Below are 57,294 nucleotides of genomic sequence, written 5' to 3'. Positions count from 1 at the left end.
CATTAAGAACCGTTCCCCGGCCTCCACTTGCATGGTGTAGCCCAGAGCGCCGCTGGTCCTGGGGATAATGGTGATCTTGTGGACCGGAGCCGAGTTGGACTGGCAGGCAGCCACCAGGGCGTGGCCGATCTCATGGTAGGCCACGATCCTCTTCTCGTTCTCAGACACCGCCGCATCCTTTCTCTGGTATCCGGCGATGACTGTCTCCACGCTCTCCTCCAGATCCGCCTGGCAGACGACTCTGCGGCCCAGACGCACGGCCCTTAAAGCCGCCTCGTTGATGATGTTGGCAAGCTCTGCACCGCTGGCGCCGGAGGTTGCCCTGGCAATGGCGTTGAAGTCCACGGTATCATCCATTTTCACACTGCGGCCATGGACCTTAAGGATCGCCTCACGGCCCTTAAGATCCGGCAGCTCCACCGGGATCCGGCGGTCAAAACGGCCCGGTCTTAACAGCGCCTGGTCCAGGGATTCGGGCCGGTTAGTGGCCGCCAGGATCACAACGCCCTTCTTTCCGTCAAAACCGTCCATCTCTGTTAAGAGCTGGTTTAAGGTCTGCTCTCTCTCATCGTTTCCGCCCATGCCGCTGCCGTCACGCTTTTTGCCGATGGTATCGATCTCGTCGATGAATACGATACAGGGGGCCTTTTCGTTGGCCTGCTTAAACAGGTCGCGGACCTTGGCCGCTCCCATGCCCACGAACATCTCCACGAACTCCGAGCCGGAGATGGAGAAAAACGGCACATGGGCCTCTCCTGCCACAGCCTTTGCCAGAAGCGTCTTACCGGTTCCCGGAGGGCCCACCAGAAGGGCTCCCTTGGGAAGCGTTGCTCCGATGTCTGCATATTTCTTCGGGTCGTGCAGAAAGTCCACGATCTCCTTTAAGGCCTCCTTGGCCTCTTCCTCTCCGGCTACATCGGCAAAGGTCTTTCCCGTTTCATTTTCCGCATAGATCTTGGCGTTGGACTTTCCAAAGGTCATGGCGTTCCCACCCATGCGCCTGGCCATCATCCGGCTGAGCAAATGGCCCATTAAGAACATGAGTCCAAAGGGCAGGATCCAGGTGGTCAGGAAATTCATCAGCGCCGACTCCTTATGGGGGATCACCTTTCCGAAGGTGACGCCTGCCTTATAGAGCCGGTTGGTCAGCGCCTCGTCCTCCCAGAGGCCGGTCTTATAGATCTGCTCCTTTCCCTGGGCGTCCGTGGCCAGGAACATGATCTGATCCGTGTCCTTTTCCACCTGGACCACCTTTCCTGCGTCCACCATGGCCAGGAATTCATTGTAATTGACCTCCATCACCTTTTCTTCCATCACATTGGGGAAGACCAGGGCATTTAACAGCATGGTCACTAAAAATATAGTGAGGAAATAGTAGATCAGTCCCTTGGGGCTCTGCTGTGAGGGCTGTTTTCCAGGCGTTTTTCCGCCGTCTGTTGTTCCCATAAATATTCTCCTTTACTTTTTAACTTTTGTATCCGTATGCTGGTAAAGCATTTTTTCAAAATTCCGTGCAAACAGGACCACAGTGGTAACGATGGCAATGATATCCGCAATGGGTTCTGCGTAGAACAGTCCGTCGGTGCCCATGCCAAGCTTCGGAAGAAGGATGGCCAGGGGGATCAGAAGGATCACCTTTCTTAAGAGCGCCAGGAATACGGAGATCTTCGCCTGTCCCAGAGCCAGGAAGGTCTGCTGGCAGGCCATCTGGGCGCCCATGATCAGGAAGCCGAACATATAGATCCTGGCCGCATAGACACCGATCTCGATCACCTGGACATTATCTGAAAACAGCCGGATGAACACCTGGGGGAATAAAAGCACAGCTCCTGTCCCCACCAGGGAAAAACCGACTCCCGCTGCAAACAGCAGCTTAAAGGCCTTCTTCACCCGCTCATGGTTCCCGGCTCCGAAGTTATAGCTGATGATGGGCTGGGCACCCTGGGTCAGTCCGGACAGAGGCAGGAACAGCATCTGCATGATGGAAAACAGGATGGTCATGGCTCCCACATAATAGTCATTCCCGTAATGCTGCATTCCAGAGTTATACGTCAGCTGCACCAGGCATTCCGTGGCCTGCATGATGAACGGGGACGCTCCCAGGGCCAGCACCGGGACCAGGACCGCCTTTTTTATCTTCAGATTTTCTTTTCTGACCCTTAAGATGCTCTTCTTTCCGCAAAGGAAGGACAGCACCCAGACAGCCGAAACGGTCTGGCTTAAGATGGTGGCCAGAGCCGCTCCCTGAACTCCCATATGGAAGCCGAAAATGAAGATCGGGTCCAGGATGATATTTAACACAGCACCGATGAGCACCGTCTTCATTCCTGTCCTGGCAAAGCCCTGACAGTTGATGAACGTATTTAATCCCAGGGCGATCTGTACGGAAATAGTGCCCAGAAGATAGATCCCCAGATAGCTGTTGGCATAGCCGATGGTCTGTTCACTGGCTCCAAACAACATCAGCAGCGGTTCCTTCACCGCATAAAAGAACACGCTTAAGACCACTGCCAGAATGCACAGGGCCGTGATGCAGTTCCCCAGGATCCGCTCCGCCCCCTTCATATCCTTCTTTCCCATACAGATGGCTGCCTGGGGCGCTCCCCCGGCTCCTACCAGAGCCGCAAAGGCGGAGATCAGGATGATCACCGGGAAGGTAACTCCCAGCCCGGCCAGGGCCAGATGGCCCACCTCCGGGATCCGGCCCACGTAGATCCGGTCCACCATATTATAAAGAAGATTCACAAGCTGGGCAAATACCGTGGGAACTGCCAGCTCTGTCATCAGCTTCCCCAATGGGGCTGTTGCCATTTTATTGTTGTCCTGTACCTTGCTGTCCATTGTTTTCTTACACCGTCTCTTTCCTTGATGATCCGTTTCTTTTCCTCTATTCTTCCTGTATCCGAGGAAAATTATCCGCTCTCTTATAGTGACAACTTGTCACCTTTTTGTACAGTGCTTATCCTATCACGCAAACCGCGGACCGTCAAGGAAGTTCACAAAACTTTCGCAATTCTTATGTTTTTTTTAGATTTCGATCTTCATCCACCGGCCGCTCTTAAATCTCCAGGTGGTAAGAAGGAGCCTGGAGGTCTGGTCTCCCAGGATCCCCAGCCAGATCCCGACTAACCCCAGTCCGCAGGCATAGCAGAACACATAGGACAGGATGGGACGGACGAAGGTGATGCTGATGGTGGAGGCAATGGTGGTAAATACCACATCACCGGCTCCCCTTAAACAGCCCATGTAGATCACCTGGGCGATCTGGAGAAGGACGATGAAGGTCAGGACACGGGTGATCTCCACCCCCATGGCCACCAGGTGGGGTTCATCGAAAAACAGATGAAAATACCAGGTACCCAGGGTGGTGTAAAGGACCGCCAGCACAATGGAGATCATATTGCCGATCCTCTGGCAGATGGTGCCGTACATCTGGGCCAGATCCGGCCGCTTTTCTCCCAGGCTCCTGCCGCAGAGGGCCACCGCTGCCACCTGCATCCCGTCTCCAAAGGAAAAGGAAAGGCTCATGACGTTCATTCCCACCTGGTGGGCCGCAAAGGCGTCGGTCCCCAGCTTTGCCACCATGATGGAGACCGTAAGGAAGCCGATCCGCATGAAGATCTGCTCCACAAATACACTGGAGGCCACCTTAAACATGTTTTTTGCCGGCTCCAGGGTGACCCGCACCTTTTCCTTAATGATAAAGGGGATGCTGACAAAATTATCCCGTTTCATCACCGAAAGAATGCTCATGAGGCAGGCGATGACCGTTCCAAATACCGTGGCCAGGGCCGCTCCGGTGATCCCAAGCCTGGGAAAGCCCAGATTTCCCTGGATCAGCAGGTAGTTTCCGATCATATTGACCACATTGGAGGTCACATTGGTGCGCATGGCGATCTTTGTGTTTCCTGCTCCTCTCTGGGCCGCGTTAATGGCCATGGAGATAATGTTGAACATCATCCCGCCCATGATGATCTGGAAATACCGGACGGCTCCCGCCTGGGTATCCTCGTTGGCCCCGCAGAGCCGGATAATGGGATCTGCAAAGAAAACGCAGGCCATGCTGATCAATGTCCCCACCGCCAGGGTAAAGGCCGCTGCCATTAAGAGCACCTGGTTGGCTCCGTACTGGTCCTTCTCTCCCCGTCGTCTGGCCACCAGGGCCGACACGGAAACGTTGGTGGCGATGAAGATGCACAGCCCGATGAACTTGGGCTGGGTCGTAAGTCCCACGGCGGCCACCGCCTCTGGCCCCATGGAGCTGACCATCAGAGAATCCACCATTCCGGCCAGGGCAATAAAAAAGGACTCCATGACTGCAGGCCACGCCATATGGAATGCAGTCTGGTATCCCTTTTTATTTCCGCCCATGAATTTCTGGATCCTGGTTTTTTGATTTCCTTCCATATTTTATCCTCCCCTGTTTTTCACATACCTTCATTATAAACTTCAGTACGTTAAAAAGCAAGTGTATCAAGAAAGAAGCTCGCCTGCGGCGGGCCGCTTCTGCGGCATAATTCCCTTCCGCCTGGGCTTACTTCTACTTTCCGGCCAGCCCCAGGCTCCGGGACAGCTCCTGCCGGAAGGCCAGCACATACTCCTTAAGCTCCAGGATCCGCTGGTCGGTCATACGGTTGGCCGGGGCCGAAATACTCAGTGCGTATACGGGATCCTTGTGGTAATCCCTGAGACTGGCGGCGATGCAGCGGACGCCCTCCTCGTTTTCTTCATCGTCCACCGCATATCCGTCTTTCCGTACCTGCTCCACCCGTTCCATGAGAACGGGAAGCTCTGTGATGGTCCTGGGCGTCAGCTTCCGGATCCGGGAATTTTTCCAGATCTCTCCGATCTCCCGGTCCGTCAGCTCCGCCAGCAGGGCCTTTCCCACGCCGGAACAGTAAAGAGGGATCCGGCTACCCACCCGGGATACCATACGGATGGAGCTGGCGAAGGATTCCACCTTGTCGATATAGACCGCCTCCGTCCCTTCCCGCTTCACCAGGTGGACCGTCTCACCCGTCTGCTCCGACAGACGCTTTAACGACGGATGGATCAAAGCCGCCATACTGGTCTGCTCCAGGATCCGGCTGCCGATCTCTAAGAATTTCAGGGACAAGTAATATTTTAGGGATTCCTCGTCCTGGCGGATATAACCCATATACTGTAAGGACGCCACCAGCCTGTGTACCGTGCTCTTATGAAATCCCAGGGAAGCGCTCAGCTCCATGATCCCCATAGGGCCATTTTCTGCCAGAAGCTCGATGACCCGGAACAGCTTCTCCGCCACCTGTATGGGATTTTTTGATTCTTCTTCCATGATACGATCTTCCTCCGGGCAATTAAAAAAGTCTGATTTTCTTTATGACGTCCACGAACTCCCGGTTGGACTTGGTCCGGGCGAACTGATCCAGGACCTTCTCCACCGCGTCGTCGGCCTTCATGGAGCTGGTAGCCTTGCGGATGGAATCCACAGCCTCCGCCTCCTCCGGCGTCAGCAGGAGGTCGTCCCGGCGGGTTCCGGATTTTAAGATATCGATGGCCGGGAAGATCCGCTTTTCGGAAAGCTTCCGATCCAGGACCAGCTCCATATTTCCGGTTCCCTTGAATTCCTCATAGATCACATCGTCCATACGGCTTCCTGTATCCACCAGGGCTGTGGCAAGGATCGTCAGGCTTCCGCCCTCTCTCATATTCCTGGCCGCTCCGAAGAACCGCTTGGGCATATGGAGGGCCGCCGGATCCAGACCGCCGGAAAGCGTCCTTCCGCTGGGCGGGACCACCAGGTTATAGGCCCTGGCAAGGCGGGTCATGCTGTCTAACAGGATCATCACATCCCGGCCATGCTCCACCAGGCGCTTGGCTCGCTCGATGACCATTTCGGAAACCCTTTTATGGCGCTCCGGCAGCTCGTCAAAGGTGGAATAGATCACCTCCACATTGGGGCCGATGACCGATTCCTTAATATCCGTAACTTCCTCGGGACGCTCGTCGATCAGAAGGATGATCAGATGCATATCCGGGTGGTTGGTGGTCACGGCCTTTGCCACCTGCTTTAAAAGAGTTGTCTTGCCGGCTTTTGGCGGGGATACGATCATGCCTCTCTGCCCCTTTCCGATGGGGGCCAGAAGATCCATGACCCGCATGGCCGTGGTGTTTCTTCCATTCTTTACCTCCAGGCTCAGTCTCCGGTTGGGGAAGATGGGAGTCAGATCCTCAAAGTTTGGCCGGCGCTCCACCACATAGGTGGGATATCCGTTGATGGAGGTCACATAAAGAAGGGCTGCGAATTTTTCCGTAGCCGTCTTTACCCTCCTGCTTCCCCGTACCATATCTCCGGTCTTCATATTAAAACGCCGGATCTGGGAGGGAGCCACGTAAACGTCGTTTTCTCCGGGAAGGAAATTCTCGCAGCGGATAAAGCCGAATCCGTCGGGCATCACTTCCAGGATCCCGTATGCCTCAATGCCGCTGTCCAGGTCCTGGAGATCGCTTCTTGGATCCCCCTTGGATTCCTGGCGTTCTCCATAAACGCGGGCTGGACGGTCATTCCCCTCCGGGCGGTCTCCTGCTGTCCGTTCCTGGACGCCGGAAGCCGCGCTCTCTGTTTTATCGTCTTTTTCCTTTTCTGCCACCTCGCACAGCCTGTCCACCAGCTCAGATTTTCTCAGTCCGCTCACGTATTTAATTCCCTGACTCTTTGCCAGCTCGCGAAGCTGTGACAAAGGCAGTGTTGCTAATTTTTCACGCATAAATTCTCTCCTTAATTTCTGTTTCTGCTGTTTATCATTGGGGATTCACAAGATATTTCAGATATTCGACAGATAAGTATAACAGCCGTCCGGCGATGCCCTCCGGCTCTGGATATGCTTTTATTATAACTCAAACTTCCTATCTTGAAAAGAAAAATTTCGATTTTCTTCCGGAGCCAGGCCCCGGGGGAAGGACCGTCAGTCCTTATCCTCCCCCTTCAGCCATTCCATGTGCTCCCGGATCTGCTTTTCATACCCATTTTCTGTGGGCTCGTAAAACACACAGTCTTCCATGCCGTCGGGAAGATACTGCTGCTTCACATAATGTCTGGGATAGTCGTGGGCGTACTTATATCCCAGGCCATGGCCCAGCTTTTCCGCACCCTTATAATGCTTATCCTGAAGATGGGCGGGCACCGGAGACGTTTTTTCCGACCGCACCGCCTCCATGGCCTTAAAGATCCCCAGGCAGGCCGCGTTGCTCTTGGGAGCCGTCGCCACATAGGCCACCGCCTGGGCCAGAGGGATCTGGCCCTCGGGCAGGCCGATCCGCTCCACCGCCTGGGCGGCGCTCACCGCCACCGTAAGGGCGTTGGGATCAGCGTTCCCCACATCCTCGGCTGCACAGATGATGATCCGTCTGGCGATGAATTTTACATCCTCACCGGCATACAGCATCCGGGCCAGGTAATAAAGGGCCGCGTCCGGATCCGAGCCCCGCATGCTCTTTATGAAGGCGGAGACCGTATCGTAATGATTGTCCCCGTCCTTGTCATACCGGACGGCCCGCTTCTGGATACACTCGGCTGCCACAGGAAGCGTGATATGGACCTTTCCGTCCTCCGACTGCTTCGTGGTAAGGATCCCCAACTCCACAGCGTTTAAGGCCGCCCGGGCGTCCCCGTTGGCCACATCCGCCAGGAAATCCGCCGCCTCATCGGTGATATCCGCCCCGTATGCGCCCATGCCCTTTTTCTCATCATAAACGGCCCGGAGCACCAGTTCTCTGATATCCTGCTTTTCCAGGGGCTTCAGCTCAAAGATCCGGGACCTGGAAAGAAGGGCGTTGTTGACCTCAAAATAGGGATTTTCCGTGGTGGCTCCGATGAGAGTCACCGTACCGTCCTCCACAAAGGGAAGGAGGTAATCCTGCTGGCTCTTATTGAACCGGTGGATCTCATCCACAAACAGGATGGTCTTCTTCCCATACATGCCCAGGGCATCCTTGGCCTCCTTTACAATGTCCTCCATATCCTTTTTTCCGGCCACTGTGGCGTTGATCTGGCAGAACCGGGAGCTGGTGGTATTGGCGATCACCTTTGCCAGGGTGGTCTTTCCCGTTCCCGGAGGACCGTAAAAGATCACGGACCCCAGTTTGTCAGCCTTGATGGCCCGGTACAGCAGCTTATCCTTTCCTATTATATGCTGCTGTCCCACCACCTCATCCAGGGTCGCCGGCCGCATCCGTGAAGCCAGGGGCGCCTCCTTTTCCATTGTATTTGTCCGCATGTAATCAAATAAATCCATGGTCTTCCTCTTAATCTATGGTTAATTCGTCTACCGTAACAAAAGTATAGCCCTTTGCCAGAAGGTTGTCAATGATCTCCATGGCCGCCTCCACAGACGTCTGGAATTCATCGTGCATCAGGATGATATCCCCGTCCTCCGTATCCTTTAAGACCCTCCGCACGATCCGGTCTGTATCCTGGAGCTTCCAGTCCAGCGAATCCACACTCCAGAGCACCGTCTCCATGGGAACCGCCTCCTGGAGTCCGCTGCTCCATTTACCAAAGGGCGGCCGTATATACTCCGGCATCCTCCCTGTGACGGCTCCGATCATGGCGGCGGTGTCCATGAGCTGCCGTACTGCCTCTTCCTCCGATTCCCGGGTCAGATCCCTGTGCTCCATACAGTGGACGCCGATGAGATGGCCCTCCTCTGCCATCCGTCTTACAGTATCCTCGTTCCCTTCGATGCACTGGCCCACCAGGAAAAACGATGCCCGGACCTCCCGCTCCTTAAGGCCGTCCAGAAGAGCCTCCGTATATCGGGCATTGGGACCGTCGTCAAAGGTCAGGGCCACGGCTCCGGCCTCCTCCGTTCCCAGCCCGTCCCAGCCGCCGTCCTCCACCACCCGTCCCGTGCCCGGGGCTGCGGCCCCTTCCGCCCTCTGCCGGGCCAGGGAAGCCAGGAGTACAGCCGCCAGGAAAAGATCAGCCGCAGCCGCCAGGAAAAATATGGCCGTCATTTTTTTCAGTCTCTTGTCCATGAAAAAGCCCCCAGGGCCTTCGTCGTATCAGTATATGAAACAGCAGAGGCCCCATATGCACCGGGATCTAGCCGTCGAGCCGGATGGTCTTCGTTGCGATCCTCCGGCAGAAGCCTGCGTCATGCTCCACAAACAGCATGGTGGGCTGGTATTCCAGCAGAAGCGTTTCGATCTGCATCCTGGAAAACACATCGATATAATTGAGAGGCTCGTCCCAGATATAAAGATGGGCCGGCGTTGCCAGGCTGGCTGCCAGAAGGACCTTCTTTTTCTGCCCCTCGGAATAATCCTCCATGTTTTTAAGGAACTGGGTGCGTTCAAAGTCCAGCTGGCGCAGGACCGCCAGAAACAGGCTTTCGTCCAGGCCCCGTTCCCGGCAAAGGTCCCGGACGGACCCCTTAAGGCCTGAGGCCTCCTGTCCCATATAGGAGATCACAAGTCCCGCCGCCGTCCGGCAGACGCCGGCCTCCTCCACATCCAGAAGCCCGCTTCCCTGGCCATTTTTCCCCAGGATCGCCCGGATCAGAGTCGATTTTCCACAGCCGTTTCTTCCGCTGAGAGCCGCCCGGTCTCCTTTTTCTATGGAAAAGCCCAGCCCTTCAAAAACCGGCCTCCCGGCGTCTCTGTACCGTATGCTGTAATCCCTGGCTTCCACAAGCACCGACTTGTGGTGGGACAGCTTTGTGAGCTTCAGATCTGCGGGGACCTCCAGATCCTTCAGCAGTCCCTCCTTCTCCCGGATCTCCCGGCCGATCCGTTTTTCCATCTGCTTTACGCGGCTCTGCATCTTCTTCGTTTTAGCTCCGATGTAGCTGCGCGATCCATTCCCCCGGTCATGCTCCTTGATGGGATCGTAGCCGATCTTGGTGCGCTCGTTCTTATCCGCCCATCCGGCGGCCCGGGCCGAGGCCTCTTTAAGCTTCCGGATCTCCTTCAGGTGCTTTTCGTTTTCCGATGCAGCAAACTTGTCCTTTCGGGTCTTATTTTCCCACCAGACAGAAAAGCTCCCGGTCATCACCTCAATGGTCCTCCGGTTCAGCACCAGGCAGTGATCCGTACAGGCGTCCAGAAGCTCCCGGTCGTGGGACACCAGGATAAAGCCCTTTTTTGACGCCAGGTACGTCTGTACCGCTTCCCTGGCCTCCAGGTCCAGATGGCTGGTGGGCTCGTCAATGAGAAAAAAACCTCCGTTCCCGGCAAACAGGACAGCCAGAAGGATCTTCGTCCGTTCTCCCGGACTTAAGCTGCCGAAGGGCCGGTAAAGGATCTCGTCCGTTTCCCCCAGGTCCGCCAGCTCACGGGCTGCCTGCCAGAGCTCACAGCCCTCCTCCAGCTCATCTATAAACTCCCAGGCCTCCATCCCCATCTGGCGTTCTGTGACCAGATAGGGAAAATAGCGGAACCCGGAGGGCGCGTCAATGGTGCCCTGGTATCGGTATTTTCCCAGCAGCAGATTTAAAAACGTGGTCTTTCCCTTTCCGTTCCTTCCGATGAATCCCAGTCTCCAGTCCGTATCGATGGAAAAGGAAACATCCTCAAAAATATTGTCAATGCCTCCGTCGTAGCAGAATGTAAGGTCTTTTACCTGGATCTGTGCCATATAAATCCCTCCTTTTTGCGGTCCTCCTTACGGCCCGGATCCCATTTCCAGGCATAAAAAAGGAACCGCCCGCTGCCAGACAGTTCCATTATGCACCACAACCCGCCATTGATCTGTAAATTTACGCACGAAAAAAAGGGGTTATGAGAACATAATCCACTTCTGGCGGCATGAAAAAAACGTATGGAGCCTGCGGCCCAATACCATTTAAAGGTTTCATGTCATCAAAAGCAGATTATTTTCTCATCCTTTCACCCCTTCCTGTCAGTTACCGCCCATTCTAGCACGCTTTCTCCCGGATGTCAACCGGGACCCCGTTCTGGCCCCCCGGTCTCTTCACAGCCTCCCCATGGCGCGCAGGAAAACGCGCGGTCCGGCGGGAACGGCGGGAGCATCCTCCTTATTCCTGGCAGAAAAACGTAAAATCCCCCTCTGCAAACAGCTTCCCGGAATCCCTTCCATAAACGCCGGAATGACAGAAGGACACGGTCCGGCCCCTTTTTGTGACCCTGGCCTCCGCATACAAAGGCTCTGACGGACCGGCAGAGCGCAGGAACCGGAAGGAAGAATCGATGGTCACACACGTCCTCCCATCGTTTCTCACCAGAAGCCCCGCAGCCGCCTCCGCCATCAGAAACATCAGTCCCGCATGGACGCCGCCCATGAAATTCAGGGAGGTCTTTTCCGGATCCATCTCCACCCGCGCCGCCGTCTCTGAAAGCTCCACGGCCCGGACGCCGTTATGGATCATAAACGCATTGTTTTCATTGGCCCGTTTCATCTGTTCCTTATAGTCCATGACCTGCCTCCTTAAAAAGCTCATTCACCGCCTCCGTATATTCAGAAAGGCGTGTGGATTTTTTGATCCTCTTTTCCAGCTTCGGGCTGTGGGGAAACTGGACGATCATATGGGCCCACAGCTCCTTCATGCGGAACAGCACGTTCCTGTCCCCGCTCATCAGCTCCCCGTAGGCCTCAAAAAGAGCATCATGGAACTGCCTTAAGCGGGCCAGATCCGGTCCGTCCTCCGTCCTTTTACAGACTCTGTCCATACCGGTTTCCTCCGCTTCTATTTTTAAAAGCTTCTCTCCCAGCTCCGGATCCATAATGAGCCCCCGGCCCAGCATGATCCGTTCCACCGCCGGAAACTGCTCCCGGAACCGTCTGTAATCTGCCGCGGTAAAAATATCCCCGTTACATACCACTGGATTTTTACTGGCCTCCAGGGCGCTGGAAAACACCTCCAGATCCGGGTGGTTCTTATAAAAGTCCTTCTGGATCCTGGGGTGGATGGTCAGCTCATAAATGGGATACTGGTTATAGATCTCCATGAGCTGCGGCCATTCCTCCGGGGAATTTTTTCCGATCCTGGTCTTTACAGACACCAGGATCTCCCCGCCCGTCACCATGGGATCCGAAAAGATCCTGTCTAAAAGCGCGTCCAGCTCCTCCGGATACATCAAAAGCCCCGAGCCCTTCTTCTTGGCCGTCACAGTTCCCGACGGACAGCCCAGATTCAGATTGATCTCCCGGTACCCCAGGTCCCGCAAAAGCCTGGCTCCCTTCAGGAAGCCCTCCGGATGATTGACCAGAAGCTGGGGCACCGGACGGATCTCCCCGTTATTTTCCGGCAGCACATCCTTTAACTCCCTTGTGCTCAGGCCGTTTTCCGCACTGGGCGACAAAAACGGGGTGTAATACTTTTCCACCCCGCCGAAGAACCTATGATGCAGATTTCTATATGTATAACTGGTGATCCCCTCCATGGGGGCAAAATAAAACTCCATATTCCTCCTTTCAGCCGTCATTTTCCGGCGGGCCTTCCGCCTTAAACGATCTTGCTTCCATTGGCCGTCATCTTAAACTTGGCGCCCAGCATCTCCGAAGCTCTGCGGCACATGAGCATCCTCTCTAAGAAGATCTCAAAATACTCCAGCATGGAGCAGATATTTTCGTCGATCTGCAGGTCCAGTGTCACCAGATTTTTCTCCGGGCACACCGTAAGCCTTGCCTCAGTGACTGCATAATTGACCCGGTCATGGATATCAAAGCTGGCCTTATCCTTATTCCTTACACGGTTTCTTCTTACGTCGGTCTTATCCGCAATGATCAGAGCCGCCGAAATGGCGTCCACGGCCCCTCCGGTGGATTCGTCATGATTTCCAATGGCGGATACCACCGTGACCCGGTCCTCCAGAGGCAGGTCTGTTCTGGATAAGATCTGCTCGGCCAGAAGCGCGCCGTATTCTGCATGGCGGTGCCGGTTGATGGCGTTTCCCATATCGTGCATGAAGCCGGCGATCTTCGCCACCTCCCGGTCATGCTCGCTGTATCCAAATTTTTCAAGGATCATGGCCGCCCGCTCCGCCACCATGGCGCAGTGGGCTCCGGAGTGGTCCGTAAAGCCCATGGTCCCAAGATTATCGTTTCCTTTTTTCAAATATGCGAGAACCTCTCTGTTCTCCCGGATGTCCTTATACGTCAATTCTTTTCTCCTCTTATCTCTTCTTTTCTTCTCTCTTCTCGTCACCTCTCCAACATACAGGATTTTGAGGCCTCCGTCAACCGTATTCTGGTAATGAATTTGTAAATTCCAGGTAAAATCGCAGAAGAAGATTTTATCTGCATAGACAGCCGTTTTCTACAGATTATTTAGTTCATCCTTATAAAAAGATTCGATTCCCTCTTTCATTTTTTGAAACTCCGGGATATACCGCTGCAAAACTGCGTCAACTAAACGTCTGGCCGCCAATGCGTCATAAATATGCGTCATGTCATTTCTCGCTCTCAGCATTTCCAGCCAGACATTTTCGTCGATAAAATCATATATAGTAAATGCTGTTTTTAATATCATTTTAGGTGAGCCGCTGGCGGAAATGCTCTGTCCCTCATAGCTCAGCAGCTCTTTCAGAACCTTCCAGCCAAGCTCGAACTGAATAAAAAATTTATCTATGATCCCGCCAATAATAAACTCATTTGTCAGGTCCTCCTGATCCGCCAACGCCAGCACATTCAAATTTGATTTAAAATGATCAAATTTTTTCATACAGCACCCTTCCCTCTCTCTGAATCGATTCCATCAGTTCCTCTTGGATCTTTTCATCCAGATCCACTATATCAAACTTCAAAAGCGTTGATGTATCTTCATTCACATCAATGGAAAACCGGATAAAATCGCCGCCCTCGACTGCCAGATCTATATCACTTTTTTCTCTGAAATCTCCCCGGGCCCTTGAACCGAATAAAATCACTTTTCTCACTTCATATTTTTGGGCCAGGCTCCGTATTTCATCAACCACCTGCTGCCTGATTCCAGTTCCTTCCATATGATCATGCATCCTTTCCACTATTTTCTCTGCTGGAATACATCTTATTGCATCGCCAATATTACGGCATCACTTCTTATATCTATTAGTATAACTGAAATTATATCAAGAAACAAATAAATTTAAAAAAGGATGCCGCCCGATCCCATACCAGTGACCAGGCGGCGCCCTTCTTTTTCTATCTATGCATTATATTTCGTTTCGTCCAGCATCCCTTCTGATTTCGCAACATAGATGCTGGCGGCAGAATCTCCCACCACGTTTAAAGCTGTTAAGAGCATTTCGATGGGCCGGTTGATGGCTAAGATCAGGCTGTACGCCAGAAGCGCGCTGTCATTTACATAGCCCAGGCCGGACAGGATCGTGAACAGGATGATGGCTCCCGCTCCCGGTGCAGCCGGGGTCCCCACCGATGCGATCAGCACCAGCAGAGCCACCACCACAAGCTGGCCAAAGGTCACGTCATATCCGGCGCAGCCGGCGACAAACAGAGTCGCAACCACCTGCATGATGGCCGTACCGTTCATGTTGATGGTCATTCCCAGCGGGAGAACGAAAGAGGCGATCTTTTCGTCCACGCCCAGCTCCTCCACCGTAGTCTTCACATTGAGAGGCAGGGTAGCTGCACTGGATGAAGTGGAAAAGCCGAAAACCGCCACCTTTAAGATCTTGCTGGCAAACTTAAACGGATTTAACCTGGTGCTGACTGCCACAAACAGCGGATAGCCCACAAACAGGAAGGCCAGCAAAAGGATGGTCGTTGCCACCACATACGTCATGGCCGGCTTCAGATGGTGGATGCCATAGATGGCAAAGGTCCTGGACAGCAGGACAAAAATGGCAATGGGACCGAACTTCGTAACCACATAGTTTAAAAATACCACGACAATGTCGTTGATCTCTGTGATCAGCTTCTTTAATACAGAGGTCCTTTCCTCTCCCAGGGCATTCATGCACAGTCCCAGGGTTACGGCCAGAAATACAATGGCCAGTACAGAGGTATTGCTGGAAAAGGTCGCCGCAACGTTGGACGGCACCACGCTTAAGATCACATTTAACGGATTGGCACCGGTGGATCCGGCCTGTCCCTCCAGACCATCCACCTGGATGTTAAAAAGGCCGGCGCTGTAAATCATATATCCGGCTCCGCATGCCAGGACCAGGGCCATTGCCGAGCATACCAGGAATCCGCCAATGGTCTTAAAGGAGATCCTTCCAAGGGCTCTCGTATCAGAGATCTGGCCAATGGCAAGGGTAATGGATGTAAATACCATGGGTACGATCACAAGCTGCAGCGAGCGGATGAACAGCTGACCCAAGATATAAAAAAGGCCCAGGTCTTTTTCCGCACCTGCGGCTGTAATATCCTGGAACAGGATATTGTTGATGGTCTTCCAGACGGCCTCCTGGCCGGAGCTGTTCAGGTTCTCTCTTAACATCATCAGCAGAAGACCGGCCGCAAGACCGCAGATAAGAGAAATTCCCATTCTTCTGGCAAGTGAATTGGTGGTTTTCTTTTGATTCTCCATGTCGCTTCTCCTCAATCTTATTTTTGCCTAAATCTTCCACATTATACCCGTATTCATTTTATTTAGCAAGGAGAATTTTATATTTTTTTAATGATTTTTTAAGATTTCCCCCGTTTTTTCACCGTGATCCCATCATTTTTCTTCCATGTGACCTCATATTCTTCCGTGGAATACGTAAAACCAGCAATAAAATATCGCCCTTCCTCATTCCGTTTTATCTTCAGGGAATAGCCGGTACAGTCCTCTGTCATTGCTCCCACATAGGGATACAGGACGCTGTCCCGATGATTGGGCGGCACCAAAAATGCCTTGCTCCAGAACACCGACGCGTCCGAGCCTCCGGCTTCTCCATACTGGGCCTCACATATGGCCAGGGCATTTTTGATCTGCTCCGCCGTTTCATACAGCTCTGCCTCCCTGGCCCGTTCCACATAGCCGGAGTAAATTCCGGCGGAGACCGCCGCCAGCGCCGCCATAATGGCGATGACGGCCATCAGCTCCACCAGAGTGTACCCTTTACAGGATCTTTTCTTTCGTATCTGCGTGCTTTCCATTATTTTTCTTTTAAAAATGCATAAAAGGCCTGCTCCGCAGCCTCATTTTCCTCTGACACGGTCCCAACAGGCGCACAGTAGAAAATATATTCTTCCTTTCCATCCAGGCCGAACATCTCTGAGGCCGCCGGAGAATCCATGGCCGCAATGGCACAGGTCCCCAGATCTAAGGCGCTGCAGGCCAGATACAGGTTTTCTGTCACATGGCCGGCGTCGATCATCATGACCCTGGGCGCATTAAAAGCGTATCTCCATTCGCCGCGGTAGGGCACGATGCTGTAATAAAAGATCACGCTGGACTTTAAGACCCATTTCTGGCGGCTCACCGACTGGACCACCCGGTCTGCAAAGGCCTCGTCCTTTATGTCCGCAGACTTTAAAAACTCCAGCCTGTGCTCCATGGGAAGGTAATGATAAAGCCCTGGCTCCAAGCCCTCCACATTGAGGATCAGCGGATAGCACTCAAAGGGATGCCTGGAACCGGCGCTGGGCACGGTCCGCAGAGTGGCGTAATTGTTCCCGCGGATGCCCCGGATCCCCTGCTGGGCCCACAAAAGAAAGGACAGGGTCAGAAGGTCCATGGAGCCGCCGGTAAATACCCGGTTACTCCTCCGGTCGTGGAGGATCCGTAAAAAGCTCTTGTCCATGGGCAGATCCCCGAAGTTTTTCGGAAGCTCCAGACTGTTTTCCGTCATGGGCGCCTTCACCAGAGGCGGCTGGGGCTTTTTTAAGGTCTGATCCGACTGGTATTCCTCCCTGGACCAGTCGATCAGTTCCCTGCTTCTTTCAATACGCGCTTTCATTTCCTGTTCTATCATAGGTGTTTCCTCCCTTTTATATTTCCGGATCGCTCCGGTAAGATCTTCCGGTTCCTCCCACAGGCGCTGCTCTGCTGCTGCCCTCAGCTCCTGTATTCCATGATAAAAGTATACCACAGCCCCGTCCGCTCCGCCACCTAAACCTGTAAGCAGGAACCGGCGCGAAAGGCCGCAGCCCCCGCGCCGGTTTCCTATATTTTCATCTGTTTAGATCCATGCCCCGTCGCTTCCGACCGTATAGCCGTCGGGCGTCACCGTATTGGACAGCATGGCTCCCACCGGTCGGATTTTATATAGATCCCAATGCATTCCGGCAGGATCAGTCCTCCGCCGACAAAAGGATCCGGTCGTTATCAAGCTCCTTTCCAGCTCCGATGCGGAACTTCTCCAGAAGATCCGGCACAGTCATGCGGGACCGCTCCTCTCCCTTCACATCGAACACGATCCGGCCATCGTCCATCATCAGCGTCCGGTTTCCCATGGTCAGGGCCTGCTGCATATTGTGGGTGACCATCAGACAGGTGGTATGTTTTTTTGCCACGATCTTTTTCGTCAGCTCCAGCACCTTTTCCGCCGTGGCCGGATCCAGGGCCGCTGTATGCTCATCCAACAGCAGTAAGAGCGGGGGCACCATGGTGGCCATAAGAAGGGTCAGGGCCTGGCGCTGGCCGCCGGATAAAAGGCCCACCGGCTGCTTCATCCGGTCCTCCAGCCCCATGTCCAGCATGGAAAGCTGCTCTCTGAAAAATTCCTTATCCTTTTTTGAGATCCGGCTGAAGGGGATGCTTCCTCTGGACGCCCGCAGATACGCCAGGGACAGGTTTTCCTCAATGGTCATATGGGGAGCCGTCCCCTTTAAGGGGTCCTGGAAGAGACGGCCGATGACGCGGCTCCTCTGGTACTCGGGCGCAAAGGTAATGTCCTTCCCGTTTAAGGTAATGGAACCGGAATCCGTAATAAAGCTCCCGGCAATGGCTGCGAACATGGTGGACTTGCCTGCGCCGTTGGAGCCGATGACCGTGGCAAAATCCCCCGGCTCCAGGTGGAGGGACAGATCCCGGATGGCCGCCTTTTCGTTGACCGTCCCCGGATTAAAGGTCTTTTTGATATGGTCCAGCTTTAGCATGACTGTCCCCTCCTTTTCTTCGCTTCCGCTTTCTTTTTCTGAAGTCCTGCCCACTCTCTTAAGGACGGGGAGGCAATGGCCAGGGCCACCACCACCGCTGTCACCAGCTTCAGACACTCGATGGGAACGATGGAGGTCTTAAGGATCATGGCATAAAGGAAGCGGTACAGAATGCTCCCGGTCACAGCTGCCGCCACATTTCTTCCCATGGAGCGGCGGTCCAGTACAGTCTCTCCGATGATGAGGCAGGCCAGGCCAATGACCACGATCCCGGCTCCGCTGTTGATATCCGCCGATTTCTGGTACTGGCCCACCACAGCTCCCGAAAGGGCCGTTAAGGCGTTGGAGATACAGAGTCCCACAGTAATGGTAAACACCGGGTTCACCGACGACGCCCGCACCATATCCCGGTTGTCTCCGGTGGCGCGGATGCTTAAGCCCAGCCGGGTGCCCAGAAACCATACCAGGGCGGCTCCGGCAAACATGGTGATGCCGCCCGCCAGGATCAGCTTATAAAATCCGCCTCCGATTCCCAGGTCCCTGAACAGTGTGAACATGGTATCCTGCTTTAAGAGGCTCACATTGGAGCTCCAGCCCATGACCATAAGATTCACGGTGTAGAGCCCCGTATTGGTGATGATCCCGGCCAGGATCGACGGTACGCCCATCCTGGTCTGCAAAAACGCTGTCACATAACCGGCGCAGGCTCCCGCCGCCATGGCTGCAAAAACCGCCAGCACCGGATGGCCGGCCGCCGCGCAGGTCACCGATACGGCTGCTCCCAGAACGAATCCACTGTCTGTGGTCATATCTGCGATATCCAGGATCCGGTAGCTTAAAAACAGGGCCATGGCCACCAGGGCATACATAAATCCCAGCTCCAGGGCTGTCTGAACCACATAAAGCATATCTTTCCCATCCTTCCATACTCTTTATTTTCTGCCTGGGAGCCTGCGCCCATTCTGTACAGGCCCCCGGCAGCCGCTTTCTTTAATCCTCTGTGGTGCCTACCTCCACCAGAGTTCCCATGTCCTTAAATACGGAATAATCGATCCCCAGAGCCTGGGCTGTTTCGGTGTTCACAGTGATGATCCCGCCCTCGGCCAGATAAAAGTCCTCCAGGGAATCCATGCCCTCCGTCATGGCCGTATAAGCCAGGTCCGCCGTCTCATGGCCCAGGTCTGTATAGTTGACGCCGCAGGTGGCAAAGGCGCCGTTCCTTACGAAGGAGTCGGCCCCGGTGTAGTGGGGGATCCCTGCCTCGGCCAGGCTCTCATAGATCGCCAGCTCTGCGGACATGATCACGTTGTCGGTGGGTGTAAAGATGGCGTCCACGTCCTCTGCGATCAGGGCGCTGGCCGCTGTGATCACCTCGTCGTTGGTGTTGGCCGTTTTCTCTGTGTATCCGATCCCCTTTTCCTCCAGATACGCCTTTGCCTCAGCGATGGGCGTTTTGGAGTTATCCTCAGATAAGGAATAAAGGAGTCCGACCTTTTTCACCTCCGGATCCTGGGCCAGCATCATATCCAGGATGAACTTTGTATTCAGGGCGTCGGAGGTTCCGGTCACATAATCAATGTCCGTCATTTCCGCTGCCTCCGGATCGGAGATGGCCGCATAGACCACCGGGGTCTTCGTATCCTCAGCACAGGTGGCCATGACCTGGGCTGCCAGGGTGGCAATGGGGATCACCGCATCCACCTGCCCGGAGATCACCTGGGTCCCGATCTGGGTCAGCACCGACTGGTCTCCCTGACCGGAATATACCTCATACTGGATGGAAACCCCGTTCTTTTCTGCCAGGGCATCCAGCTCCTCACAGACAGCGGCAGCGATCTCGTCCAGGGACGCGTGGTCCATCTGCTTTACAACGGCCACGGTATATTCCCCGCTGTCTGCGTTTCCAGCCTCTGTATTTTCTCCGGCACCGCCGGTCTTCTCCTCTTTTGTCTCCTTTGACCCCTGGGCCGTTGTTTCCTCTGCCTTCGCCCCGCCGGCCTCTGGGCTGGCTGACGTTTCCTTTCCTCCGCAGCCTCCTAAAAATGCCGCTGCCACTGCTGCTGCCATCACTGCGCTCATCATTTTTTTCTTCATAGTCTTTCTCCTCCATGCTCTTAAATTTTTTTCGCATTTCAGAAACGGGAAACCAGCGGCGGTACGCGTCTGCGGCAGAATCCTCTTCCGCCCCATGACGATCCTTGCGGAACGCTTTTATGTCATGGAACCCATGTTCCTATAACACAAAAACCGCCTCAAGCCCTTTCGCTTGAGACGGTTATAATCGTTTATAATCGCGGTACCACTCAAATTGACATAAATGTCCACTTTCAATGCACTACCATGCATCCCTCATTGATAACGGGTTTGGTTCCCGGCAGCTCCTACTCTTTTCATTTCAGGCCGCCCTCGAAAGTCCATTCAGCGATCCCTTCCATACTGCAATCCCACCGCCTGCAGCTCTCTGTGATATCAGAAGAAGGCTTACTCCTCTTTCTCATCGGTTTCTCTTATTTCTGTGTCTGTATTCTATGCCACTTTAAAGCAAATGTCAACCCTTTTTTTGATTTTTTCCAAATTATCTGCCAGACCGCCCCGCAGCGCAGACGTTTTCTATTGCCACATGCCTCCGGCTGGATTATACTAGGGGCAAAAGGAAGAACTTTTACAGGGAGGGCGGAGCATGCAGCTGACTTATCTTCACATCCACAATTTCAAGTCCATCCGGGACATGGAGATCCGGGACATTGACCGGGCCCTGATCCTGGTGGGAAAAAACAATACAGGGAAGACCTCGGTCCTGGACGCGGTCTGCGCCGTCTGCGGCTGCTACCAGGTCCAGGAGGCTGATTTTAATGAAAGGGAACAGGCCATCCGCATCGACGCCTCCTTTTCCATCAGCGGCGAGGATCTGGCCCTGTTCCACCGCATGGGCATCGTCAGCCAGTACCGGCGGTATGAGGTGTGGAGGCGGGTCTTCGGCGAGCGTCTTCCTTCCTTCTCCCAGGGAGAGCTTTGCTTTACCTTCCATGTAAATAAAGACGGAAAGGTCCGCTACGAGGATATTTCCCGGAAAAACAATCCCTATATCCCCATGGTCCTCCCCAGGATCTACCGGATCACTGCCGACCGGGACTTAAGACAGCTCCAGAATGACCTCCTCATGTTCCAGGAAGACCGGCAGCTCAGAAAGCTCCGCTCCGGCTCCTGTATCTTCGATCCGGCCAAGGCATGCAGCCACTGCTTCCGCTGCATCGGCCTCATCGACCAGAAAAAGCCTGCGGAGCTTTCCGCAGTGGAGACTGCCAGGCTCCTGGAATATAAGATCTATCAGCTGAATTTCAGCAGCTTTTCCAAAAAGCTCAGTGAAAACTTCCTGAAAAACGGCGGCTATGAAGAGATCCGCTGCTCCATAAGCTGTGACACGGACCAGATGTTTTCCGTTACGGTCACGGCCTGCAATGAAAAAAGGGGGACAGAGACTCCGGTGGAATACCTGGGCAAAGGCATGCGGAGCATCTACATGCTGTCTCTCCTGGAAACGTATGTGGCCGAGCCGGACCGGATCCCCAGCATCATCCTGGTGGAGGACCCGGAGATCTTTCTCCATCCCCAGCTCCAGAAAATGTGCTGTGAGATCCTGTACCGCCTTTCCTTAAAAAACCAGGTGATCTTCCAGACCCATTCGCCGGATCTTCTGTTCAATTTCACGGCCCGCCAGATCCGCCAGGTGGTCTTAGACGACGACATGTATTCCGTGATCCGGGAAAAGACCGATCTGGGCCGGATCCTGGACGATCTGGGCTACGGGGCCAGCGATCTGATGAACGTGAGCTTCGTTTTTATTGTGGAAGGAAAGCAGGATAAGTCCCGGCTTCCCCTGCTGCTGGAAAACTACTACTCTGAGATCCGGGACCAGGAGGGACGGCTCTCCCGCATTTCCATCATCACCACCAACAGCTGTACCAACATCAAGACCTACGCCAATTTAAAATATATGAACCAGGTCTATATCCGGGACCAGTTCCTGATGATCCGGGACGGGGATGGAAAGGATCCGGAGGAGCTGGCGGGGCAGCTCTGCCGGTATTATGACGCGCGGAATGCCGAGGACGTGGACCGGCTCCCTAGAGTCACCAGAAGGAACGTGCTGATCCTGAAATATTATTCCTTTGAAAACTACTTCTTTGACCCGGAGATCATGGCACAGCTGGGCATTGTGGAAAGCGAGGAAGCCTTTTACGAGACCCTGTACAAAAAATGGCGTGAATATCTCCACCGGCTCACCAGCGGCCAGAAGCTCATAAAGGCCCTGGGCCGGGACTTCACTTCCCCGGAGGATATGAAGGACCATATGGAGGAGATCCGCATCCACCTGCGGGGCCACAACCTGTACGATATCTTTTACGGCCCCTTCCGCTCCCGGGAGCAGGAGATCTTAAAGGCCTACATCCGCCTGGCTCCCAGGGATGATTTTAAGGATATCTTAGACGCCATCGACAGCTTTCCATACTTTGACAGCAGAAAGAGCGGGAAACAGCACTGACTGTTCCCCGCCCTTCTTTTATAAAAGCCTCACTTCCAGATCCTCCACCCGCTTCTCATAAAACCGCATCCGCCATTCCACCGGCTTTCCCGGTTCAAAATACAGGGAGGAAAAGGTGCAACGCGGCTCTCCCTTCCCCGCCATGAAAATGGCCGTGGGCCCGTCGGCTCCGCCGATGATCCCGATGGCGCTGGCTCCTGCCATGACACACACATCATTCTTCGCCTCCGGAAGGAACCGGTCCTCCGTCTCCCTGGGCAGGATCCTCCGGGGACGGTCGCCGCCGCAGTCCCGGATCTGCAGCTCTCTCCTGGAAATCTCTGGGCTTACGGCGTAGGTCATGGCCGCCAGGTGGGTGGGATACTCCCACTCCCCCATACGCCGGAGAAGCCTCCGTCTCTCTTCCTGTTCCATATCCTCCGGCGCTTCAAAGGCCTTCCGGTCCATCTCCTCCTCCTGGTATTCCAGGACCGTCAGCACATGACGCTCTCCTGTGGAGGGATGGATAAAGGAGATCTGGTCTCCCGGCCCCCGAACTGTAAAGCGGATGCCCGGAACACAGACCCGGTCCCGCTTCATGGTAAGGCTCAGGGACCGGAGCTTTGGCGGCCGCTTTGTAGCCCAGGAAAAGCTCCAGCGGTTGATGGACCAGGCCTTCGCCGGATCCAGTCCGTAATGCTCCAGGAGCCTCCGCTCCTCTTCATATGGGTCTGCTGCCAGGTACTTCTCCGCTGCCGGATCCTCCACTGGATCCCCGTCATTATCCAGTTCCGGATATTCCTCTGCCGGCCCATCATCCAGAGCCCCGGCATCCATTTCCCGGCAGGATTCCGGGAGCCAGCAGAGCCCGTTTCCCTCCACTCCCCGAAGCTTCCTTCCGTTCAGTACGATCTCCGGCTGGAAGCCCGTTTCCAGAGGACTTTCCTGCTGGATCCGCTCCTGCTCCTCCTCCGTCAGCCTGTCCTCCTCCAGATCCCGGTACCGTTCTAAAAAGGCCTTCACCCGTTCCGGGTCGATCTCCGCAAAGATATCTGCCACCAGCCCCTTTCCGCACTGGTACACCGCCGGAACATGCCAGATCTCCTTCCCCCAGGAAAACGTCTTTCCCACCGGGATCTCGATCCCCCGGCGGCCCCTCTGGCCGTAAAAGCCCCCTTCAAAGGTCACCTTCCAGTCTCTGTCCCCGGTCTGCTCTTTTCCACACGCCTTCCGGTCATCCTTCTGTATATCCACAGGCTCCCCTCCTTTTTCTGACTGCCGCAGCTGTTTCCATGGATCCTATTTTATCATATCTATCCCCAAAAATATATAGGAAAAACCGGCAGCCAGTCCAGGATGGGCCAGCTGCCGGATACGCACAATACAAGTTATTTTATTTCCAGTTAAGCGTTTGTTTTTTCTCTCTTCTTGATCTCCGGAAGGATCAGTCCCAGAGCAGTAAGAACGAAGGGAGTGATTACGTTTAAGGCTGTGGAGGCCATATCGCCTTCCACATACATACCAAGGAGACAGCATGCAGCCGTTACGAAGAAGCACCATACGCCTGCGGTCAGAGCGATGCCCTGGTTCTTCACGAAGCGGTACTCCGGATGGAACTTGCCGGCAGCCTTTCTTAAGGCAATGTAAGCGGCAAATACCCACAGGTAACGGAGCGGCATGGTTACGGAGTTCAGCTTATTTAACTGTGTTAATACAGCAGCTGCGCCCGGTACGAAGGACTGGATCAGGATGATACTTCCGGAAAGAGCCACAACCATCCAGATACCGTTGATGTATGCGCCCTTGTCGTTCTTCTTTAACAGCTTGGTGGGAACGAACTGTCTTGCATCCTCATTGTCAAGAAGCATACGAAGCGGAGCGTCGATACTTAAAACAAGAGTGGAGAACTGTCCGATGGCGTTGCAGGCTGCGTAGATGATCAGCAGAGCGTTGCCTACGCCGTAGTACTCACCTAACTTCTGGAATGCCCAGTAGGAGCCGTTGGAAACGTAGGAGTTGAAGCTTTCCTTGCTCTCGTTGATGATGGTCGGATCGAACATCTTGCCCATGGCGATGGTTCCCAGGATCGCACATACCATGACCATAACGGCCAGAGCGATCATACCCTTCGGGAATCCCTTGGACGGATCCTTTACCTTATTTACATACGGGGAGATCTTCTCACATCCGCCCACTGCGAATACCAGGATGGACAGGGAAGTGAAGTAACCCACGTTGAACTTCGGGATCAGTGCCTCTTTGGTGAATTCCATTGTCACATACTCTGCGTTGGGATTGATCACCGGAGCGGCAAACATCATAAGGATGTACAGGATGGACATTACGAACATACTGGTTCCGGCAATGGTAGCCAGCTTCTTAAGCGGGTTTAAGCCGCGGCTTGCTACCCAGCTGAAGAACAGGAGAACTGCCAGAGTCGCTAACTGTACAGCAATGGTCGGGAATGTATCGTAGGTAGTTCCGTTCTGGAATACCATCCAGCTTAAAGCCTTTAATCCGCCGCTGCCCTTACTTGCGATATAAGTAACGTGGCATGCCCAGTAGGTCCAGCCGGCATAATATGCAAATTTCGGGCTGATGGTTTCGTGGATCCAGGAGCTTACGCCGCCGCCGGAGTTCTTGAAAGCGGAGCCCAGCTCACCAACCATGAGCGCGTAGGGAACAAAGTAAAGGGCAAACATCATTACCCAGCTGAAGATAACCTGGATACCATTGAAGTATACGAAGCCGTTCAGAACGTTTCCGAATCCCCAGACTGTGGAAAACGCCATAAAGGCTAAGGTATACCAGGTCATTTTCTTAGAATTTTCCATTGTGTAACCTTCCTTTTCTTTTTTGTATTTGTGCAACGAAATGCATTATAGCACAGTTCTTGTTAAATTCCAAACGAATTTGTTGAAATTTTATATACTTGAATATTATGCACAAAAAACCAAAAATTATTCTATGATTTATATGGATTCTGCGGACTGGTTTTTTCTTTTGTTATTACTATTCCCTTTGGTTATGTCTAGTATATTTATACATTATATCTTTTTTATAAACATTATTAAATTTATATAAATTTCCAACTGTTTTTCATCATTTTATCATAAAAACGACGATTTTCTCATGTTCTTCACCAGATTTATTGACTTTATCTCTTTACAGGATTATAGTATTTACTTATAAATACTAACAAGGAGAGAATAATTATGAACACACTTGTAATCGTCCTCATCTCCGCGATCTGCCTGGCCTCCGCCTATGTGCTGTATGGCCGCTTTCTTGCAAAGAAATGGGGCATCGACCCGAAAGCCAAAACACCGGCAGTCGTTCACGCAGACGGACAGGACTACGTCCCCACAGACGGCTGGACCGTTTTCAGCCATCAGTTTTCCTCCATCGCCGGAGCCGGCCCTGTGACCGGAGCCATCCAGGCGGCCGTTTTCGGATGGGTCCCCGTTCTTTTATGGATCCTCATCGGCGGCGTCTTCTTTGGAGCCGTCACAGACTTCGGTGCTCTTTATGTGAGCGTAAAAAATGATGGTAAGTCCATGGGACTTCTGATTGAAAAATACATCGGCAGGCTGGGCCGGAAGCTGTTCCTGGTATTCTGCTGGCTCTTCACCTGGCTGGTGATCGCGGCCTTTGCCGACATGGTGGCCGGGACCTTCAACGCCTACCAGACCGTGGACGGCGTGACCAGCCTGTCCGAAGCGGCAAAGACCAACGGCGCAGCCGGGACCATTTCCTTATTATTCATTGTTTTTGCCATGCTTTTTGGCGTATTGCAGACACGCCTCCATTTTACCGGCTGGAAGGAGACGATCCTGGGCCTTGCCTGCACCGTAGCTGCCCTGGCTCTTGGAATGATGGCCCCCATCACCGCCGGAAAAGAGGCCTGGACCTACATTACCTTTATTTATATCTTTTTTGCAGCAGTCCTTCCCATGTGGCTTTTAAAGCAGCCCCGTGACATCATGACCACCTATATGTTCATCGGCATGATCGCCGGAGCTGTGCTGGGTCTTTTCGTGGCCCATCCATCCATGAACCTGCCCATGTACACCGGCTTCCATAATGAAAAGCTGGGAGACATGTTCCCGATCCTGTTCGTCACCGTTGCCTGCGGAGCTGTTTCCGGCTTCCACAGCCTGGTATCCTCCGGCACGTCCTCAAAGACCGTGGCCAACGAAAAGGATATGTTAAAAGTGGGCTACGGAGCCATGGTCCTGGAAAGCCTTTTAGCCGTACTGGCCCTCTGCGTGGCAGGTGCTGCCGCCGGAGCCGACGGAACTCCCGCTGCCGGAACTCCGTTCCAGATCTTTTCAAACGGCGTGGCAGGCTTCTTCCAGATGTTCGGCGTTCCCATGTACATTGCCCAGTGCTTCATGACCATGTGCGTTTCCGCCCTGGCCCTCACAAGCCTGGACGCCGTTGCCAGGATCGGCCGTATGAGCTTACAGGAGCTGTTCTCTGTGGATGACATGGAGCACGCCGAAGGCTGGAGAAAGTTCATCTGCAACAAATACGTTTCCACCCTGCTGACCCTGTTCTTCGGCTTTGTCCTGACCCGGATCGGATATTCCAACATCTGGCCGCTGTTCGGATCTGCCAACCAGTTATTATCTGCCCTGGTCCTGGTGACCCTGTGCGTATTCATGAAGGTCACTGGCCGCAGCAACAAGATGCTGTTCCCGCCGCTGGCCATCATGCTCTGCGTCACCACCACTGCCCTGGTACAGAGGACCAAAGCGCTGGTAACTGCCTTTGCCTCCGGCTCCGCCACCTTCATGGTGGAGGGACTCCAGCTGATCATCGCCATCCTTTTAATGCTCTTAGGCCTGATCATCGTCGTAAACTCCCTGCGGGCCTACTTCGCCTCCAGGCATAATTCCGAAAAGACGGCTCCGGCCGCCGCATCATAAACATACATAAAAGAAGCCGGTTCCGGCTCTGGAAACCACAGATCAGGGTTTCCGGACCGGGACCGGCCTTTTTCATTTTGCTTATGATCTTGCCATCCCATCCACGCTTAAGACCACGCCTGTGATGTAGGACGCTTCCTCTGAAGCCAGGAACACAAAGGCGTTGGCAATGTCCTCGGGCTTGCCCAGACGGCGCAGGGGGATCTGCCGCACCAGCGGATCCATCACCTCTTTTGGCACCGCCTTCATCATATCCGTCTCCGTGATCCCCGGAGCCACCGCGTTGACGCGGATCCCCCTGGGGCCCAGCTCCCGGGCCAGGGATACGGTAAGTCCGTTGACGGCAAACTTGGAGGTGGGGTATGCCAGGCCGCTGGCCTGGCCGGAAATACTGACCATGGACGAGGTGGAAAGGATCACTCCGCTTCCCTTGGCGATCATACATTCGCTGGCCGCCCGGGTGGCTGTGAAGATCCCCTTCACGTTCAGATCCATGACACGGTCGTATGTCTCTTCCGTGTATTCCGTAAAGGGCGTGCTTTCGGAGACTCCTGCATTGTTCACCAGGATATCCACGCAGCCGTATTTTTCTGTTACCTTCTTAAATTCCTTCCGTACCGATTCCAGGCTGGAAAGGTTGGGACTGATCCCGTCCACCACGGAATCCGGATATAGCTCCTTTAAGCGGGCTGCGCTTTTCTTCGCATTCTCCTCGGAGCTGGCTGTGATAATGACCTTGGCGCCCTCCTGTAAAAATCTTTCTGCTGTGGCAAAGCCGATCCCGCGGCTTCCGCCGGTTATGATAGCAACCTTATCCTTTAATCTCATATATCCGCCCTCCCTGGGTTGATGTTTTTCTTTATGTTCTTATCATAACCGTTTTTCCGGAAATTTTCCGTGATCTTGTCACAAAGCTGAAATTTTTCCAGGCGTTCCCTCTTAATCGTTCATTCCGGAATCGCCAGCTTTCCATTCCTCAGGCTCTGGGCCTTCTTGCATAATTTGGAGTAGATCCGTTCCACAAACCATTTTTCCGTGGATCTTCTTTGGATTTCCTCCACACCGATCCACCCGATCTCACTGTTTTCGTCCTCCTTGATCCGCAGCGGAAGCTCTGGGTCCGCCTCCAGCAGATAGGTCACGTTCAGATGCAGATGCGACGGCACGTAGCTTCCCCGTTTTTCGTGGCCGTCAACCGTAAGGATCTCCAGGGAGAAAATATCCTCTGTCACGAACCGGACGGATTCCAGCCCGCTTTCCTCCCGGATCTCCTTCAGCGCCACCGCCTTCAGATCGGCGTCCCCGTCTGCATGGCCCCCAAGCCATGCCCACGACTGGTAAAGATTGTGGTATGCCATCAGGACCTTTTTCCGGTCCCTGTCCATGATCCATGCAGAGACCGTGATATGGGCGTTCCGGTTGTCCCTGGTCAGGATATGGTCTGCCTGTTCCATCTGCCGCAGGATCTCCTTCTTATCCTCCCGTTCCTGTTCATTGAAGGGCTCATAACGACGGATCTCCTCTCTCAGCTCCATTTCGGTCATCGCCCCACCTCCTTATCTTTTCCCCAGCTCCCAGAAGGCCACGGCTGACGCCGCCGCCACATTGAGAGAATCCACCCCGTGGGCCATGGGGATCATCACCGTATAGTCGCAGTCTGCAATGGTCTCCGCCGCCAGACCGTCTCCCTCGGTCCCCAGCACCACCGCCAGCCGCTCCTCTGCCAGGAGGGCCGGATCGCCGATGCTCACCGAATCTTTTTTTAAGGCCATGGCGGCCGTCTTAAACCCCAGCTCCCTTAAGACCTCCATCCCCCTCTCCGGCCACGGACACTGCTGCCGGTCAAAAAAAGTCCAGGGCACCTGGAACACTGTGCCCATGCTGACCCGTGCGGCCCGCCGGTACAGAGGATCGCTGCATCCCGGCGTCAGGAGCACCGCGTCCATGCCCAGGGCGGCCGCAGACCGGAAAATGGCCCCCACATTGGTGGGATTCATGACGTTTTCCAGGACCGCCACCCGTCTGGCCCCAGCGCAGAGGGAAGCCGCATCCGGCAGCCTCCGCCGCCGCATGGCGCAGAGGACACCCCTGGTCAGCTGAAAGCCCGTAAGCTCCGTAAGGATCCTGGCCTCTGCCGTATAGACGGGGATACCGCCGCACCGGGAGACCACCTCTCTGGCTTCTCCCTCCACATGCTCCGGCTCCATTAAAAGGGACACCGGCTCATATCCGGCATCCAGGGCCCGGCTGATGACCTTGGGGCTTTCAGCAATAAAAAGGCCCGTATCCGGTTCGTAATAGTGAAGCAGCTGGCCCTCAGAGAGCCTGGCATAAATGTCCAGCTCCGGAGCCGACAGATCTGTGATCTCTCTTATATCTGGCATAATCGGTCCTCCTCTTTTCTTATGGAAATATTATACGGTCCCGGAAGCGGGATGTCAAATGCCTGAAGGATCACGGGCCGTCATGGTCAGCTGACTTCATACTTTTTTCACAAAATAATTAGCACTCGACTCTTGACAGTGCTAATAATGTGTGCTATATTACAGATAGAACAAAAGAGGAGGGCAAAACAGAAAAAGGACTTCAAACGTCCGGCCTGGTTCCTGCCGCCTCCGGTTCCAGAAACTTATTTGTGACCAGCAGTAAATTGACATATAGAATGGAGGAATGATTTATGCTGATGCCCAGCATCTTTGGTGAAAACTTATTTGATGAAATGATGGATTCCTTTAACGATGAATTCTTTGGAAAACGCAGTCCGCTGTACGGAAAGAACGCCTCCAGAGTCATGAAGACCGATATTAAAGAAGCGGATGGCCGGTATGTGATCGACATTGATCTTCCGGGCTTTAAGAAGGATGAAATCCATGCTGAGTTAAAGGACGGCTGTCTGACCATAAGCGCCTCCAAGGGCCTGGATAAGGACGAAAAGGATAAGGAAGGCCGCTATATCCGCCGTGAACGGTACGCCGGAGCCATGAGCCGGAGCTTTTATGTGGGCGAGAACGTAAAGCAGGAGGATATAACAGCCAGATTTGAAAACGGGATCCTTTCCCTGTCTGTTCCCAAAGAGGAGGAGCAGAAGAAGGTGGAAACACCCAATTACATCGCCATTGAAGGATGATGAAGGTCGGAAAGCCCAGAGGGCCGCTGCAGACTGGCAGTGGCCCTCTTTCTATATGACCAGGAGCCGGAAAAGGCTGTTCCCAGCGGTTTTCCCGGCCCTCTGCCTGTTTAGAAGTTGGTGGGAGTCATGACCTTCCCGGCCAGGACCTCCTCATAGTCCTTCAGGTTCCTCTGTAAAAGCTCCGGCGTGTTGAGGCCGTAAGGACATTTACTCATGCACTGGTTACAGTGGAGGCAGTCCTTGATCTTCATCATCTTTGCCTGGCCCTCGGGGGACAGATGGCCTTCGGACGGAGAACGGCGCAGCAGCAGGGACATCCGGGCGCAGTTATTGATCTCGATCCCCACCGGACACGGCATACAGTAGCCGCAGCCCCGGCAGAAGCTTCCGTACAGCTGTTTTCTGTCCGCCTCGATGAGAGCCCGGATCTCGTCGTTCATCACCGGCGGATGTTCCATATAGCTTAAAAATTCATCCAGTTCATTCTCCCTCTGGACGCCCCAGATGGGAAGCACGTTGTCGTACTGGTCCTCAAAGGCGTAGGCGGCGGCAGAGTTGATGATCAGTCCGCCGGACAGGGCCTTCATGGCGATGAAGCCGATGTTGTTCTTCTTACAGTCCTCCACCAGCTCCACATCCTTTTCGCTGCACAGATAGCAGAACGGGAACTGGAGGGTATCATAAAGGCCGCTGTCAATGGCCTCATGAGCCACAGCCAGCCGGTGGTTGGTGATGCCGATGAAGCGGATCTTTCCCTGCTCCCTGGCCTTTAAGGCCGCCTCATAAAGGCCGCTTTCATCCCCCGGCTTCGGGCAGAAGGACGGGTTATGGAACTGGTACACGTCCACATGATCCGTTTTAAGGAGCGTCAGGCTGGTCTCCAGGTCCTTCCAGAATTCCTCTGCGTTCTGGGCTGCGGTCTTGGTGGTGATGTAGATGTGGTTCCGGATATCACTCATGGCATAGCCGATCTTCTCCTCACTGTCAGAGTAAGCCCTGGCTGTATCAAACAGCGTGATGCCGCCGTCATATGCCTTTCTTAAGAGCTTTGCGGCCTCATCCCTTGTGATCCTCTGGATCGGCAGCGCACCGAACCCGTTCTTGCTGACTGTGATCCCTGTTCTTCCCAGTGTTACTGTCTTCATTTTCCCATACCCCTTTCTTTTCCTTTGCCTGCGGACTAAGACTGGCAGCGCTCCTGGTCCAGCATGGCCTTTAAGGCCTCGTCGCTGTCGTCGATCCAGACGTCTTCTTCGTCTGCGCTAAGCCCCAGAAACTGTGCCAGCGTCCGCTCGTCGTCGCTGTTGTTCCATATCTCAATGTAATCGTCGATCTCCTCAAACCGGATTTCTCCGGCCAGATACTTTTCTTTGAACGTCATTTTCCTGCTCCTTCAGGTTCTTCAGGATGGTGATCTCCTGATTATCAATATGCTCCCGGATCGCGATCTTCGCCTCGTGGACATGGCGCAGGCTCAGGGCCTTTAAGATCTGGTCATGCTCCACCAGGAGAATATGCCGCTTGTCCTCATCCTTGATATATTCCAGGCGGTAGCGGTACATCTGCTCCCGCAGGTTGTTTAAGATCTGCACCAGCTTTTCATTTTTTGTACTGCCGTAAATGATCTCATGATATCTTTCATCGGTCTGGGCGATCCGCATGGCGTCTCCCTCCCGGATGGCCTGGGCAAACAATTCCTGTGTTTTTTTCAGCTCCTCCAGCTCGTCCTCCGTCATCCTCTGGCAGGCCAGGTCCACCGCCAGCTCCTCCAGGGTCCGGCGCACCTCAAGCACGTCCCGCAGATTGTTTTCAGAGATCCTGGCCACCTCGGCTCCCTTCCGGGGGATCATAAGGACCAGGCCCTCCAGCTCCAGCTTCCGGATCGCCTCCCGGATCGGAGTCCTGCTGACGCCTAAGCGCTCCGCCAGCTGGATCTCCATGAGCCGCTCTCCCGGCTCCAGCTCTCCCTTTAGGATCGCCTGGCGCAGCGTCTTGAACACCACATCCCGCAGGGGCAGATATTCATCCATCTTCACATCAAAGTTGTTCGTCATTGGCCTTCTCCTTCTATCTGGCTGGTTTTTTGTTAAAAAATCTGGTCAAATAGACCTGTCGGGTCAACCGTCCGTTGTCTGTCTCTCTGAGGATCCCGCAGACCGCGTCTGCCTCTTCCCTGTCCTTAAAGATCCCAAATACCGTGGGGCCGCTGCCGCTCATGAGCGCCCCCTCCGCCCCATGCTCCAGCATGATCCGCTTAATGGCGCCGATCTCCGGATGATCCGGGATCGTGACCGTTTCCAGCACATTTCCCAGACGGGCTGTAACGCCGTCCAGGCTGCCTGCCCGGATGGCCGCCGCCATGCCGTCGATATCCGGGTGGGCCTCCGGTCCCAGGGCATCCACCCGCAGCTTTTCATACACCGCCTTTGTGGACACTGAGATCTGGGGCTTTGCCAGCACCACATGGCACTGGGGAGCCGGTGGAAGCTCCGTAAGGATCTCCCCGATCCCCTCCGACAGGGCGGTTCCTCTGAGGATACAGTAGGGGATATCCGCTCCCAGCTTCACTCCCCGCCGCATCAGTTCTTTTTTCCCAAGGCCCAGGCCGAACAGCCGGTTCATGCCCACCAGGACCGCCGCCGCGTCGGTGCTCCCTCCCGCCATACCGGCGGCCACGGGAATGCATTTCCGGATCTTTATATCCACGCCCTCTGACAGGCCGAATTCATCCATTAAAAGCTTTGCGGCCCTCCAGGCCAGGTTTCCCTCTCCGTCCGGCACATAGGGAAGGTTCGTTTCCGTGCGGATCCCTGGTTCCTTTGTCTTCTCCATCACGATCCGGTCATGGAGGTGTACGGTCTGCATGATCATCCGCACCTCATGATAACCGTCCTCCCGTTTTCTCACCACATCCAGACCCAGATTGATCTTTCCATAGGCCTTTAATTCCAAACGATCCAGCATTTCCATCACCCGCTTGTATTTTTTCTGTTTCTTGTATACAATAATCAGTATACCGGATAAAGCCCTTATTTGACAAGAGCTTTCCATATAAAATTTATATCTGGCCCAACGGCTTATTTTTCCCGGAAGCCCAGCTTTTCTGCCAGGGCCAGGGAGGGGACGTTTTCCTTCCGGATCCGCACCAGGAACCGGTCCGCCTCCAGCTCCCGGCGGCCATATTCCAGGATCCCGGCACAGCTTTCCAGTCCATAGCCCCGGCGGCGGTATGCGGGAAAAATATGGTAGCCCATCTCCAGGACCACCTCTCCGTCCCCGGCGTTCTCCCGGCCGTTAAAAAGCTCCAGCTTCACCAGTTCCTGTTCTTCCTTCCCGTCCTCCTCCGGCACCTTAAGCCCCGCCACACCGATCAGATCCCCGGTCTCCTTTTCCACCAGGGCCCAGAAGCCGAACTCATAAAATGTATACTGGTGCTTCGTATACGCCTCCAGCTCCTCCACAGAGCCGAAGCCGCGGCCCACCTGGTTGGCCCACACCTCGTCAAAATCATCGCCGGTCATCTCCCGCACCAGAAGCCGCCTGGTCTCGCAGATCCTCCAGGGAAGTCCCAGATGGCGTCTTGCAGCCCGCTCCAGAAATTCCTCCGTCACGTCCGAAAGCGCTTCCACCGCATAGGGAGCCGCCGTTCCCCGTCCCTCGCCGCTCCATAATCCAACAATGGCTCCTCCAGCCGCCCTGGCGGCCAGAAGAGCCTCGTTTTCATCGGAGATCAGAACCGGGATCTCTTTCCCGTTCACTGCTGCATATCGGATCTCCCTCATAAATATTACTCCCGGATCAGCATTTTTCCGGTTCCGGATACGTTTCCCCAAAGGTTTCAGCCGTAATGGATTTGATCTTCTGCTCCTTCATGGGACGGTCGCTGTAATCGGTGCGGACCTCGGCGATCGTATTGACCACGTCCATTCCCTCGATCACCTGGCCGAAAGCCGCATACTCTCCGTTTAAGTACGGAGCCGCTTCATGCATGATGAAGAACTGGGAACCGGCAGAGTTAGGGTTCATAGCCCTGGCCATGGATAAAACGCCCGGCGTATGGGCCAGATCGTTCTGGAAGCCGTTGTGGGAAAACTCGCCCTTGATGCAGTAGCCCGGGCCGCCCATGCCGTTGCCGTCGGGGCAGCCGCCCTGGATCATAAAGCCCTTGATGACCCGGTGGAAGATCAAGCCGTTATAAAAGCCCTTGTTCACCAGGCTTAAAAAGTTGTTGACTGTATTGGGAGCCACCTCCGGGTAAAGCTCTGCCTTTATGATGTCTCCGTTCATCATTTCGATGGTAACTACTGGATTTTTCATTGACAATCTCCTTTTCCTGTAATAAAACCGGGGATGCCATGAAGACATCCCCCATTTCTATCTGATATTATACAGGACACACTGCCGGATGTCCATACCTTTATTGCTTTGGAAGCAGGGCAAACTCGATGCGGATGCTGGCTGTCACCTCCATCTCGCCCGGCATGACGCCCATATCCACGACCGCCTCTTCTGCGGCTCCGGCCCCCGGCGCGCTCTTCATGGACATATTGGAGGTCACATACCGACCCTCCTGGCGGTCTCCGTATTCCTCAATGTTTATAACGTATCCCAGCTCCTGGCCGCTGGCCTCTGCCAGGACAGATGCCCGGGTCTTTGCCAGCTCCACTGCCCGTGCCAGAGCGTCGGCGTAGGCCTCGTCATAGGTGCTGGAATAGTAGGAAATGGACTGGATCTCATTGGCTCCGGCCGCCACTCCCTGGCTCAGCAGGCTCCCAACCTGGTCCAGGGCCACACCCGATACCTCCACCTGGGTCCGCATCTCATAGCCCACCAGCTTTCTCGTATTCCCGCTCCAGTCATACATGGGGTTCAGGGAAAAGTCCGAGGTGGCAATGGATGTTTCTGCCACTCCCTGGCCCTTTAAATATTCCAGAAGCCCGTTGAGCTTTTCCGCATTGGCCTGCTGGCATTTTTCTGCGTCCGCATCCTCCGTGGCGATCCCATAGACGATCCGGGCCATGTCCGGCGCTACCTTTACCGTTTCCGACGTGCTTAAGGAGATCTTCCTATCTTCCTCCAGGTTCTGCACCTGGATCACATCCGGAACTGTGGCCTTCACCTCCGTGGCGCAGCCCGAAAGCAGGACGCTTCCCGCCGCAATACAGCCCGCCGCGATCAGGGCAACTCTTTTTTTCATAACAGCTTCCTCCTTTTCTGATAAAACAGAAATGCAGTCTCTCCTCTTTACAGCCCTATTTTACCAGAAAAACCTTTCATCCCCGGGACTTTTCTCTTACGTTTTTTTGAATGAAGTTTTAATTATCCGCTACCGTTCATAAAATGTTCAAATTCTTTTCAAAATTCTTTTACACAATACACATGATTTCTTCATCTTTACAGGATATCATATAACCATAAACAGATAAACATCCGATGCGATGCTGCTTATAAGATTTTTTTCATAATACTCGGGCTGATAGAAAATATCAGCTCTCCTCCCTTTTTCAAATAATCATTTTGTTGAAAAAAGCACCTGGCGGGGTGCTTTTTTCATGTCTTTTTCTTTCTGCTCCGGCCCGCCGGAGCCCTCTTCTCCTGCCGGATCCCTTCCATACCGCCAGACGGCAGTCAGAGCTCCTTCCCGGCCCGCCCCGGAGAGCCCACCTTCCCGGATAACAGCACCAGCGCCGCCAGGTTCGGCACCGCCATACATCCGTTGAGCACATCCGAAACCTCCCAGACCAGCTCCATGGGGCCAAGGCTTCCAAAGAATACGGCGGCCAGATATCCGGCCGTATAGATCCGGACCAGATCTTTTCCGACCGCCTCCCCCAGGTACGAGGCCGCCTGCCGCCCCATATAATACCAGGCGATGATGGTGGCAAAGGCAAACAGGGCCACGCACATGGACACTGTATATCCGCCCAGGTTCCCCAGGCCCCTGGAAAAGCAGATCCCGGTCAGCTCTGCCCCGTTTCCGGAAAAGGCCGGAAGCTCTCCGCCCATGGCACAGAGGATCACCACCGCCGTCAGGGTGCAGCTCACGACCGTGTCAAAGAACACCTCAAAGATCGCCCACTGACCCTGGACGCCTGGATCGCCTTCTGCTGCCCCGTTGAGGACCGCCAGGCTTCCCAGTCCCGCCTCGTTGGAAAAAACGCCCCGGGCGATCCCGTACTGGACGCTTTTGCTGGCCAGGAGCCCCACCGCGCCTCCGGCGGCACTCCGGAACGAAAACGCATCCTGGAAGATCATCCCAAAGGCAGAGGGAATATTTTCCCGGAACAAAAACAGCACCGCCGCCGAAGCCGCCATATAGATCCCTGCCGACACTGGGACCATCTTTTCCGCGGCTCCCGCTATGGCCCCGGCTCCCCCGGCCATGATCCTTCCGCTTAAAAGCACCAGAAGGCCCCCGATGAGGACCGGCGGCATGGAAAAAGAGAACTCAAGGGTCTCAGAAATGGCATTGGCCTGGACCATGCTGCCCATACCAAAGGAGGCCGCCGCGCAGAGCCCGGCGTAAAGAAGCCCGGCCCACCGGCAGCCAAGGCCCCGTTCCATATAGAGCATGGGGCCGGCCACCCAGCCTCCGCTCCGGTCCCTCTTCCGGTAACAGATCCCCAGCACCGTTTCACCATAGGCCGTGGCCATGCCCAGAAAGGCAGATACCCACATCCAGAATATGGCCCCCGGCCCTCCTGATAAAAGGGCCGTGGCCACCCCGGCTATGTTCCCTGTACCGATGGTAGCTGCCAGGGCCGTACACGCCGACTGGAACGGCGACATTCCCCCGACCGCATCCCCGCCCTGCATGTTTTCCTCATTGGTCCCTGTCTTTTCCGGAGTTTTCCACAGGCTCCCGGCCGTATTTTTCCACCACCGGGGGAAACCCCAAAACACAAAACCTCTTAACCGGATCGTATAAAGGATCCCCACAGCCAGGAATAAAACCAGCATCCCCGGCCCCCAGACCATCGTATGGATCCAATGGATCATTCCAACCTCCTGCTGCGACTTTTCTCATTATGTTTTATTCCAATTTACCGTAAGATATGATATACTGATGGTATGATGCCGGAGGCAGGATTTCCGACGCCTTCCGGAAACCAGTACAGAAACCAATATAAAGGAGCTGGTCGATTTGCCAGGATTTACGACCCATTACCTGTTCGGCGTAAAGGCCTATAACGATCTGCCGAACAATTATTTAAAGCATGTGATCTCCAAATACCGCTGGCTCTACCAGATCGGGCTCCAGGGCCCGGATATCTTCTTTTATAATATCCCGATCCTGCGCCACCGGGACTACCGGAACGTCGGTTCCCATATGCACGAATACCATGTGAACCGTTTCTTCCGGAACTGTCTCAACGAGATCGCCGCCATCAGTTCCAAGCAGCAGCGGGAACAGGCCATTTCCTATATGGCCGGCTTCCTCTGCCACTATGCCGCCGACTCCATCTGCCATCCCTATGTTTACGGACGCATCCAGTATGAGACCGACGGAAAAGGCTCCCGGTTCCATGGCCTTCACGCGGAACTGGAAAATGATATCGATACGCTGCTTTTACGGAAGTTCAAGCACAAAAAGCCATCTGAGTTCAACCAGGCGGCTACCATCTGCTTAAACGGCCAGGAGATCCAGTTCCTGTCCCGGTTCCTCAGCCGCTGTATCAACGAAACCTACTATCCCATCACAGAACGCAATATCTTTCAGGTCACGGAGGGAATGGTCACCCGCTCCGTTTATGCCATCCGCTTCGGCGGCCGCCTTCTTTCTGATCCGGCAGGCCGCAAGCGGAATACGATCCAGTTTTTTGAGTCCATGTTTTTAAAGCATCCCATCGCCTCCAAAAAGCTGGTGACCGACGATACGCCCAAAGGCGTCCGGAAGACCCTGAACCTGGACCATGAGGTATGGACCAATCCCTGGAACAAGACCCTGGCCTCTTCCGCCTCCTTCCTGGACCTGTATCGTCAGACCCTTCAGAAATGCAACCTTATGTACTATCAGTTCAACTCCATGCTGACAAGCGAGATCCCGCTCAAGGACCAGAGCTTTGAAATGTTCCTTTCTGAGCTGGGGAACTATTCCTACCACAGCGGGCTCGATGTTGGATAAATCACAAAAAAGGAGGATCTTATGAATCCAGTGATCGTACTTTCCGGCGGCACCAGCGCCGCCGCCAACGGAACTCCGGCCTGGTCCCTGAACCAGAATTATGCAGATAATATCCGCCGTGTAGGCGGCATCCCTCTCTTAGCCGTAAACAATGACTGCGCGGAGGAATATGCCGATCTGGCAGATGGTCTTCTGCTTTCCGGCGGAAAAGACGTGGCCCCTGCCCTTTACGGCGAAGAGCTGAAATACGATTTTGTTATTACGGATCCCTTAAGGGATGATCTGGAATGGAAGCTCATCAAGGCCTTTGTGGACCGGAAAAAGCCCATCTTCGGCATCTGCCGCGGCGTCCAGGTGCTGAACGCCTATTTTGGAGGCACCCTGTACCAGGATATCCCTGATGAACTGGGCGGCGAGCACGCCAAGGGCGTATGCCATCCGGTGACCTTAAAAAAGGACTCCATCCTGGGCCGTCTCTTCGGGGAATCCCTGGAGATCAACAGCTACCACCACCAGGCTTTAAAGGACCTGGGAAAGGATCTGACGGCTGTGGCCTGGTCCGATGCCAACGGCCATTCCATCGTAGAAGCTGTGGAGCACGTAAGCCTTCCCATCTGGGCCGTCCAGTGGCATCCGGAGCGTATGACCGGTCCGGTCACCAACCCGGAAAACTGTGTGGATTCCCTGCCCATCTTCCAGTACTTTATGGATCAGTGCAGAAAATAAGGGACAAAAAAACGGGAGCAGATCTATCTCTGCTCCCATTCTTTTCTTCTTCTTTCTTATTTCGCCTCTTTTGTGGCCTTGGGCTCCTTTACTTCCTTCTTCGGAACGTCCTCTGCCACATCCTCGGGACCATCCTGGCTCTCTGCCTCTGGCATTGCCAGGTCGATCTTTCCGCCTGCCTTGTAGCTCTTATCCACAAGCCACTTTCCGTCCTCTGTGCCCACCTTCACATTCAGTGCGAACTGGTTCCAGAGAGTACCGAAGGAGGAATCAGAGGAATTCTCCAGCTCTGTGCTCTGAACGGCAACGATATCATTGAACTGCTTCACCATCATAGCCGCATACTCTTCTGCCTCTTCCTCAGACGTTCCATTCTTTAATACCCAGCTTAAGTCGATGGTCATGGAAGCCTCATCCGCTGCAAACTCCATCTTCACGGTCTGGGGATACAGATCTGCATCAGCGAACAGGGTGTCTGTCTCATCTTTTACCTGATCCCACTCATATAAGGATTTGGGCTCTGTCTCATCCTCTACCAAAATATTATCCTCACGGGCCAGCGTCTCGTCCACCTCATCCATGGCGGACTGCTTTGCCGGATCCACCTCGTTTCCTGTCACAGTCTCAGATTCCTCGCTGCTCTTTGTACATGCACTGAGGGCCAGGACTGCCAGGCCCAGTACAGCCATTCTCTTTAATAATTTCATTATGATCTCCTCCTGTCATTTCAGTTCCACCGATCCGCCAAAATCATTGGAAAGCAGGCTTTGGCAGACCTTTTTACATACTCACGTATTATATACGATTCCTCTGGGTTTTTGTAGCCCTTTTTTCAAAATATCATAAATTATTTAGGATTTCGTAACTTTCTCTTCTGATTCCATGTTTTCTGTGCTCTTTACGATGTAGATCGGGCGGTCCTTCAGCTCGGAAAACAGGATCGCAATATACTCCCCAATGATCCCCACGATCACAAACAGCATGGCGAACATAAAGGACATCAGCACCACGATTGTAGCATAGCCGCTGGGTGTTCCATATTTGGCCCAGGTCCAGATGGTATAGGCCATCATCAGAAGGCCGAAGACCGCCACCGCGCAGCCGGAATAGATCCCCAGCTTTAAGGGCATGTCGGAAAAGCACAGGATCGTGTTGATGGAAAACCGGAACAGGCTCCTTAAGCTGTACTTGCTCTCTCCTGCGAACCGTGGTCTGGCCTCGTACTGGATCGTGGTCCTGTTAAATCCCACGCTCTGGACGTAGCCCCTTAAGAAACGCACCTTCTCCCGGTAATTGTTCCGCAGAACGTCGGCCGCGGCTTTGCTGACAGCAAAAAAATCCGAGGCGTTGGGTTCAAACTTCACGTCGGATAAATGGTTGATCAGCTTATAAAAGGCGGCGGAGGTAATATTTTTCACCAGGCCGGCGGTTTTATTCTTCATGCGGACCATGCTGATGACTTCATAGCCCTGGTCAAATTTTTCCACGATCTCCAAAAGGCACTCCGGCGGATGCTGGAGGTCTGCATCCATGCAGACGATGCCGTCTCCCCGGGCATAGTCGATGCCAGCGATCATGGCAGCCTCATGGCCGAAATTCCTGGAAAACTCCACCACCCTCACCCGGTCATCCCGGCGGGCCAGCTCCCGGAGGATCTCCAGGGACCGGTCGGCGCTGCCATCGTTTACGAATAGAAGCTCGTAATCCCAGGAGGACGGCAGGGCCTTTAATACGGCCCCCGTCTCCTGGTAAAACTCCCGAAGGGCCAGTTCCTCATTATACACGGACACCACAACGGAAAGCAGTTTAACCATAAATCTTTATCTCCATGTCTGAATGCTCCGGCACCTGCTTTTCCTTTGGAGGCAGCTTCATATAATCCCCATATACCTGGGTAAGCTGATGCTCCCAGCCTGTGGGGATAAAGAGCTTCGTATCCTCAAAGGAGATCTCTTCCACCGTATCGTCCCACTCCTTTTTCATCTCCACATAGAAATAATCCGGAGCGTAGTTGGTGTAAAAGTAGAGGCCGGTATTTTTATTCTTATCCTTGGCGCATAGGGCCTTCCATAGCTTATAGATCACCGGGAACGGGATCAGCCTTCCCACGGCGGACAGCACGGCCACAAACAGCTTCATGATCCCCTTATAATCGGAAAGCTCGATCTTCCACCGGTGTCCCAGGGCCAGCCCATAGACCACACAGTGCAGGAGCTTGGTGATCTTTTTGGGAATGGCCTTATCCGGAAGCGGGTCCAGGATAAAAAGATCCACATTGAGGCGGGTGATCTTATCGTCATAAAACGCCATCTTCCCGGAATCCTCAAATTTCTGGCTTTTATCATAGGTCACCCGGGAAACAAAATCATAAAAGGCCTTCCCGCCGTGATATTCGTCAGGCTCCACAAAGGACATGCCCTCCGGCAGCTCCCGCCGCGCCACCTTTTTGAACATTTCATAATTGGCCCTGGTAAAGACCACGTCCACATCGTCGTCCCAGGGGATAAAGCCGCCGTGGCGGATGGCCCCCAGAAGCGTCCCCGAGTCCAGGGCATATTTGATCTTATATTTCCGGCAGATCCGGTCGATCTCCTTTAAAAGCTTTAAATTGACCGCATGGACCCCCGAAAGGTCATATTTCATCTCTTCGCTCACTGCTCAAGTCCCTCTTTGATCACTTTTGCCATATAGTCGATCTTTTCGTCGGTCATGCCCGGATATACGCCCACCCAGAAGGTATCCGCCATGATCCGGTCCGTGTTCTTTAATTCTCCCACGATCCGGTAGCCCTTTTTCTCTGCCCGCATCTCATCGAAGCACGGATGCTTTGTGAGATTACCGGCAAACAGCATCCGGGTCTGGACACCATGGTCCTCCACATACTGGACCACCCGGTTCCGGTCCACGCCCTCTTTACATGTGATCAGGAAGCCGAACCAGCTTGGACGGGAATGGTCTGCTGCCTCCGGAAGGATCAGCTTCTCCTCCGTTCCGGCCAGGGCTGCCTTTAACCGGTCGAAATTATGGCGTCTCCGCTCCACAAAGGACGGGAACTTATCCAGCTGGGCGCAGCCGATGGCAGCCTGCATGTCCGTTGCCTTTAAGTTATAGCCGAAGTGGGAATACACATATTTATGGTCGTAGCCCAGAGGCAGCTCGCCGTACTGGCGGTCAAACCGGTGGCCGCAGAGATTGTCCCGGCCGGAGGGGCATACGCAGTCCCTTCCCCAGTCGCGGAAGGAACGGATGATCTTATTGAGCAGGGCGTTGTCTGTATAGACGGCGCCTCCCTCTCCCATGGTCATATGATGGGGCGGGTAGAAGCTGGAGGTTCCGATATCTCCCACCGTACCGGTAAATTTCTCCTCACCATCGATGGTATACCGGGTTCCCAGGGCGTCGCAGTTATCCTCCACCAGCCAGAGATCATGTTTTTTACAGAACTCCTTCACTGCCTGGAGATCAAAGGGATTTCCCAGGGTATGGGCTAACATCACAGCCTTTGTCTTTTCAGAAAGAGCCGCCTCCAGCATGGAAACGTCGATGTTGTACTGGGGGATGGTCACGTCCACGAACACCGGCACCGCGCCGTACTGGATCGCCGGGGTCACAGTGGTGGGGAATCCGGCGGCCACGGTGATGATCTCATCGCCGCGCTTTACCCGTCTCTCGCCCAGAAGGGGGGAGGTCAGGGCCATGAAGGCCACCAGGTTGGCGGAGGAGCCGGAGTTTACCAGGGAGCAGTACCGCACATGAAGGTATTCTGCCAGCTTCTTCTCAAACTCATCGGTGTATCTGCCGGAGGTGAGCCAGAACTCCAGGGAGCTGTCCACCAGGTTCACCATCTCCTGCTTATCGTAAACTCTGGACGCATAGGGGATCCGGTCTCCCGGGGAAAACTCCTTTGTCTGGTTATGGAACCGGTCTGCATATTCAGCCACCATGGCCAGGATCTCTTCCCGGGCCTGGGCTTCTGTCTTATTTTCAAACATCTGTTTTTTCCTCCATTTTTTCTGTACAGGCTGTGCGTCCGCCAGTCCGGCGGCTTTTGGGCCTGCTCCGGGATCAAAGCCCCCGGCTCTGGAACATCTCTCCGATCTGGCGGTCCATGATCTCCGTTACCCGGGGATCTGCCGGATCCTTTTCATATTCCCGGCACCACTCCACGGTCAGGCGGATGGCGTCCTTTACTCCCCAGCGCGGCGTCCATCCAAAGACGCGCTTTACCCTGGAGCAGTCCAGCTTTAAGAAATTCGCCTCGTGGGGACCTCCGTCGCTCTGGCTGGTCCAGGAAAGGCCGTCTCCCCAGGCCTCGCAGAACAGGTCCACCAGCTGGCCGGTGGTCACACAGTCCTTATCGTCGGGGCCCACGTTATAATAGCCCGCATACTTCCCATCCTCATACTGGGCCTTTGCCACGGCCATATAAACGGCCAGGGGCTCCAGCACATGCTGGAAGGGCCTGGTGGAATGGGGATTGCGGACGATGATATCCGTCTTTTTCATGGCCGCCCGGACACAGTCCGGTATGATCCTGTCATTGGCAAAATCCCCTCCGCCGATGACATTTCCCGCCCGGCAGGTGGAGATGGCACAGCGTCCGTCCTCAAAAAAGGACTTTTTATAGCTGTGGGTCACCAGTTCTGAACAGGACTTACTGTTGGAATAGGGATCGTAGCCGTCCAGCCGGTCGTTCTCCCGGTAGCCGTATTCCCACTCCATATTTTCATAGACCTTATCTGTGGTCACGTTTAAAAACGACCGTACACACGGAAACAGCCGCACGCACTCCAGGATATTTACAGTGCCCATGACATTGGTCTCATAGGTGTAGACCGGATCCTTATAGGAATCCCGGACAATGGGCTGGGCTGCCAGATGCAGGACCAGCTCCGGCTGCGCCTTTTCAAAGGTCCTTTTTAAATGGTCCAGATCCCGGATATCTCCAATGACTGAATCCATCCTTCCCTCCAGGCCAGCCATGGAAAACAGGTCCGGAGCTGTGGGCGGCTCCAGGGAATAGCCGGTGACCTCTGCCCCGGCGTTTATGAGGATCCGGCAGAGCCACGCGCCCTTAAAGCCCGTATGGCCTGTGACCAGAACCTTTTTTCCTTTATAAAACTCAAATACTTCTCTTAAATCCATATGATCTCCTATTCCCAGATCTTCCAGGGAGCCTTTCCGGACTGCCACATCTCTTCCAGCTGCTGCTTCTCTCTCTGGGTATCCATGCACTTCCAGAAGCCCTCATGGCGGTACGCCATCAGCTCTCCGTCGGAGGCCAGATTTCTCAGGGGCGCCTGCTCAAATACCGTGTCGTCTCCCTCGATGTAATCGAACACGCTGGGATTCATCACCATATAGCCTCCATTGATAAGGCTGCCGTCGTCGTCATTCTTCTCGCGGAAGGCATGGATAGCGCCGGCCTCGTCCATGTCCAGGACGCCGAATCTCTGGCCGATGTTCACAGCGGTGATGGTGGCCGTCTTTCCGTGGGACCGGTGGAACTCCTCCAGGGCCTTTAAGTCGATATTGGAAAGGCCGTCGCCGTAGGTCAGCATAAACGGCTCGTCTCCCACATAGGGACGGATCCGTTTTACGCGGCCGCCGGTCATGGTGTTGAGACCCGTATCGATCAGCGTCACCTTCCAGGGCTCTGAATAGTTATTATGGACCTTCATGCTGTTGTTGGCCAGGTCAAAGGTCACGTCGGAGGTGTGAAGGAAGTAATCCGCAAAGAACTCCTTGACCACATACTGCTTATAGCCCAGACAGATGATAAACTCATTATATCCGAACTGGGAGTAATATTTCATGATGTGCCAGAGGATCGGTTTTTCCCCGATCTCGATCATTGGCTTTGGTTTTAAGTGGCTCTCCTCACTGATCCTTGTTCCAAATCCGCCTGCCAGAATTACTACTTTCATTTTTTCCCTCCAGATTCCATGGTATTTCCGCCTGCTTCTCCAAAGACGTTCCATCCGTTTTCTTTTAAGATGGAAAGCGCCTCCCGGATCCCCGGCTTATGGTATTCGAGGGCCGTCTCCAGCGCCTCGTCCGTTTCATTTTCAAAGTTTAAGACCACAGGCTTTACATCGTTTATATTGTGCTGCTTCCTGTGCTTTGCAAAGGAAAGCTCCTCTGCTGTGGTCATGAGGTTTCCTCCAAGGAACAGGGCCGCCGCCATGAGGGCCGCCGCCCGCACCCACGGGGCCATGGGCCTCTCCGCCCGGTTCCGGGCCCTCGGACCCTTCCCATGTTCACGGGGTATCCGCCCGTCCTCCTCCCGGTCTCCAGAAGTCCTTCCGGCCCTCTGCTGCTGGAATACCAGGGCGAAGGTCAGAAAAATTCCCAGGATGCCGATCTGATACTGGAGCGCATACCGGGAGCTCATGCCGTAGGCGTCCCGGGGCATAAAGATCCAGCGGCTCACCAGCACCATCAGATGGTTCATTCCGCCTCCCGCCAGTAGCATCAGCGGAAACAGCGTCCTTTTTTCGATCCCATAGTAAAAATTCATCCACAGCGCCAGAAAATAAGCGGCCGCCACCAAAGCTCCTGCCAGGCACCATACGATCCCGGGAACCTCCGCCATATGCCGGTTGATCAGCTCCACGCCGAAGATCATGGAGGCAAAGGACTTTAAGAGGAATTTCAGGAAGAATACAGGATCCTCCCGGAGCGCCTCCACCATGGAGCCCTCCACAGCCCCGGAATATTCATACACCGCCATGGAATTGCTCCACAGATATAAAACAAGCGGCAGCACCGCTGTGGCCAGAAGGAGAGCGGTCCGCTTCCAGCCCGTCTGCTTTCTGAAGCAGACAAACAGATACGCCAGCACCAGGGTCATGATGTAGATGGCGCAGTACGGCCCGGCAACGCCGATGGTCACCAGAACCGGAAGGACCAGGAGCCGGGCCATATCTCCCTTTTTTTCTCCTCCGCTTCCATAGACCCGCTCCAGGACGTAATAATTATAGAAGAAACATCCAAAGGCCAGGAAATGGGCCCAGCCTGTCCCATTATAGAGCATTTCCCATTTATTCAGGCTGAACATGAAGACCATCATGGCCGTAAACCATCCGGCTCCGATCCTCATTTTTCTGCTGTAAGCCCCCAGGATCAGGGCAGACAGGCCAAAGCCCAGGACGCCCAGGACCCGGTCGAAGGTCACACTGTATCCAAAGAGCTCCACATTGACCGCCCGCTCCAGGAAATTCACCGGGATCCTGGTGAGAAGATCCGGAACGAAAAACTTTTCCGGATCCCACACGTCCGGCAGATAGGAGAGGGTGAGGCGGATATAATCGGAATAAACCAGATCAATGGCCGCCTGGTGCAGATAAAAAAGGTAAAACAGGACGCCCAGAACCGGCAGCCCCACGTACATATATTTTCTGTATGCTTTCATTTGGTCCTCCGGGGGAAGCGGCTCTTCCCGCCATTTTTAGCCAGTATAGCAGATTTTTTCCGGTTTTTCTACCCCTTTGCCGCCACAGCGGCCACGGTTCCCTGGGTACCTCCGGCTGACGGAGACGCTCCCGCCGGTTTCCGCCTGCGGCGGCGGCGATGGTTTCCAGACTTTTTTGCCGGTTCCTTCTGTCCCTCGGGAGCGGGAAGCTCCTTCTTCTCTTCCGGAGCCGCCGCTTCTGGCTTTTTTGCCTCTGGAAGTCCCAGAGTCTTGGACAGTTCTGGAGCCTTTGGCTTTTTTCTTCTCCGTCTGGACGGCTTTTTCGCCGTCTTGCCGGGTTCCTGGAGCTCCTGGAGGGATTTTTCCCTGCCTTCCGGCTCCGCCTGAGGCTTTAGCTGGGGCTTTTCTGTCATCTGGGGCTTTCCTGCCGCCTGGGATTTTGCTGCCGCCTGCCCGTCTTTTTTTCCGTTCCCGGACTTTTTATCATTTTCTAGTCTTTTTTCATTTCCAGGCTTTTTTCCATTTTCTGGTTTTTTCTCATTTCCAGGTTTTTTCCCGTTTTCCGGTCTTTTCCCGTTTCCGGTCTTTTTCTCATTTCCAGGCCTTTTTTCATTTCCGGACTTTTTCTCGTTCCCAGGCTTTTTTTCATTTCCAGACTTTTTCTCGTTCCCAGGCTTTTCCCCGGCCCCGTCCTTTTTTCCGTTCCGGTCCCGGCCCTCTTTTCCATTTTTTTTCTGGGCCTTTCTCCCGCCTTCCGCCTCCGGCACCCTGGGGCCCCGCTCCGTTCCGCGGCTCCTGGCTCCGCCTTTCCGCTTTCCGCCCACCGGATGCTTTTCCGACACCAGCTTTAAAATATCCTCCAGATAATTATACTGGTTCCAGGCGTCCTCCTTGGAAATAAAGTTTTCATGGACCGCCTTGTTTCCGATGAGGCGTACCTGGTTCATTTCCCATTTGGCCACCCGGTCCAGGTATCCGTTCTCCTCCATCCACCAGCCAAACTGCTGATGGGTCATGACCCGGTTCCTTCCCGCCCGGCCTCTGCACCCGTGGTTCCGTTCCTGGACGCTTCTGGCGTTGGCCTGGGCCGCCGCCGTATTATCCAGCCGGATCCCGTTGTTGGCGGCCACCACCTTAAAAAGCAGCTCCAGGTTCTGACGGCCCTTGACCATGGCCGCATTGTATTCGCCCCGGCGCAGCCACTGCTTCTCCTTTTTCAGCTCCCGCTTTACCGGAGACAGATAGGCCGTCCTTTTTATAAAGATCCATGCCATGATCAGCAGCACGGAAAACATCATCCCGGCTGCAAACATGATCCATAGGACCATACTTTGTTGTCCTTCCATCTAGTTTCTCCTTGTCATTTCACTTTCGCTCCAGGACCGCGCCGTATCCGTCCGGTCCTGGAGCCCTCTGTCAATATTTCTGTTCTTCTGTATCCCCTATTTTTCCTCCATGGAAACGATCATGGAAAGGCGGTCCTCTCCTCTTCTCTCCTTGGCGTCCTTCACGTAAAAATTACAGGAAAACTCCAGGGAAATGGTCTGATGGGGAGCCGCCGGGATCTCATATTCCATATTATTATCCGTGAACACCAGATCCGGCATCTGCTTTCCATTGAGACGGATCCTGCATATTTGGTCTCCCGTAATTTTACCGGGATAATAGCAGCGGAGCACCAGACCGTCATGGTCTCCGTTTTCAAACACGATCCGGGCCTTCTCATCGATCCAGCCGTCGTCATAGCTTCCATAGGCCAGGTTGAACCGCCTGGTCTTTACGAACTCCGTCACATCCTGGAACCCGTTGGCCTCCGGATCCTCGCCCAGGATGACCATATCGTCCGTGATCTCCGGAAGATCAAAGTCACTGTCTATGAACCGGAGCTCTGTGTTCTTTCCCTTTCCATCCCTGTCATATACCTTTAAAAAGGTCTCTGCCGTGAACTCGCTGATCTCATAGGTGTCCCGGATGATATAGACCTGCTTATCAAAAATATCGTCTCCATATTTTTCCACCGTTTCCTCAGCCAGGGAATTGTACTTCATCTGATCCGGCCACAGATACAGGTTGGACCAGTGCTCCCGGTAATACGTCTCCGCCGGGAATATGAGGGCCGCATAAAGGATGGCCAGAAACCCGGCCGGGCCCATAAGGGAGGTCATATAAGCCAGCACCAGCAGGGCCGCCGCATAGACCACATATACCCAGCGCATTTCCACCCGGATGGTCACGCTGGAGGAACCGATGCAGAGGGCGATGAAGGCCAGAAACAGCACCAGGTTCCTTCCATGGGCCAGGACCCTTCCCCGGTCCCGGATCATACCGATAAGGAAAATAAGGACCGCCAGTCCCAGGACCGCGTTGGAGGCCAGGATCAGAAAGCGGATATCCGACGGCGCCTTGGCAAAGGGCTCGATACAGAGATAGTCCGGTCCGGAGTTTCTTCCGAACACAAAGGCCGCCTGCTCCCAGGCATGGGCAATGGCATCTGAGATCTTAAAGGTATCGGCCACATCGGTGCCCCCGGTCCCTGCCGGAGACAGGGTCCCGATGGTAAAAAGGCGGATCACCTGGATGAGGACCGCCGTGGCCGCCGTCACAGCCAGCAGAAGCCAGCCGGACACGCCGGAAGAGGACGCACCTGGCTTCCGTCCCGGCCCGGGACCTCCGGAACGGCCTGCCCTGGGAGATCCGGAGCGGCTGGCCCTGGAGCGGCTCCGTCCGGCATCTCTGCGGACCTCTTCCTCCTCCGGGGATCCGGCGTTCCATTCCAGGCTTCTTTTTTCCCTGATCCCTGCCCATCTTCCAAACACCAGACCCAAAAGCAGCACCGGCAGAAGCACCATATACCGCTCATGGATGAAGCTGGCCAGGAAATACAGGCCGTTGGCCCAGAAATAGGCACTGGCCCTCTTTTCATTGACGTACACATACACGCCGTACAGAAGCCCCACAGCCGCCCACAGGCCCAGGCTCTCCATCAGGCCGTAAAACTGGCCGATCTGGTAATAGCTCATCCTGGAAAGCAGATAAGCCGCCGCCAGGGCCAGGCTTACGAACTTCCTTCCGCTGCTGACCTTCACAAAGATCCTGTACAGGGACCAGGCGATGATACTGTTTAAAACGATGTTGAAGGGCACCATCCATGTCACATGGTTCCCCAGGAAAAACAGCTCCAGCCACGCCGCCAGGTAAAAGACGAACCGGAACCGGGTGCCTCCCATGGGAAATACAAACTCCCGGAAGGATTGTTCCCCATAACAGGACCACAAATACAGGTCGTCCATGTAAAGCCCCTTCAGCTCCACCCCCCTGTTTATAAAGAAGCCAAAGCCCAGGAGCAGGGCAAAGACCAGCAGGTCATCCTTTCTTTTTTCAAACTCTTCCGCGATCCTATGAAGTACTTCCATGTCATTCCCCTTACTGCTGTTCTCCCGGCCAGTATTTTGTCACAAAATCCGCCAGTTCTTCTTCTGCCTTTCCCACGGCCGGGTCCGCCGTAAAGCGTCCCAGTCCGTTTCCGTTCTCATAAAACACATCGGTCACATAGCCGCTCTGGATCATGGCCGTGACATTCCTCCAGCCCTCGGTCCCAGGCCGCAAAAACCCGCTTCCCAGGTACACATAATCGGTGCCCGCATGGTCCATGAAGCTCACCATGGCCTCGGGGCTGGCAGAAACATAAAAGTTTCCGCCGCTTCCCTCCACATCCGTATAGCTCTGGGTATTACATGGGAACATCAGCATTTCCGGCTGCTGCCCGAATACCAGCACCCTGGTTTCCGGATCCGCCTCCAGGATCTCCCAGATCTTTTCATTGCCCTTTAAGGCCATGTTCTCCTTTTCCTGCTGCCAGTGGTCAAAATAGCCCTTGTGGACCAGCTTCACCGGGGACAGGCCCAGAGCTCCCTTCCAGTTGGAGACCCCGGTCACCGTCACATTAAAGAGCACCGCCGGGATCAGAAGCTTTACCACAGAGCGGGCCAGGAAGCGGCTCTCCAGCTTCCCAATGGCAACCGCCGCCAGGATCCCGAAAAGGGCGTATAAAAGGATAAAGTAGTTGCCGTCCACCTGCCATAAAAGGTACAGGGCCGCCAGGCTGGCCACTCCGCATGCCAGAAACATCCAGACCAGGCAGCAAAAGGGCTTTTCCTCCGTTTTCCGGAACCGGCGCGTCCTGGCCAGAAGCACGACAAGGAACAGGACCAGAAAGATCAGAAGGATCGGAGTCCCCCAGGCGATCCAGACATGGGCCATATCCTCTCCCACAGGAGCCAGCAGAACGCCGTAGAGACGCTTTAAAAAATGCTTCACTCCGCTTATGGAGAACAGGGAGCCGCCATTGGACGGCAGATCGTCAAACCGGAACGGATAGCGGACCACGAAGCCCAGCTTATTCCAGATGGAATAGAACACCGACGTCACAGGAAGCCCCGTGAGAAGCCAGGTCCTCAGCCACACCAGCGCCCACATGGAGAGCATGGGGATCCATCCCAGGAAAAACGGCTCCTTCCACTGGATCCGCAGCCGCTTCATGAACACCATGCAGAGGAACGCCGTTCCCCCCACGATGGTAGAGAATACCAGGGCCGTGGGCTTTAAGACCATGGTCATGAAAAATGCGTTTCCCGCCAGTACCAGCCAATACGTCTTCTGCCGCCTGATATAAAGGAGCAGGAAATAGATCATGATCAGCTGGAACAGGGCCGTGGCCGAATCGGTTTTCGCCGTGACCGACATGTTCATGATCCCGGGCACCGACGCCAGCAGCGCCAGACACAAAAGGCCATGACGGCGGTTTACAAAAAGACCAGCGATCTTTCCGGCCGTCAGGAGAAGGCCCACGGTCATCCAGAGCTGCGCGCTGAGGAAAAAGCTGTACGAGGGAAGGCCCGAAATGGGAAGCAGCAGGATCTCCAGGCCCTTGGAGTACGTATAGACTACATTGACGCTTCCCAGATCCTCGTAGATCCCGCCGCCGTCGTTTAAAATATACTCAGACCGGAGTCCATAGTGGAGGGAATCATAATCGGCGCAGATGTTCATGCGCCCCGCCTGCAGGAGCACCATGGCAAAGAAAAAAGCCAGGCACAGGGAAACTCCCACGGTCATGGGCTTCCGTTCCCTCCAGAAGCCGCCGTAACCGGCCCTGGCTCTGGCCCTGGCCTCCGATCCGGAAACTGCCGGAAGGAACGACAAGGCCAGCAGGACCAGGACCGCCAGTCTGGTGTTCTCAATGCTTCCGATCCCTGCCAGGGACATGAGGCAGAACACTGTGATCAGAAGGCCGCAGCCCAGGGTAAGATCTGCCATGCATGTGACCCCATGGTATTCCGGAAGGCGTCTGTGCCGGTCCAGGAGACGCCTCAGCGCGCTGCCGCACCGGATCACGGCCGCCAGGTAGGCCCCGGATACCAGCACCGGGAGAAATACCTGGTGGATCCATAAAAATCCCATGGTCATAAACGACAGCAAAAGGAAGCGCAGCCACTTGGTCTGTGCCGTGCGTATGATAAAAAAGGATACGCAAAACAGGGCTGCCGTCTCAAAAAACAGCCAGAGTGTCTGGTCTGCCTTTAAGCGGACGCCTTCCGGTCCCGTTATATATACCTGTCCAACTCCGATCAGTACCGAGGCCATCACGGTTATGGACAGGATGATCAGTAAAATCCATTCCCGTCTCTTCATGCCGCCCCCGGTCCCCTACTGCTCATAAAACCGGTGTTCCAGCATCAGGCACAGCGCATGGTACACCGGGAGATGAAGCTCCTGGATCTTATACGTTTCCATTTCCGGGACAATGACGGCTGCGTCGGCGATCCCTGCCAGCTTCCCGCCGTCCTTTCCTGTGAGTCCCACGACCTGCATTCCCTTTGCTTTTGCCGTCACTGCCGCATACATCACGTTCTCCGCATTCCCCGAGGTACTGATCCCTAAAAATACGTCCCCGGGCTTTCCGTAACCGTTGACCTGCTGGGCGTAGGAAAGCATCCCGTCCACATCGTTGGCAAAGGCCGTGGAAAGAGCGGCATGGTCCACAAGGGCAATGGCCGGAAGGCCGCCCTGGAGCTTTTCAGAGAGCTCCTTCCCACGCACAGGGTCCGCTTTCTCAAGCGCCTCTTTCATCTCTTCCGTCACTGGGCGGCGCTTCACAAAGCCCTTCATCAGCTCGCCCACGATGTGCTCCGCGTCAGCCGCGCTTCCGCCGTTTCCTGCGATCAGAAGCTTCCCGCCGTTTTCATAGCAGCGCTCCAGGATCCCATAAACAGCCTCAATGTCCTCCCGGACACGTTCCAGTATGGGATATCTCTTTATCAACTCATCCAGCATGTGGTCAATCTCCTTTGTTTTCCGGCCTGCGGCCGTTGTTGTACTCTGTCTTTGCCGCGGCTTTTCTTTCTGTACGGCTGCGCGCGGAAAATCCTTAAGAATCCAGTTCCATTCTATCACAGATGCATCCGTCTTTCCACATGGTTTTATGGTTTCTTCCAGTTTTGCAGTGTGGTTTCCGGAAGGATCTGCGGACCAGACAGCCCTTTCCATGAAAGAAGCCGCAGATGGTCACCCACCTGCGGCTTCTTTTATCATCATTTCTTAAATTACTTAAGAGTGATCTTTGCACCCTCAGCCTCAAGTTTTGTCTTGATGTCCTCAGCCTCTTCCTTGGAAGCGCCCTGCTTAAGAACCTTCGGAGCGCCGTCTACAACGTCCTTAGCTTCCTTTAAGCCCAGACCAGTTACTTCACGAACAACCTTGATAACTTTAACCTTGTTCGGGCCTACCTCTGTAAGCTCAACGTCGAACTCAGTCTTCTCTTCCTCAGCTGCTGCGCCAGCGCCTGCTGCTGCTACAACAACGCCTGCTGCTGCGGATACACCGAACTCTTCCTCACATGCTTTTACTAACTCGTTTAACTCTAATACGGATAATTCCTTGATAGCTTCGATAAATTCAGCTGTTGTTAACTTTGCCATTATGATTTACCTCCATTAATTATTTATTTTCACGTTTTGTTTCCAAAAACCTTGCAGCGTTATGCTGCGTCGGGAACGGATCTTACAGTGTCCGCGCCCACGGGATGTTCCCTCCTCTTGTCGGGAACGGCTTTCGCTACACCCGCGCCTATGGGAAGGTTCCCTCCACTAAATTTGCGCTCGCTGCGCTCCCGCTCATTAAGGGTCGGGAACGGCCTCGCGCTAAGCTCGCGCTTCGCGTTCCGCTCGCGCTCACTAAGCTGCTTTCGGCCTATGCCTCTGCAGAACTGCCGTTCTTCTCTGCGATCTGGTTGATAACGCGTGCGAAGTTTGCGATCGGGGACTGCATGCTGCCAAGAAGTCTTCCAAGAAGAACCTCTCTGGACGGGATGGAAGCGATCACATTGATCGCCTTTGCATCGTAGTAAGTTCCCTCTACGACACCGCCTTTTAATTCAAGCTTGTCAGCTGTCTTAGCGAAGTTTGCTAAGATTCTGGCCGGAGCTGTTGCGTCTGTCTTGGATACAGCCAGGGCTGTCGGTCCTTCAAGATTCGGCTCAAGAGCTTCGAAAGCGGTTCCCTTCGCTGCGAAGCGGATCATGGTGTTCTTATATACCTTATAAGTAACGCCTGCTTCTCTTAACTGTTTACGAAGAGCGGTATCCTGCTCAACAGTTAATCCACGGTAGTCAACAACTACTGCGGAAGCTGCTCCGTCAAAAAGCTCAGCGATCTCAGCTACAACCGGCTGCTTTAATTCAACTTTTGCCATGAATGGTTTACCTCCTGTTTTATTTTTCGCAGCTGCTCTCCCGGCGGGTCACGCCTGGATGCGGCTGCCAGCATTGTAAAGCCGTCACAGCATCAGATTCCTGTATATACAAGGAAACCTCCCTGCCGCTGAGACAGAGAGGTTTACAAAATTCTGCATGTGAGTTTTGTACATTCCTCGGCAGGTGTTTTCATCTTACGCCTTACGGCACCTGCTGTCTTCGGCATTCAATACTCGAATACTCTAACATATTATATCTGGATTGTCAATCACTTTTTCAGGCAGTTATTAGTTCACCAGCTTGGCAACGTTTAACTTTACGCCCGGGCCCATTGTGGAAGTAAGAGTAACGCTCTTTAAGTAAGCGCCCTTTACTGTGCTCGGTTTTGCCTTCATGATCGCATCCATAAGCGTCTGGAAGTTGTCCGCTAACTGTTCTTCTGTGAAAGAAGCCTTACCTACTGGCACGTGGATAATGTTTGTCTTATCGAGTCTGTACTCAATCTTACCAGCTTTGATCTCGTTGATGGCCTTTGTAACGTCCATGGTTACAGTTCCGGCCTTGGGGTTCGGCATTAAGCCCTTGGGTCCAAGTACACGGCCAAGACGTCCAACAACGCCCATCATATCCGGTGTAGCGACAACAACGTCGAAATCTAACCAGCCCTCGTTCTGGATCTTCGGGATCAGCTCCTCAGCACCAACGAAGTCAGCACCTGCTGCTAATGCCTCGTCAGCCTTGGGTCCCTTTGCGAATACAAGGATACGTACAGTCTTACCAGTTCCGTGCGGCAGAACAACAGCGCCGCGGATCTGCTGGTCAGCATGACGGCCGTCACAGCCAGTCCTTAAGTGAGCCTCGATAGTTTCATCGAATTTTGCAACAGCAGCCTTCTTTACAAGTGCGATAGCGTCTGCTGTATCATAAAGAGTAGCGCGGTCGATAGCTTTTGCCGCTTCTACGTATCTTTTTCCTCTTTTCATTCTAAATAACCTCCTGTGGTATTGTCGGGAGTTCTCCCTCCCACGTATTTGTCACTGTATGGGGATATGCCCCTCAGCGAAAACAGCCTGCTGCTTCCGGATTAATCCTCTACAACGATACCCATGGAACGGGCAGTACCGGCGATCATGCTGGTAGCAGCCTCAATGCTTGCAGCGTTGAGATCCGGCATCTTTAATTCAGCGATCTTCTGAACCTCAGCTCTGGACAGGGTAGCAACCTTTGTCTTGTTGGGAACTGCGGAACCGGATTTGATCTTTGCGGCCTTCTTTAATAATACAGCAGCCGGCGGAGTCTTTGTGATGAAGCTGAAGCTTCTGTCCGCGTAAACGGTGATAACAACCGGGATGACCATGTCGCCCTGGTCAGCAGTTCTGGCGTTGAACTCCTTTGTGAACTGTACGATATTAACGCCGTGCTGTCCGAGTGCCGGACCAACTGGCGGAGCCGGTGTAGCCTTTCCTGCCGGGATCTGTAATTTGATATATCCTGTTACTTTCTTTGCCATAATTAGGCACCTCCTAAATCATGTGGTAATGTCGGGATTTCCCTCCCACTCGTACATCTGCGCAAACGGGCGCAGCCTACATTTTCTTCACTTCAGAAAAATTCAGTTCTACCGGTGTTTCACGGCCGAACATTTCGACGTTGATCGTTAAGGACTGTCTGGATTCGTTGACGGTCTTAACAACGCCCACGGTATCCTTCCATGCGCCGGACATCACCACGATGGTGTCTCCGACCTCAAAATCAACGACGACTCCGGTTGTCTTAAATCCGAGGTTTCTCATTTCATCCTCGCTGAGCGGCACCGGCTTGGATCCCGGTCCTACGAAACCGGTCACGCCTCTGGTGTTTCTGACCACGTACCATGTATCATCATTCATGATCATATGGATCAGCACGTAGCCCGGGAACATCTTGCGTTCCACCTGCTTCTGAGCGCCGTTCTTCAGTTCGATAACCTCTTCCAACGGGACGGAAACCTCTAAGATCTGGTCCTGAAGTCCTCTGTTTTCAATTGTCTTTTCAATGTCAACTTTTACCTTATTCTCATATCCGGAATAAGTGTGTACAACATACCATTGTGCTTCTGACATATCTTCACCTCATCCTTAACCAATAACGATATTGAGACCAAACTTAATGATCAGATCAAGGAGTGCGATCGCAATTCCCAAAACAAGTGTTGCTGCTATTACCACAACAGACTGCTTTGTCAGAGTTTCTTTATCCGGCCAGATAATCTTGCTGAATTCAGCTTTTAAGCCTTTGATAAAGTCCTTTTTGGGGGCTTTCTCATTACTTGCTGTTTCTCCCATAATTCACGTCCTTCTGAAAACCGGATTACTTAGTTTCTTTGTGCATTGTGTGTCTCTTGCAGAATCTGCAGTACTTCTTGGTCTCCATGCGGTCCGGATGAGTTTTCTTATCCTTCGTCATGTTGTAATTGCGCTGCTTGCATTCTGTACATGCCAGTGTAATCTTTGTGCGCACGACTTCCACCTCCGTTTAGTTCTTTGTAAGGCGGCCTTTTTCTCTGCCTGCTATCGAAAATTGAGCATAAAAAAAAGACCTATGTTCTTCCATTCGCCCGCTCATTGTAACATAGAAAGCCTGTACAGTCAAGTTTTTTTGTAAAAAAACCACGACATACGCATGAATTGTTTTCCTTCCTCTTTTTCAGAATATCTTGTTTTTAAAAATTTAATACCTGTTCCAA

56 protein-coding genes and 2 other annotated features (1 of these 58 only partly in view) are annotated in these 57,294 nt (G+C 54.0%); of the genes, 5 read left to right on the top strand and 51 right to left on the bottom strand.

The genetic code is table 11. From position 1 onward, the window contains the following. The 20 genes from ftsH to OCV69_RS10500 all read right to left on the bottom strand — a co-directional run. On the bottom strand, positions 1-1,446 hold the 5' portion of the coding sequence (gene ftsH, locus OCV69_RS10595; protein WP_158359007.1) for an ATP-dependent zinc metalloprotease FtsH. It extends 402 nt beyond the left edge of the window; 1,446 of the gene's 1,848 nt are visible here — the first part of the coding sequence; its start codon is at positions 1,444-1,446; its stop codon lies off the left edge, out of view. Between the two features lie 12 nt (positions 1,447-1,458). Next, on the bottom strand, positions 1,459-2,811 hold the full coding sequence (locus OCV69_RS10590) for an MATE family efflux transporter (RefSeq protein ID WP_262563095.1): 1,353 nt from the start codon (positions 2,809-2,811) through the stop codon (positions 1,459-1,461). 216 nt (positions 2,812-3,027) lie between these two features. Then, positions 3,028-4,407: an MATE family efflux transporter gene (locus OCV69_RS10585; RefSeq protein ID WP_158359010.1), complete on the bottom strand. Its 1,380-nt coding sequence runs from the start codon at positions 4,405-4,407 to the stop codon at positions 3,028-3,030. A gap of 133 nt (positions 4,408-4,540) precedes the next feature. Next, the gene (locus tag OCV69_RS10580) at positions 4,541-5,317 is read right to left on the bottom strand and encodes an IclR family transcriptional regulator (RefSeq protein ID WP_158359011.1); all 777 of its coding nucleotides are present in this window, start codon (positions 5,315-5,317) and stop codon (positions 4,541-4,543) included. 22 nt (positions 5,318-5,339) lie between these two features. Beyond that, complete coding sequence (gene rho / locus OCV69_RS10575) at positions 5,340-6,749, bottom strand: transcription termination factor Rho (RefSeq protein WP_158359012.1); 1,410 nt, start codon at positions 6,747-6,749, stop codon at positions 5,340-5,342. 198 nt (positions 6,750-6,947) lie between these two features. Beyond that, complete coding sequence (locus tag OCV69_RS10570) at positions 6,948-8,276, bottom strand: AAA family ATPase (RefSeq protein ID WP_158359013.1); 1,329 nt, start codon at positions 8,274-8,276, stop codon at positions 6,948-6,950. Positions 8,277-8,286: 10 nt separating this feature from the next. Next, positions 8,287-9,018, bottom strand: coding sequence for a polysaccharide deacetylase family protein (locus OCV69_RS10565; RefSeq protein ID WP_158359015.1), 732 nt, complete (start codon positions 9,016-9,018; stop codon positions 8,287-8,289). A 67-nt stretch (positions 9,019-9,085) separates the two neighbouring features. After that, entirely contained in the window at positions 9,086-10,618 is a 1,533-nt protein-coding gene (abc-f, locus tag OCV69_RS10560) for a ribosomal protection-like ABC-F family protein (protein WP_158359016.1), read from the bottom strand. A 400-nt stretch (positions 10,619-11,018) separates the two neighbouring features. Then, positions 11,019-11,417, bottom strand: a complete 399-nt coding sequence (locus OCV69_RS10555; protein WP_158359018.1) for a PaaI family thioesterase — start codon at positions 11,415-11,417, stop codon at positions 11,019-11,021. Then, positions 11,407-12,405 (bottom strand): tRNA dihydrouridine synthase, encoded by a 999-nt coding sequence (locus tag OCV69_RS10550; protein ID WP_158359020.1) that lies wholly within the window; start codon positions 12,403-12,405, stop codon positions 11,407-11,409. Before OCV69_RS10550 ends, OCV69_RS10555 begins: the two co-directional genes overlap by 11 nt. Positions 12,406-12,446: 41 nt before the next feature. Continuing rightward, complete coding sequence (locus tag OCV69_RS10545) at positions 12,447-13,103, bottom strand: HD domain-containing protein (protein ID WP_158359022.1); 657 nt, start codon at positions 13,101-13,103, stop codon at positions 12,447-12,449. A gap of 156 nt (positions 13,104-13,259) precedes the next feature. Continuing rightward, a complete protein-coding gene (locus tag OCV69_RS10540) occupies positions 13,260-13,664 on the bottom strand; it encodes an HI0074 family nucleotidyltransferase substrate-binding subunit (RefSeq protein WP_158359023.1) in 405 nt (134 codons plus the stop codon). Next, a complete protein-coding gene (locus OCV69_RS10535; RefSeq protein ID WP_022274474.1) occupies positions 13,651-13,944 on the bottom strand; it encodes a nucleotidyltransferase family protein in 294 nt (97 codons plus the stop codon). Before OCV69_RS10535 ends, OCV69_RS10540 begins: the two co-directional genes overlap by 14 nt. Positions 13,945-14,126: 182 nt before the next feature. Then, positions 14,127-15,473 carry a dicarboxylate/amino acid:cation symporter gene (locus OCV69_RS10530; protein ID WP_158359025.1) on the bottom strand — a complete coding sequence of 449 codons (1,347 nt, stop codon included), beginning with the start codon at positions 15,471-15,473 and terminating at the stop codon, positions 14,127-14,129. Between the two features lie 98 nt (positions 15,474-15,571). Then, positions 15,572-16,027 (bottom strand): type II secretion system protein, encoded by a 456-nt coding sequence (locus OCV69_RS10525; protein ID WP_158359027.1) that lies wholly within the window; start codon positions 16,025-16,027, stop codon positions 15,572-15,574. Further along, positions 16,027-16,845 carry a SagB/ThcOx family dehydrogenase gene (locus OCV69_RS10520; RefSeq protein ID WP_262563094.1) on the bottom strand — a complete coding sequence of 273 codons (819 nt, stop codon included), beginning with the start codon at positions 16,843-16,845 and terminating at the stop codon, positions 16,027-16,029. Before OCV69_RS10520 ends, OCV69_RS10525 begins: the two co-directional genes overlap by 1 nt. Before the next feature lie 207 nt (positions 16,846-17,052). After that, positions 17,053-17,154: a hypothetical protein gene (locus OCV69_RS10515; RefSeq protein WP_262563093.1), complete on the bottom strand. Its 102-nt coding sequence runs from the start codon at positions 17,152-17,154 to the stop codon at positions 17,053-17,055. 10 nt (positions 17,155-17,164) lie between these two features. After that, entirely contained in the window at positions 17,165-17,971 is an 807-nt protein-coding gene (locus OCV69_RS10510; RefSeq protein ID WP_158359029.1) for an ABC transporter ATP-binding protein, read from the bottom strand. Further along, positions 17,965-18,879: an ABC transporter permease gene (locus tag OCV69_RS10505; protein ID WP_158359031.1), complete on the bottom strand. Its 915-nt coding sequence runs from the start codon at positions 18,877-18,879 to the stop codon at positions 17,965-17,967. The genes OCV69_RS10510 and OCV69_RS10505 overlap by 7 nt, the downstream gene beginning before the upstream one ends. Positions 18,880-18,961: 82 nt before the next feature. Further along, on the bottom strand, positions 18,962-20,065 hold the full coding sequence (locus tag OCV69_RS10500) for an ABC transporter substrate-binding protein (protein WP_158359033.1): 1,104 nt from the start codon (positions 20,063-20,065) through the stop codon (positions 18,962-18,964). Between the two features lie 170 nt (positions 20,066-20,235). Continuing rightward, positions 20,236-20,478: a binding site (T-box leader), on the bottom strand. Between the two features lie 173 nt (positions 20,479-20,651). On the opposite strand from OCV69_RS10500, the gene OCV69_RS10495 reads away from it, so the two are divergent. Continuing rightward, positions 20,652-22,514 (top strand): ATP-dependent nuclease, encoded by a 1,863-nt coding sequence (locus OCV69_RS10495; protein WP_158359035.1) that lies wholly within the window; start codon positions 20,652-20,654, stop codon positions 22,512-22,514. Positions 22,515-22,532: 18 nt separating this feature from the next. Here the strand turns inward: OCV69_RS10495 and OCV69_RS10490 are convergent, their stop codons facing one another. Beyond that, positions 22,533-23,747 (bottom strand): sodium ion-translocating decarboxylase subunit beta, encoded by a 1,215-nt coding sequence (locus tag OCV69_RS10490; RefSeq protein WP_158359037.1) that lies wholly within the window; start codon positions 23,745-23,747, stop codon positions 22,533-22,535. A gap of 149 nt (positions 23,748-23,896) precedes the next feature. After that, positions 23,897-25,327, bottom strand: coding sequence for an amino acid permease (locus OCV69_RS10485; protein WP_022274466.1), 1,431 nt, complete (start codon positions 25,325-25,327; stop codon positions 23,897-23,899). Between the two features lie 381 nt (positions 25,328-25,708). On the opposite strand from OCV69_RS10485, the gene OCV69_RS10480 reads away from it, so the two are divergent. Further along, positions 25,709-27,424, top strand: coding sequence for a carbon starvation CstA family protein (locus tag OCV69_RS10480; protein WP_158359039.1), 1,716 nt, complete (start codon positions 25,709-25,711; stop codon positions 27,422-27,424). Positions 27,425-27,505: 81 nt separating this feature from the next. On the opposite strand, the gene OCV69_RS10475 is transcribed toward OCV69_RS10480, so the two are convergent. The 3 genes from OCV69_RS10475 to OCV69_RS10465 all read right to left on the bottom strand — a co-directional run bounded on the left by OCV69_RS10475 (position 27,506) and on the right by OCV69_RS10465 (position 29,808). Continuing rightward, positions 27,506-28,252 (bottom strand): SDR family NAD(P)-dependent oxidoreductase, encoded by a 747-nt coding sequence (locus tag OCV69_RS10475; protein WP_022274464.1) that lies wholly within the window; start codon positions 28,250-28,252, stop codon positions 27,506-27,508. 119 nt (positions 28,253-28,371) lie between these two features. Beyond that, a complete protein-coding gene (locus OCV69_RS10470) occupies positions 28,372-28,959 on the bottom strand; it encodes an NUDIX hydrolase (RefSeq protein WP_158359078.1) in 588 nt (195 codons plus the stop codon). A gap of 21 nt (positions 28,960-28,980) precedes the next feature. Then, complete coding sequence (locus tag OCV69_RS10465; protein ID WP_158359041.1) at positions 28,981-29,808, bottom strand: TrmH family RNA methyltransferase; 828 nt, start codon at positions 29,806-29,808, stop codon at positions 28,981-28,983. Positions 29,809-30,101: 293 nt separating this feature from the next. On the opposite strand from OCV69_RS10465, the gene OCV69_RS10460 reads away from it, so the two are divergent. Beyond that, positions 30,102-30,551, top strand: a complete 450-nt coding sequence (locus tag OCV69_RS10460; RefSeq protein ID WP_022274462.1) for an Hsp20/alpha crystallin family protein — start codon at positions 30,102-30,104, stop codon at positions 30,549-30,551. Between the two features lie 110 nt (positions 30,552-30,661). On the opposite strand, the gene OCV69_RS10455 is transcribed toward OCV69_RS10460, so the two are convergent. The 8 genes from OCV69_RS10455 to OCV69_RS10420 form a co-directional block, all read right to left on the bottom strand. Continuing rightward, entirely contained in the window at positions 30,662-31,699 is a 1,038-nt protein-coding gene (locus OCV69_RS10455) for an aldo/keto reductase (protein ID WP_158359043.1), read from the bottom strand. Between the two features lie 35 nt (positions 31,700-31,734). Next, positions 31,735-31,935: a hypothetical protein gene (locus OCV69_RS10450; protein WP_022274460.1), complete on the bottom strand. Its 201-nt coding sequence runs from the start codon at positions 31,933-31,935 to the stop codon at positions 31,735-31,737. Then, complete coding sequence (locus OCV69_RS10445) at positions 31,892-32,608, bottom strand: GntR family transcriptional regulator (protein ID WP_158359044.1); 717 nt, start codon at positions 32,606-32,608, stop codon at positions 31,892-31,894. The genes OCV69_RS10450 and OCV69_RS10445 overlap by 44 nt, the downstream gene beginning before the upstream one ends. A gap of 13 nt (positions 32,609-32,621) precedes the next feature. After that, the gene (gene ispE, locus OCV69_RS10440) at positions 32,622-33,518 is read right to left on the bottom strand and encodes a 4-(cytidine 5'-diphospho)-2-C-methyl-D-erythritol kinase (protein ID WP_158359046.1); all 897 of its coding nucleotides are present in this window, start codon (positions 33,516-33,518) and stop codon (positions 32,622-32,624) included. 113 nt (positions 33,519-33,631) lie between these two features. Further along, complete coding sequence (locus tag OCV69_RS10435; protein WP_158359048.1) at positions 33,632-34,336, bottom strand: GNAT family N-acetyltransferase; 705 nt, start codon at positions 34,334-34,336, stop codon at positions 33,632-33,634. A 16-nt stretch (positions 34,337-34,352) separates the two neighbouring features. Continuing rightward, complete coding sequence (locus OCV69_RS10430; RefSeq protein WP_022274679.1) at positions 34,353-34,871, bottom strand: peptidylprolyl isomerase; 519 nt, start codon at positions 34,869-34,871, stop codon at positions 34,353-34,355. Positions 34,872-34,971: 100 nt separating this feature from the next. Beyond that, the gene (locus OCV69_RS10425; RefSeq protein WP_158359050.1) at positions 34,972-35,751 is read right to left on the bottom strand and encodes an SIMPL domain-containing protein; all 780 of its coding nucleotides are present in this window, start codon (positions 35,749-35,751) and stop codon (positions 34,972-34,974) included. 431 nt (positions 35,752-36,182) lie between these two features. After that, positions 36,183-37,553, bottom strand: a complete 1,371-nt coding sequence (locus tag OCV69_RS10420; RefSeq protein WP_158359052.1) for an alanine/glycine:cation symporter family protein — start codon at positions 37,551-37,553, stop codon at positions 36,183-36,185. Between the two features lie 145 nt (positions 37,554-37,698). On the opposite strand from OCV69_RS10420, the gene OCV69_RS10415 reads away from it, so the two are divergent. Continuing rightward, positions 37,699-38,679 carry a zinc dependent phospholipase C family protein gene (locus OCV69_RS10415; RefSeq protein WP_158359054.1) on the top strand — a complete coding sequence of 327 codons (981 nt, stop codon included), beginning with the start codon at positions 37,699-37,701 and terminating at the stop codon, positions 38,677-38,679. Positions 38,680-38,700: 21 nt separating this feature from the next. Continuing rightward, positions 38,701-39,405, top strand: coding sequence for a gamma-glutamyl-gamma-aminobutyrate hydrolase family protein (locus OCV69_RS10410; RefSeq protein WP_158359056.1), 705 nt, complete (start codon positions 38,701-38,703; stop codon positions 39,403-39,405). Positions 39,406-39,461: 56 nt separating this feature from the next. On the opposite strand, the gene OCV69_RS10405 is transcribed toward OCV69_RS10410, so the two are convergent. From OCV69_RS10405 to rpmG, 18 genes are all read right to left on the bottom strand, one after another. Beyond that, positions 39,462-40,112 carry a hypothetical protein gene (locus OCV69_RS10405; RefSeq protein ID WP_022274683.1) on the bottom strand — a complete coding sequence of 217 codons (651 nt, stop codon included), beginning with the start codon at positions 40,110-40,112 and terminating at the stop codon, positions 39,462-39,464. Positions 40,113-40,256: 144 nt separating this feature from the next. Further along, on the bottom strand, positions 40,257-41,219 hold the full coding sequence (locus OCV69_RS10400; protein ID WP_158359058.1) for a glycosyltransferase family 2 protein: 963 nt from the start codon (positions 41,217-41,219) through the stop codon (positions 40,257-40,259). Continuing rightward, positions 41,212-42,048: a LicD family protein gene (locus tag OCV69_RS10395; RefSeq protein WP_022274685.1), complete on the bottom strand. Its 837-nt coding sequence runs from the start codon at positions 42,046-42,048 to the stop codon at positions 41,212-41,214. Before OCV69_RS10395 ends, OCV69_RS10400 begins: the two co-directional genes overlap by 8 nt. Positions 42,049-42,056: 8 nt before the next feature. Beyond that, positions 42,057-43,397: a lipopolysaccharide biosynthesis protein RfbH gene (gene rfbH, locus OCV69_RS10390; protein WP_158359059.1), complete on the bottom strand. Its 1,341-nt coding sequence runs from the start codon at positions 43,395-43,397 to the stop codon at positions 42,057-42,059. A gap of 73 nt (positions 43,398-43,470) precedes the next feature. Next, complete coding sequence (gene rfbG / locus OCV69_RS10385) at positions 43,471-44,550, bottom strand: CDP-glucose 4,6-dehydratase (protein WP_158359061.1); 1,080 nt, start codon at positions 44,548-44,550, stop codon at positions 43,471-43,473. A gap of 8 nt (positions 44,551-44,558) precedes the next feature. Continuing rightward, positions 44,559-45,332: a glucose-1-phosphate cytidylyltransferase gene (gene rfbF / locus OCV69_RS10380; protein ID WP_022274688.1), complete on the bottom strand. Its 774-nt coding sequence runs from the start codon at positions 45,330-45,332 to the stop codon at positions 44,559-44,561. Beyond that, entirely contained in the window at positions 45,329-46,819 is a 1,491-nt protein-coding gene (locus tag OCV69_RS10375) for a hypothetical protein (protein WP_158359062.1), read from the bottom strand. The genes rfbF and OCV69_RS10375 overlap by 4 nt, the downstream gene beginning before the upstream one ends. 68 nt (positions 46,820-46,887) lie before the next feature. Further along, positions 46,888-48,165, bottom strand: coding sequence for a hypothetical protein (locus OCV69_RS10370; protein WP_158359064.1), 1,278 nt, complete (start codon positions 48,163-48,165; stop codon positions 46,888-46,890). 96 nt (positions 48,166-48,261) lie between these two features. Next, the gene (locus OCV69_RS10365) at positions 48,262-50,232 is read right to left on the bottom strand and encodes a hypothetical protein (protein ID WP_158359066.1); all 1,971 of its coding nucleotides are present in this window, start codon (positions 50,230-50,232) and stop codon (positions 48,262-48,264) included. 10 nt (positions 50,233-50,242) lie between these two features. Next, positions 50,243-52,510, bottom strand: a complete 2,268-nt coding sequence (locus OCV69_RS10360; RefSeq protein WP_158359068.1) for an ArnT family glycosyltransferase — start codon at positions 52,508-52,510, stop codon at positions 50,243-50,245. Positions 52,511-52,525: 15 nt separating this feature from the next. Beyond that, positions 52,526-53,152, bottom strand: coding sequence for a D-sedoheptulose-7-phosphate isomerase (locus OCV69_RS10355; protein WP_158359070.1), 627 nt, complete (start codon positions 53,150-53,152; stop codon positions 52,526-52,528). Between the two features lie 269 nt (positions 53,153-53,421). Beyond that, positions 53,422-53,796, bottom strand: a complete 375-nt coding sequence (rplL, locus tag OCV69_RS10350; RefSeq protein WP_022274694.1) for a 50S ribosomal protein L7/L12 — start codon at positions 53,794-53,796, stop codon at positions 53,422-53,424. A gap of 271 nt (positions 53,797-54,067) precedes the next feature. Next, positions 54,068-54,568: a 50S ribosomal protein L10 gene (gene rplJ, locus OCV69_RS10345; protein WP_158359072.1), complete on the bottom strand. Its 501-nt coding sequence runs from the start codon at positions 54,566-54,568 to the stop codon at positions 54,068-54,070. Positions 54,569-54,670: 102 nt separating this feature from the next. Next, positions 54,671-54,810, bottom strand: a sequence feature (ribosomal protein L10 leader region). A 46-nt stretch (positions 54,811-54,856) separates the two neighbouring features. Further along, on the bottom strand, positions 54,857-55,552 hold the full coding sequence (gene rplA / locus OCV69_RS10340) for a 50S ribosomal protein L1 (RefSeq protein WP_022274696.1): 696 nt from the start codon (positions 55,550-55,552) through the stop codon (positions 54,857-54,859). A gap of 101 nt (positions 55,553-55,653) precedes the next feature. Next, positions 55,654-56,079 carry a 50S ribosomal protein L11 gene (rplK, locus tag OCV69_RS10335; RefSeq protein WP_158359074.1) on the bottom strand — a complete coding sequence of 142 codons (426 nt, stop codon included), beginning with the start codon at positions 56,077-56,079 and terminating at the stop codon, positions 55,654-55,656. A gap of 76 nt (positions 56,080-56,155) precedes the next feature. Continuing rightward, entirely contained in the window at positions 56,156-56,671 is a 516-nt protein-coding gene (gene nusG, locus OCV69_RS10330) for a transcription termination/antitermination protein NusG (RefSeq protein ID WP_022274698.1), read from the bottom strand. Positions 56,672-56,686: 15 nt separating this feature from the next. Beyond that, on the bottom strand, positions 56,687-56,893 hold the full coding sequence (secE, locus tag OCV69_RS10325; RefSeq protein ID WP_022274699.1) for a preprotein translocase subunit SecE: 207 nt from the start codon (positions 56,891-56,893) through the stop codon (positions 56,687-56,689). Positions 56,894-56,918: 25 nt separating this feature from the next. Beyond that, on the bottom strand, positions 56,919-57,068 hold the full coding sequence (rpmG, locus tag OCV69_RS10320) for a 50S ribosomal protein L33 (RefSeq protein ID WP_008726232.1): 150 nt from the start codon (positions 57,066-57,068) through the stop codon (positions 56,919-56,921). Positions 57,069-57,294 lie beyond the last annotated feature (226 nt).

It is taken from the genome of Alitiscatomonas aceti (genome assembly GCF_025567195.1).
In the GTDB taxonomy this organism is placed as follows: Bacteria; Bacillota; Clostridia; order Lachnospirales; family Lachnospiraceae; genus Alitiscatomonas; species Alitiscatomonas aceti.
The sequence above is the reverse complement of the archived record's forward strand: the minus strand, read 5'-3'. Positions and strand labels throughout refer to the sequence as shown.

Bases quoted from the DNA above. Each gene is read 5' to 3' on its own strand.
- OCV69_RS10535 (WP_022274474.1), bottom strand. From the start codon at position 13,944: ATGGAAGGAACTGGAATCAGGCAGCAGGTGGTTGATGAAATACGGAGC.
- OCV69_RS10395 (WP_022274685.1), bottom strand. From the start codon at position 42,048: ATGAAATATGACCTTTCGGGGGTCCATGCGGTCAATTTAAAGCTTTTA.
- OCV69_RS10400 (WP_158359058.1), bottom strand. From the start codon at position 41,219: ATGGTTAAACTGCTTTCCGTTGTGGTGTCCGTGTATAATGAGGAACTG.
- OCV69_RS10435 (WP_158359048.1), bottom strand. From the start codon at position 34,336: ATGAGGGAGATCCGATATGCAGCAGTGAACGGGAAAGAGATCCCGGTT.
- rho (WP_158359012.1), bottom strand. From the start codon at position 6,749: ATGCGTGAAAAATTAGCAACACTGCCTTTGTCACAGCTTCGCGAGCTG.
- OCV69_RS10450 (WP_022274460.1), bottom strand. From the start codon at position 31,935: ATGACGTTCAAAGAAAAGTATCTGGCCGGAGAAATCCGGTTTGAGGAG.
- OCV69_RS10410 (WP_158359056.1), top strand. From the start codon at position 38,701: ATGAATCCAGTGATCGTACTTTCCGGCGGCACCAGCGCCGCCGCCAAC.
- OCV69_RS10485 (WP_022274466.1), bottom strand. From the start codon at position 25,327: ATGGAAAATTCTAAGAAAATGACCTGGTATACCTTAGCCTTTATGGCG.
- OCV69_RS10540 (WP_158359023.1), bottom strand. From the start codon at position 13,664: ATGAAAAAATTTGATCATTTTAAATCAAATTTGAATGTGCTGGCGTTG.
- OCV69_RS10495 (WP_158359035.1), top strand. From the start codon at position 20,652: ATGCAGCTGACTTATCTTCACATCCACAATTTCAAGTCCATCCGGGAC.
- OCV69_RS10515 (WP_262563093.1), bottom strand. From the start codon at position 17,154: ATGCATTGGGATCTATATAAAATCCGACCGGTGGGAGCCATGCTGTCC.
- rplK (WP_158359074.1), bottom strand. From the start codon at position 56,079: ATGGCAAAGAAAGTAACAGGATATATCAAATTACAGATCCCGGCAGGA.
- OCV69_RS10590 (WP_262563095.1), bottom strand. From the start codon at position 2,811: ATGGCAACAGCCCCATTGGGGAAGCTGATGACAGAGCTGGCAGTTCCC.
- OCV69_RS10360 (WP_158359068.1), bottom strand. From the start codon at position 52,510: ATGAAGAGACGGGAATGGATTTTACTGATCATCCTGTCCATAACCGTG.
- rplL (WP_022274694.1), bottom strand. From the start codon at position 53,796: ATGGCAAAGTTAACAACAGCTGAATTTATCGAAGCTATCAAGGAATTA.
- OCV69_RS10405 (WP_022274683.1), bottom strand. From the start codon at position 40,112: ATGAAATTATTAAAGAGAATGGCTGTACTGGGCCTGGCAGTCCTGGCC.
- OCV69_RS10445 (WP_158359044.1), bottom strand. From the start codon at position 32,608: ATGACGAACAACTTTGATGTGAAGATGGATGAATATCTGCCCCTGCGG.
- OCV69_RS10355 (WP_158359070.1), bottom strand. From the start codon at position 53,152: ATGCTGGATGAGTTGATAAAGAGATATCCCATACTGGAACGTGTCCGG.
- OCV69_RS10370 (WP_158359064.1), bottom strand. From the start codon at position 48,165: ATGGAAGGACAACAAAGTATGGTCCTATGGATCATGTTTGCAGCCGGG.
- OCV69_RS10420 (WP_158359052.1), bottom strand. From the start codon at position 37,553: ATGATCCATTGGATCCATACGATGGTCTGGGGGCCGGGGATGCTGGTT.
- OCV69_RS10555 (WP_158359018.1), bottom strand. From the start codon at position 11,417: ATGGACTATAAGGAACAGATGAAACGGGCCAATGAAAACAATGCGTTT.
- OCV69_RS10460 (WP_022274462.1), top strand. From the start codon at position 30,102: ATGCTGATGCCCAGCATCTTTGGTGAAAACTTATTTGATGAAATGATG.
- OCV69_RS10365 (WP_158359066.1), bottom strand. From the start codon at position 50,232: ATGGAAGTACTTCATAGGATCGCGGAAGAGTTTGAAAAAAGAAAGGAT.
- OCV69_RS10530 (WP_158359025.1), bottom strand. From the start codon at position 15,473: ATGGAGAATCAAAAGAAAACCACCAATTCACTTGCCAGAAGAATGGGA.
- OCV69_RS10480 (WP_158359039.1), top strand. From the start codon at position 25,709: ATGAACACACTTGTAATCGTCCTCATCTCCGCGATCTGCCTGGCCTCC.
- rfbH (WP_158359059.1), bottom strand. From the start codon at position 43,397: ATGTTTGAAAATAAGACAGAAGCCCAGGCCCGGGAAGAGATCCTGGCC.
- OCV69_RS10510 (WP_158359029.1), bottom strand. From the start codon at position 17,971: ATGCTAAAGCTGGACCATATCAAAAAGACCTTTAATCCGGGGACGGTC.
- OCV69_RS10465 (WP_158359041.1), bottom strand. From the start codon at position 29,808: ATGCCAGATATAAGAGAGATCACAGATCTGTCGGCTCCGGAGCTGGAC.
- OCV69_RS10455 (WP_158359043.1), bottom strand. From the start codon at position 31,699: ATGAAGACAGTAACACTGGGAAGAACAGGGATCACAGTCAGCAAGAAC.
- secE (WP_022274699.1), bottom strand. From the start codon at position 56,893: ATGGGAGAAACAGCAAGTAATGAGAAAGCCCCCAAAAAGGACTTTATC.
- rfbG (WP_158359061.1), bottom strand. From the start codon at position 44,550: ATGGATTTAAGAGAAGTATTTGAGTTTTATAAAGGAAAAAAGGTTCTG.
- OCV69_RS10520 (WP_262563094.1), bottom strand. From the start codon at position 16,845: ATGATAGAACAGGAAATGAAAGCGCGTATTGAAAGAAGCAGGGAACTG.
- OCV69_RS10430 (WP_022274679.1), bottom strand. From the start codon at position 34,871: ATGAAAAATCCAGTAGTTACCATCGAAATGATGAACGGAGACATCATA.
- nusG (WP_022274698.1), bottom strand. From the start codon at position 56,671: ATGTCAGAAGCACAATGGTATGTTGTACACACTTATTCCGGATATGAG.
- OCV69_RS10500 (WP_158359033.1), bottom strand. From the start codon at position 20,065: ATGAAGAAAAAAATGATGAGCGCAGTGATGGCAGCAGCAGTGGCAGCG.
- OCV69_RS10580 (WP_158359011.1), bottom strand. From the start codon at position 5,317: ATGGAAGAAGAATCAAAAAATCCCATACAGGTGGCGGAGAAGCTGTTC.
- ispE (WP_158359046.1), bottom strand. From the start codon at position 33,518: ATGCTGGATCGTTTGGAATTAAAGGCCTATGGAAAGATCAATCTGGGT.
- OCV69_RS10525 (WP_158359027.1), bottom strand. From the start codon at position 16,027: ATGGAAAGCACGCAGATACGAAAGAAAAGATCCTGTAAAGGGTACACT.
- OCV69_RS10470 (WP_158359078.1), bottom strand. From the start codon at position 28,959: ATGGAGCTGAGAGAGGAGATCCGTCGTTATGAGCCCTTCAATGAACAG.
- OCV69_RS10475 (WP_022274464.1), bottom strand. From the start codon at position 28,252: ATGAGATTAAAGGATAAGGTTGCTATCATAACCGGCGGAAGCCGCGGG.
- OCV69_RS10425 (WP_158359050.1), bottom strand. From the start codon at position 35,751: ATGAAAAAAAGAGTTGCCCTGATCGCGGCGGGCTGTATTGCGGCGGGA.
- OCV69_RS10585 (WP_158359010.1), bottom strand. From the start codon at position 4,407: ATGGAAGGAAATCAAAAAACCAGGATCCAGAAATTCATGGGCGGAAAT.
- OCV69_RS10570 (WP_158359013.1), bottom strand. From the start codon at position 8,276: ATGGATTTATTTGATTACATGCGGACAAATACAATGGAAAAGGAGGCG.
- abc-f (WP_158359016.1), bottom strand. From the start codon at position 10,618: ATGGCACAGATCCAGGTAAAAGACCTTACATTCTGCTACGACGGAGGC.
- OCV69_RS10375 (WP_158359062.1), bottom strand. From the start codon at position 46,819: ATGAAAGCATACAGAAAATATATGTACGTGGGGCTGCCGGTTCTGGGC.
- OCV69_RS10565 (WP_158359015.1), bottom strand. From the start codon at position 9,018: ATGGACAAGAGACTGAAAAAAATGACGGCCATATTTTTCCTGGCGGCT.
- rfbF (WP_022274688.1), bottom strand. From the start codon at position 45,332: ATGAAAGTAGTAATTCTGGCAGGCGGATTTGGAACAAGGATCAGTGAG.
- OCV69_RS10505 (WP_158359031.1), bottom strand. From the start codon at position 18,879: ATGCTTTATGTGGTTCAGACAGCCCTGGAGCTGGGATTTATGTATGCC.
- OCV69_RS10550 (WP_158359020.1), bottom strand. From the start codon at position 12,405: ATGGAGTTTTATTTTGCCCCCATGGAGGGGATCACCAGTTATACATAT.
- rplA (WP_022274696.1), bottom strand. From the start codon at position 55,552: ATGAAAAGAGGAAAAAGATACGTAGAAGCGGCAAAAGCTATCGACCGC.
- rplJ (WP_158359072.1), bottom strand. From the start codon at position 54,568: ATGGCAAAAGTTGAATTAAAGCAGCCGGTTGTAGCTGAGATCGCTGAG.